Source organism: Mucilaginibacter angelicae (assembly GCF_042434235.1).
Lineage (GTDB): Bacteria > Bacteroidota > Bacteroidia > Sphingobacteriales > Sphingobacteriaceae > Mucilaginibacter > Mucilaginibacter angelicae.
Genome location: NZ_JBHLTS010000079.1, coordinates 1 through 57,671, shown reverse-complemented (window position 1 = coordinate 57,671; position 57,671 = coordinate 1). Strand labels below are relative to the sequence as shown.

Below are 57,671 nucleotides of genomic sequence, written 5' to 3'. Positions count from 1 at the left end.
CGCCAACCAGATCATCCTTTTCCCGATAAAAGATGAATACCAGGAAGTGATAAAACAGGAGTTGAGCATAACCGGCAACCCGGTGGTTGATACCCATATTGATTATTACGGCAACGAGGTTGGCAGTTTTACTTATAGCGATCAGCACAATATGCTGGTGATCAATTCAAAATTGGTTGTTGTTACCCGTCAGCGCCCCTTGCCTGTTAACGATATCTTTCCGGATCAGCAGTGGGAAGCCCTTAAGCGCCTTCAGTATATGGTGCCTTATATTGATTTTTTAAAGCAGGAATACTTTGAGGGACTGCCCGAATTGCAGGCAATAGTTGAGCAGGTACGCCGTATAGACGAAACACCTTTCCAGGTAGCGCTTCGTTTTTGTGACTGGGTATACAAAAACTTTGAGTATATAAAAGGCGTAACCACGGTTGAAACCACGCTCGACGAGGTTTGGAACCTCAAAGCCGGTGTTTGCCAGGATTTTGCACACATATTGATGGTTATGCTGCGCCAGCTTAAAATACCATCACGTTATGTAAGCGGCTATATCTGCACCCACAGTAGCGCTATGCGCGGCGAAGGCGCCACTCACGCCTGGGCCGAGGTATACGTGCCCGATTACGGATGGCTTGGCATCGACCCTACAAACAACTGCGTTGCCAACGAAACCCATGTACGTTTGGCTGTAGGTCGCAATTTTTCAGACTGTTCGCCGGTTAAAGGTGTTTATAAAGGGGCACACGATCACAAGCTGGAAGTATCCGTAGCCGTAGATGATGCCGATGCTATTGTTTTTGACGATAAAATTCATGAAGCACCTGCTATGCACGCTGTAACTGAATTTCCTAAAAACAGCTATCAGCGCTATATGGACATTATTCAGCAGCAACAACAACAGCAGCAGTAGGGCCAGTTGGCAGTTTTCAGTGTGCTGTTGGCAGTGAGGAGTATTTTACAGAATCAATTATCATTTCTTACCATTGTTGTCATTACAAGTGTTGGGAAAATGAAAGTTTGGAAAACAAACAAAACTATGTCATTGCGAGCGCAGCGTGGCAACCGCACGGAGGCATATTCGCCCTGTATAGTATGCGATTGCTTCGTGCCTCGCAATGGCATATTTTTTATCTTACGAACACTTATGGTGTTGTCACCAACAACTCTACGATCGAAGTTTCTTGATTTAGTATCTAATTCAGGAGAATCCTCAAATCAGGCAAATAAAGGTTCCAAACTTTGATAAAAAGCAACCAGGCGTGGCGCTACCACGTGTACATCGTGCTGCTCTTCAATTAAACGGCGGGCGTTGAGGCCAATGTTGCGGCAAAACTCTTCGTCGGCGATACAACGTTCAATAGCACCGTAAAATTCCTGCCGGTTGTTGGCAATGAGGATATTGGTGCCATTGATAAAGTTTATGCCTTCGGCACCCAATGAGGTGGAGATGATGCACTTTTCCATGGCCATACCCTCCACTATTTTAACCCGCATACCGCCGCTGGAAAGCAATGGCACTACCATAATAGCCTTGCTGTTCACAAACTCAAAGGCATCGTCAACCTCGCCCTGGATAAAAATTTTACCCATTACCTCATAATCATCAAAGCTATCGGGAATATTATGCCCTGCAACATAAAATTTTACACGCAGGTCACCTTCGGTAAGGTCTTTATAGAAATTCTCAATAAACCACTCAATTCCCTCCCTGTTGGGCATCCAATCTAAAGAGCCCAGAAAAAACAAGCTTGGAAATTCGGTTTTATTATAATCCGGTTTATAATCGGGCAGGGAAATGCCTACCGGAAAAATCTCCACCGGAATGGTAACGCCGTATGATAACAGCGTTTTTTTATCCTCATTGGTAAATACCGCTATTGCATCAAATTTATTGAGTTGCTGCAGTTCATAGTCCTTTACCCTGCGGGCCAGCAAATGCAGGTACCATTTCTTAAACAGATCGCTTTTTTGCTGCGCCAGCCGCATCCATACCTGGTGTTCAATATTGTGCGACCGGTAAATCAGCCTTGCTTTGCTATGCTTGCGGATAGCCGTCAGGTAAGGCGTTACAAACAGCCCCTCGAACTGGATAATATCATAGGCCGTTTGGCGCAATTCGCGCAGCAGCAGCTTTTCAAATTCGGCATCGTAATAACGATCAACATCGTTTGATTTTTTGCTGAACAGGTTGCCTATCGCATCAAGTACCGATACATTGATGTTGATATCGTATGATGTATACTGAATTTTTTGCAGCAGTTCATCTTCGGTAGTTTGTACGCTGCCGTGATATTTTTTTCCATTTAAAGCCACCAGTGAAACTTCGTGCCCGAGTGCAATCAGCCCTTTAATGGTATTGCAAACTACAATGGCGTAACCGCCATTTTGCGGAAATGGTACACGATGTGTTAAAATAAGGATCTTCAAACGGTGGATTGGGTTTTTAACAAAAATACCATCCTGAACGTGGTATTCAAAACTTCATTAAAAAATACTTAACTGTGGGTCGGTAACCCTGAAAGTACGGCGGTGATAGGGCGTAAAACCAATCTTCATTACCGTTTCGCGATGTTTGGTAGTAGGATAACCTTTATTGGTATGCCAATCGTACTCCGGGTGTTCGGCTGCTATCTGCATCATATAATCATCGCGGTAAGTTTTAGCCAATATGGATGCCGCCGCTATGCTGAAATATTTTCCGTCGCCTTTAATAATACACTCATGCGGAATGCTCCGGTACTTTTTAAATCGGTTACCGTCAATGATCAAAAACTGTGGCTCCAGATGTAATTTTTCAATGGCCCGGTGCATGGCGAGGAATGATGCATTAAGGATGTTGATCTCATCTATCTCCAGATTATCAACAGATGCTACAGCATAGGCTACGGCCTTCTCCTCAATCTCGGCGCGAAGCTGATACCTTACCTCTTCGGTAAGCTGCTTTGAATCGTTCAGCAGGTGATGGTCAAAATCTGGTGGTAAAATAACCGCAGCAGCAAAGACAGGGCCGGCAAGGCATCCGCGCCCCGCTTCATCGCATCCTGCTTCTAAAAATTCAAACTGGTACCTGGCTGATAGCATCCGGCAAATATAATAAGTGTTGTAAACGTGTTGGTGAAGTAATTAGTATGATGAGTTTTTCAACAAAAGAATGGTGCAAATCCTTATGCTTAAAAAATCTTTAGCGTAAGCAGGGTAATATCGTCAATGGGCTTGCTTTTGTGTACATTAGTCAGGTAATCCATTAAAGCCTGGTTAAAGTTGTCGGGCGATAGCTCGCCATGCGCCAGCACAAAATCAAGCAATTTGTCCTCATTCCATACTTTGGAGCTTGGTGATTCAAAATCCATGAGCCCATCTGTATAGTTAAAGATCAGGCTGCCGGGTTCAACATCAACTTCGCCCTCATTTAAAAAAGGCAGTTCTTCAAAAACACCAATCATAGTGGTGCCCAGCTTAAGCGGAATAGCTCCGCCTTCTGAATATAATATGGTTGGGTTGTGACCAGCGTTAATGTAGTTAAGCCGGCGATTTTTCTGGTTATAGCGTGCAAGAAACAGGGTTATAAACCGTTCGCCTTTGGTGTTGCTGAGCACAATTTTATTCAAGCGATCAATAATATTGGTCAAATCACCCTCAACCGCTGCCCAGGCATGCAGGCTGGCCTGGAAATTGGCCATCAGCAATGCTGCCGAAATTCCCTTGCCCGATACATCGGCAATACACCATAAAAACTCATGCTCATTGAGGCGGATAAAATCAAAATAATCGCCGCCGATGTTTTGATGCGGAAGGTATTTAGCACCGATCTCCACGCTGTCGTCCTTATGCACCCGCATGGGGATCAGCATGTTCTGCACCTCTACGGCAAGCTCCATTTCACGCTGAAAACGTTCTGACTGCAGCCGCTCGCGGAAAAGCTTCTTATTTTCCAGTGCCACAATGATCACGTTCATCAGTGTTTGGATAAAATTAAGATCATTGTTAAGCATCTCGCCCGAGGTGTTGAAATCGCCAATGAGGGCGTAGGCTAATGCTTTGCTTTTGTGATATACGGGGATAAAATAATTGTATTTTTTGAGAATAGGGTCCTGGTGCCCTGATATGGCAATAGGGGCTTTAACCTTGCTCAGCTTTTTGCAGGCCCGGCTCAATACCACCGACGATTCAATATCACCGCCATATTTGGCTATACAGGCAAATTTATTGTCCTTTTCAATCAAAAACCGGAGCTTGCCTACCTGCAAATAGTTTTGCAGAATAACTTCCAGCATTTGAATGAGGATAGGTGTGGCGGTGTTTTTGTTTATCGCCCGCGTTATTTCCAATAAAGAATTTAATTCCGACTGCCGTTTGAGCAAAAGCCTGATCAATTCGTCTTCGCCGGAACCGTCGTCTATATTCAGCATATTGATTAAGTACGCTGACTAAAATAGAAGAAATAATTTTTAAATACGAGTACTTTGTGATTTTATATCAAAGGCATCGCGCAAGCCAACAGTAACCAGGTTAAAAGCATATACCAGCAACATGATGGCCATCCCCGGAATGATAGCTAAAAAAGCCGAATCCATAACAATATACCCGTAATGCTCCTTGATCATACCGCCCCAGGTTGGCATAGGTGGCTGTGCGCCAAAGCCTAAAAAGCTAAGCCCGGCCTCCAAAAGTATAGCCGATGCAAAGTTTGACGATGCCAGTACAAGTACCGGCCCGGTTATGTTGGGTAAAATATGTTTAGCTATAATGCGCTTGTTACTAAAGCCCAAAGCCCTTGCAGCCTCAATATATTCTACCTGCTTAAGGCCCATTACCTGCCCGCGTACCAGGCGGGCTACCTCAACCCACATGGACAGGCCAACGGCTATAAATATTTGCCACAGGCCTTTGCCCAGTGCAAATGATATAGCTATAACCAGTAACAAGGCTGGCAATGCCCATAAAATATTCATGAGCCAGCTTAACGAGGCATCTACCCAGCCGCCAAAGTAGCCTGCTACAGCCCCTACGCTTACCCCCAGCAGCATACTGATGATGACGGACATTAACCCTACGGCCAGCGAGATCCGGGTGCCCAGCAGCAAACGGCTCAGCATATCACGGCCATAGCCATCGGTACCAAGCCAGAATGTTTTAAAGCCGATATTCTCTTCATAAACCTTTCCCCAAAACCTTCGGTAAACACCATCATTGGCGGCCCTGACAACTGCTTGTCCGTTATAATTAAAAATAACCTTCCCGTTTTTATAAACAGGCTTTTGCCCGGTCATTACCTCAAAAATATTAAATACTTTTTTTTCGGGTTTATCTTCGTCCCCAATGTATCCGTTTACGTAAATGGAATCTTTAACAAAATGGTAGCCGGTTATAGGGATCTCTTTATAAAACGAAGGCTGTCCGTAAAGCATTTTAGTAAATATATTTACGGTATCAACCGGCTCCGTTTTCCGGAGTTTTAACATCATGTAGGTTGAGCCCGGCTTTTTTATGCTAAGCTGTATGATCATATTATTTGCCAGCGGGGTATCATCGGGCATAATAAGATAGCCCAATATGGCAACAAGTAAGGTAAGCAGGATAAATGCCAGTCCGGCTACGGCAATTTTATTGCGCTTAAAAACACGCCAGGTGCGTTTTGCTGGTGTAATTTCGGCCAATGTGTTAATAGTTCATGTGTATTGGCTAAATATCGCTTAAATAGGTGCAATTAGCAATAACGACCGCTTTCTTTACAAAAGCATTATGAAGCTGAATGCTTAAGGCAGAAAGCGATTGACATTAGCAGATAACGCTAAGCCCAGCTATTTGACTAATAAGCTTTATGCTTTAAGCCTTCGGCTTTCAGCTTTACTTCACCATGCGCCCTTTCCAGGCGTATTTTTTGTTTTTTCCTAAAAAGCCGATTATAACAAAGTAGATGATGTTAAGGGGCAAAACAAAGCTTACGTACCACAGCAATTCGCGCCGTTTTAAAAAGTTCATGATAGGGGTCATGTACATCATGTCGGTGAGATACTTAATGCCTATGGTTATCAAAAATAATCTGAAAAAATAAGCATCGTATAAACCCAGTACAGCTGTTAGCAGCAGCATAAAATTACAAAGCCATACACTGAGTGCAAAGGCGACCATTTTTTTATTTTTGTATTTGGTTGATTTTGATGCCCAGCGGCGCCTTTGCTGCATAAACTCCTTTAAATTAGGTTTTGCATGGGTATATACTATTGCCTCGCGCCGCTTTAAAAAGCCTATCCTGCCGTGATATCGCTCCCCTACTTTGTGTAATAAAAGCTCATCATCGCCCGAAGCCAGTTCATCAATGCCGCTAAAACCGCCTACTTCATAAAATACATCTTTACGATAGGCAAAATTTGCGCCGTTGCAGGTAGCCGCAAACCCCTGGCCTAAAAACGCGCCACCCATACCAATAAGTGATGAAAAATCAAGCGTTTGCATGCGCTCAAATACCGATTGTTCCTGGAAATAGGTTACCGGCGAAGAGATCATAACCAGGTTGTTTTGCTCATAAAAACCAACTATGGTACGCAACCATTGATTGCCCATGCGGCAATCAGCATCTGTTGCCACCATCAGTTCGCCCGTTGAAAGTTTGATAGCCTCGGCTATGGCTTTCTTTTTATAGGAGTTTAATGTTTCGCCAAGCTTCAGCTGCAGCAGCTTTACACCTTGTGCTGCATAACTGCTGATGATAGCTGCGGTATTATCTGTTGAGTGATCATCAACAATGATGATCTCAACCAATTCTTTCGGGTAATCCTGTGCTAAAATATCTTCAATGGTCAAATGGATCTTTTCTTCCTCATTTCGTGCTGCAATAAGCACCGTAACTTTGGTTTTGAAAGAGCCGGCAACAACAGGCGGCATAGTAACCTTCGCCCAGCCTATGCGGAGGTAAATTACTAATACCACATAAAGCCCGATGGAAAATAAAGAAATAATACTAATCAGCGCGATCAAAGAATTTGAGTTTTAAAACGAACAACGATCCTAAAATAGCAGGAATAAATAAATTAATAAGCCATATTGACGATACACCGGCTATTACGGCGATATTTTGATCAGTTATATAAACAAACAGGTGCGAAGCCGTAAAACCACGCACGCCAATATCAAAAAGATCAAGCGATGGTATGGCCGACGATACCAGGAAAAACAGCATCAGCATCATCAGCATATGGGCACCAGCCATCTGTGGCACCAGCATCTGGAAAACCAAAAAATACTGGAACGAAAAGGTAATATAACGGGCAATGCTAAAACCCATAATGGTGATAAGCTCATGGAGGTTATACCGCCCCATTACTTCAAAAAAGCGGTGGTACTTTTTGATAAACCGAACTTTGTCAAGCAGGGTAACAGCCCAGTTTATATGGAAATAAAATACCAGCTGCATAGCTACAATTATTGCGCAAATGGCAGTTACACTCCAGGCCAGCACCAAATTGGTATGAATGTAATTAGCCACGAACCACATCATGGCTATTACCCCCAAAACGTTGGTTACAGAGCCTTGGCTAAATGAGCCTACGCCCATGGCAAAAATACCCGGAACACGTTTGCGGGGCGGTAAAAACATAACGCGGCCACCGTATTCGCCCAGCCGGTTGGGCGTGGTTACAGCCCAGGTAAGGCCGCAAAAAACAGCCTCAACGGCTTCCCATAAAGAAATATTGATAAGGGTTTTAGTTACGTAACGCCACTTAAGCGCTTCCAGAAACCAGTTTAAAAACATCAATAAAACTACCAGCCCCATGACAATGACAACGTGGGTGGTACTTATTTGCGACGCGAAATGTTCAAACTGCTTTAGGTCGTTATTTTTTTTGTTGAATTGCCGGTAAATAAACCACCCTGCAATAATTAATATACCGGCCTTAAGAAGATACGAAACAACCTTTTTAGCAGAACTTGTCAAATAGATAAATTTTATGCAATGTTACAAAAAAATGGGGCATGCCAAAGCTTGCCCCATACAACACTACACGGTTAGTTTTGTTTACTTCAATCGTGCTTTTAAAAACACCAGTGTATTTGCGTAGGCATCCTTAGTAGCATCGCTGTTATAAATAGGATTGCTCGGGTTGGCAAAACCATGATCGGCATCGTACTGGTGCAGGTAAACCTTCTTCCCGGCTGCTTTCATGTCGGCATCAAATTTTGCCACCACTTTTGGGTTAATCCACTGGTCTTTATTGGCAAAGTTTCCCAGCACATCGGTGTTTAAGGTTTTTAGTTTATTAACATCCTGCTCGGGCATGCCATAGTACATTACACAGGCCACCGCTTTTTTACCGGCAAGCAAGCTGGTTTGCAGGCTCCATCCGCCGCCAAAGCACCAGCCAATAGTGGCAATGTGTGCATTAGCCCCGGCATAAGTAATAGCCCCGTTTACGATGGCCCGTGCCCTATCGTCATTTACGGCCTGCATAAATTTGCCTGCATCTTCGCGTGTGGTGGCTACTTTACCGTCATACAAGTCAAGATCAATAATGTTAACGTTGCCCAGGTCATTATACAGTTTTTCCGATTCCTTTTTTACGTAATCGTTAAGGCCCCACCATTCGTGTATCACTAATAAATAATTGTTAGTAAGCTTTTTTGCTTTCATAAAAAATGCCGAAGCCTGTTTGCCATCGGGTGTTTTGTAGGTGATAGCCTCCCCTATGCTGCTTTGAAAGTGGATTGGCAGCGGGTTTTTGTGCGACATTTTAAATTGCGGGTTTGAAGCCAGCATGGCAAACTGTTGTGTTGCCGAGGGATTGCTGCAGCAAACTACTTTGCGCTGTGCGAAAGTTATGGTGGCTAAACCAATAAATAATGTTAATAGGAGTAATTTTTTCATGGATAAATTTTTACGTTAATAATAGCTGATGTGAGTTTTAAAACAAATACGTTGGTAACATGGTTTTAGTTGTTAAGGCTAACGTAACTAATTGGCATAAATTTATGATAATGTAATATACAATTACCTAAAATTTAATGCATCCCTGTTGTTTACCTCATAACCTTATGGGGCAAAAACACGTATATAATAATTACCAATATATATTTAATATGCCTGTCCCACCAATTCCTGATAATGAAATGGAAAGGCTTTTGAGCCTGTCGGAATTTGACCTTGATTATACCGAACACAAAGATAGTTTTAAGGACCTTGCCAAACTGGCGGCTAAGGTTACCGGCACCGAAGTTTCGCTGGTAAACCTTATCGACTCCTATACACAATGGAGTATCAGTGGTCACGGGCTGGAAATTGAGCAAATGCCCCGTGAAGAGTCGGTTTGCCAGTATACTATTGTAAACGGAGAGTATTTTGAGGTAGAAGACCTGCGAAACGACGAACGTTTTAAGGATAAATTTTATGTAACCGATGAGCCAAGGTTGAGATATTATTATGGTATACCGCTAAAGGGAAGTGATGAGCATAATATCGGCGCTTTGTGCGTGCTTGATAAAAACGTTAAGGAGCTCACACCCGAAAAAGTTGAGCTTTTAAAGATCATTGCCGATGAAATAGTAAACCGGTTAAAAGATCTGAAAGTGATTGGCAAATTAAAAAGCAAGCTTTCTGAAGCTAATGAAACACAAAAGAAGGTAGCTCATGACATCCGCGGACCGTTAAGCGGTATTATTGGTCTTGCCCAACTGATCAGCGAACAGGGAGAAGCAAATCAGATTGAAGAGGTACTGGAGTTTATCAACCTGATCCATAAAAGCGGCCGGTCGATACTGGAACTTGCAGATGAGATTTTAAGTGCCGATAAAAAGGATCATAAACCCATCACCAACGGGGCAGCATTTAACCTGCTGGTATTTAAGGATAAGATTGAAAGGCTGTTTATCCCGCAGGCCCGTAACAAAAAGATTTTACTCACGGTTAAAACCTCGTCCGAATCGGAACGGATCCCCTTTGCCCGGAATAAACTATTACAAATAACAGGCAACCTGATCTCGAACGCTATAAAATTTACTCCTGCCGGTGGTTATGTTGACGTTGATTTGAGCCTGGAAGTGAACGATCACATCAGCATACTACAGATCCTGGTTAAAGACAATGGGATTGGCATTGATGAAAAAGGCATTGAAACGATATTGAAAGGCAATGCATCTTCAACAACGGGCACAACCGGTGAAGCCGGCTTTGGATTTGGACTGGCCCTGGTAAAACACCTTATCGAAACCCTTAAAGGCTCATTAAATATCTACTCAAAGCCCGGGCAGGGAACTACATTTGAGGTAAGGCTGCCACAAAAAATGTAATAATAAAAACCGATCTGTTGGAAAATTCAGGACATAGAAATTTGCGTAAGGCAAAATGTCCTTAAATAAAAAGTTTTCCGGGAAAGGTAGATTACAGTGCAATACTTAAATTAAAATACCGGATCAAAGAAGCCGGTATTTTAATTTAGGTTATATTTTTTACCAGCTTTTGCCGCCGCCGCCACGGTTATCTCTTGAATAGCCGCCGCCACCGCCACCACGGTTACCGCCACCACCATAACCACCGCCGCCACGGTTACCACCACCATAGCCGCCGCCGCTGCTTCTGCGATCGCCACCTGGTTTTTTCTCTTCTGCCTGGCTTACTGCAATTGATCTTCCTTTAACTTCAGAACCGTTTAGGCCGCTTATAGCTTGTTGAGCTGCCTCATCATCTGCCATTTCAATAAATCCGAACCCTTTACTTCTTCCTGACTCCCTGTCAATAATAATTTTTACGGAATTAACCTCACCATAAGCTTCGAAAAGCTGTTTTAAATCGGCTTCCCCTAAAGTAAAAGGAAGACTTCCTACGAATATGTTCATTAATATTTAGTTTTTAATGGGCATGCTTTGTTAATTACCCACGTTTTGTTAACATCAAATATAGTAATAGATATTTGATGATTACTGCATGTTTATGTGAATGAGTGCTTTTATTTTAAAAAAAATTATTTTTTCGCAGGTTTTGTGAAGATAATTGGGAATAGCCAACACATTAGTACAAAGGACTATCCGTTTTGTTTTAAAAAGATAGCGTTTTTGTAAAATAAATATGGAAAGAACGGTTGGCCAGTATTTTTTTAATATTAGCGTAACAAAAAATTATTTTTCGGAGATAAATCAGACTCGAAAATCAAATTACCGACTCAATTTTGTAGCGTTTCCCATTCAGCGTAAACTCATCTCCTGCTTTTTTACCGTTAAGCATATTGCCCACCGGCGATGCCGGTGAAACCGCGAAATAAGTTTTACCGCTAAGTGCTAAACTGCCGGCACTGATGGCCAGGTAAAAATTGCCGTTGCTGGTAACTATCACACTGCCAGGCTCCGCGTGTGTTGATACACCTGTGGTACCTATCCGGTTTAAAGCCACCAGCAGCTTGTTGGCTTCATTAAGCTGGGCCATATTACGGTTGGTTTCCTGCTGCATCATTTCGCGGCCGGTTTCGTATTTATCGCCCGCACTGCTTTTGGTATCATCGGTTGAGGCCTTATGCGCATCGGCTATGGCAAGCTCTGCCGCCTCCATAATTTTGCGGGCGTAGTTAACACAAAGCTGATGTAATTCTTTCTTCAGATCGCTCATTTTCGGTATAAAAACAATCAGCTAAAATAGAGGAAAAGATCAATACCTGCTGTGAAGAAAATAAGCGGTTGTAAAATAAAAGCCCCCTTGCACTCGCTGCTTGGGGGCTTTAAACCTAAACCTTATCACTATTTGCAGGCGTTAGCCTACAAAGTAGATAAACGTTGCTTATAGTAATAATGGTATGTTCGACTAATCAAAACTGACAAAATAATGATATTCGCACATTATATTACAACGGTTAGTTTATACTAAGGGCCTTGTCTACAGTTTACTGGCGAAAAATTTAAGGGTTGATATAATATGCTTTGCCCAGTACGACCATTCGTGCCCGCCCGGGTTTTCTTCATAAATATGAGGGATGTTTTCCTTGTCCAGCTTTTTATGTAAATCGCGGTTATAGTTAATGAGCTGATCATTGGTGCCGCAATCAAAACGAACGGGAGGTAGCTGGTCCCTGTATTTCTTAAATGTTGCAAACACATCTTCATCGGCCACAATATCCTGGGCATAGGTTTTCAAAGGCTCGCCGGCAAAAAGCTTGATCTGCGGCAGGCTTGTTATAGATGAAAGCCCGGAAATGGCTTTAAACTTATGCCCGTATTTTGCACCTATCCTTAAAGCACCAAAGCCCCCCATAGATAAGCCGGCCATAAACAGCGGCGAATTTTGTTTTGCACCGGGGATATTTTCCATTACAGCTGTTGGTACATCATCGGATATCCATTGCTCAAAATTAAAACCGCTATGCGGCAAATATCCCGATCCGTCTCCCCAGAGCCCATCCGAAGGCATTGCCAGTATCATTCTTGGTAATTCGCCTTTTTCAATAAGCTCATTGGTTTTTAAATGAACGCCCGCGCTCATGGCCCAGCTCCACGCGCTGCCATATACGCCATGTAATAATATTACAATGGGTAAAACCTCGCTCTTACTCGTCCCCGGTGGAACGTATACGCAAATATCACCCCGGCCTTTTAGGTTTGGGGTTTTTACCGTTATAAACCGGAGCCGATTACTTTCATATTGCGGGTTGGAAATTTCTGTTGTTCTAAATGGCATGAGCTTGTTCAGTCGAACACGATAACACCTTTGGCGTTTCTGCCTTTCAGCATATCGTCAAAAGCATTATCAAGTTCGTTTATTGAGTATGTACGTGTAATCATTTCTTCAAGTAATAAGTGCCCGCTGGCGTAAAGCTGTACTATATCGGGAAAATCAATTTGCGGGCGGCACTTGCCATAAAGCGGATTGATGTAAACTTTATCCCATTCAAAAAGGCGCATATCAATGGTAATATCCTGTTCAATACCACTTACCTGTACTGCTGTGCCGGCATTGCGCACCATGGCTAAAGGAGCCGCACCTAATTCAGGTATGGCAGTGCACTCAAAAGCGTAATCGGCCCCGCGGCCATCTGTTAGGTTTTTTACTTCCTGTGCTGCTTTGAGCAGGCCGGTATCACCTTTCGCGGCCAAAATAGTATGGGTTGCACCAAACTTAAGGGCCATTTCCAGCCGGGTTGGGTTAATATCAATGGCAATGATCTTACCTGCACCTGCGACCTTTGCGCCCTGTATCACATTCAAGCCCACACCGCCGGTACCCAGCACCACTGCCGATGAGCCTGCTTTTAGTTTAGCCGCATTCACAACCGATCCATAGCCAGTCATTACCCCGCAGCTGATAATACTTGCCGCCGGAAACGACATGGTATCCGAACTGTTTTTTACCACTGCCGACTCTTTTACCAGCGTATATCCGGCAATAGTGCCAATATTGAAAGACCTTAAAACAGGCTCACCATTAAACGTTGTGCCGTCAATACCGGCATGACCCGGGGTATAGCCGTTATCGCCGGCTGCAACCGGCGAGGCTACTTCACACAAATGCTGGTTACCTTCAAGGCACTGAAAGCATTTGCCGCAGTGCATGGCCCAGTTTAAGATCACCCTATCACCAGGTAATACACTGCTAACTTCTTTCCCAACAGAAACCACAATACCGGCGCCTTCGTGGCCTATAATGAGCTGTTTTCCCCAGCTTAACGAATCATGATCCGTGTGGCAAAGTCCGGCTGCTTTTATTTTAACCAGTACTTCATCATCCTTCGGTTCGTTCACCACAATATCCTGTACGGTAAAACCACCCTTACCATTGGCAATAGCTGCCTTACATGTTATAGCCATAACTGTGGTATATATTGAGTGCTTTTCATTGGCCGTTAAAGCGCGGGTGTAAATAATAGCTGTATAAAGGTTGGCTTATTTAGCAGTACTAAAATACGCTTAACTTATACAACAAAAATAGGCTAAGCCCCCCTTTTAAAACTTTAGCAAATTGTCCAAAAAGTGGCTTATTTTATCCCTGTGGCGATTTTTGGAACGTTCGCCAACTTATTTAAAGTAGCAAATGATAAAATATGCCATTTTTTCACACTTATAGTTGTTGTTAATTATCAGCGCTTTATGTTACTTTAAGGGCCAATTGTAACTATTATGAAACTAAATAGGCTATTCATCATGGGCTGTTTGTCGTTTGGATTAATTTTCTCGGCGGTTAGCGCAAAGCCTAACGAGGCAAATAATGCTGAAATCATTTATCATATATTTCAGCGAAGCTTTTATGACAGCAATGGCGATTATCATGGCGACCTGAACGGTATCCGCCAAAAACTTGATTATTTGCAAGAATTAGGTGTAACTGCTGTACTGCTTACCCCGCTTTACGAATCTGTTTTTTACCACAACTATTTTGCCATTGATTTTGAAAAGATAGATCCTAAGTACGGTACCCTTGCCGATTACCTTAAACTGATCAAAGAGCTGCACCGCCGCGGCATGAAATTTTATATGGATATGGAAACCCAGTATGTAACCGAGGATTCCCGCTGGTGGAAGGATGCTTTTGGCAATCCTAAATCGCCCTATAGTGATTATATTTTGTGGGATGACAAGGACAATCAAAAGCCATCGACCATAGTATATAACCTTACCGGGCTGAAAGGGTACGATGGCATAACCCGCAAAATAACTACTGCTAACCTTAACAGCGAGGCCTCAAAAGCCTATAATCTTAAATTATTCAGCTATTGGATTGACCCTAACGGCGATGGTAAATTTGATGATGGCGTAGATGGTTTCAGGCTTGACCATATGATGGATGACCTGGATAATAAAGGCCGCCTCCCGCATTTATTTGATACTTTCTGGAACCCGATGTTAACCAAACTGCGGGCTATTAACCCTAAAATAAAAATAGTGGCCGAGCAAGCCAACTGGTTTAGCCTTGGCACCGAATATTTAGAACGCGGTGGCGTTAACCAGGTATTTGGTTTGCGGTTGTGCTTTGCAATCCGGTCGTTTGATAAAAAACTGCTTGTGGCAAATGCCGATTCAACGCTGGCCATGCTGCCTCCCGGCAAACAGCAAATAATTTTTATTGAAAACCATGATGTACCCCGCTTTAGTTATGCAGTAAAAGGCGATTTGGCTAAGCTGAAAGTGGGCTGTGCTTTTAACCTGCTGATGGGCGGCATCCCCGCCATTTACTACGGCCAGGAACTGGGTATGACCGGTACTTCGGCAAATTTTGGTGCTACCGATGCCAATGAAATCCCCGACAGGGAAGCTTTTGAATGGTACAAAAGCGATACCGGCAAAGGCATGGCCTTATGGTATAAACAAACCGGCCCGTGGAAAGATCAGTTCAATAATGATAAGCCTGACGATGGCGTTTCGCTGGAAGAAGAAAAACTGGATCCCAATTCGTTATGGCATTACTATAAACAGATGATCGCTATCCGCAAGGCAAACCCTGCATTTGTCGACGGTAGCTATAAAACTATCGGCAATGATAATGATCATGTTTTTACTTTCATGAGAAAAGATGCCGGGCAAACAGTACTCATGGCGATAAACCTGGCTGATAAAGAAACCGAAGCGGTTATTGACGCTAATGGAAACCCGGTTAATATTATAGGAGGTTTAAAACCTGTTGTGAAAGGTGGGAAGCTGACTGTTAATTTGCCTGCCTTTGGCATTGGGGCGTGGGAGCTGAAGTAAAATTCGGAAAAAGCCGAAAAAAAACGTCATCACGAGGCACGAAGCAATCTCAAACTATACAGAGCGGCTCTGCTAATCGGGGATTGCTTCGTGCCTCGCAATGACGCGTGTTTTTTTACATCGAAGCCGAAGCTTTTACATTCTCCATGCCGTAATGCTTCAGGATATCATCAGGTACGCCTGTCCATTTGCCGGGTTGGTTACCTGCGTAGCCAATATCTTTTACGCCAATTTCGCTGGTGAAAAAGCCTGATGCGGTAAGGTCACGCATGCGGTTAAAGAAAGCTACGCCCTGGGCCATTTCCGGTTTGGCTTTGTTAGGATAGGCGATCATGTCAACCAATTGGATCTGCTGATCTTTAGTACAATCGGTAAATGGCTTACCGAAACGGTTAAGGCATTGCAGATCGAGCCAACGCAAACCACCGCGCATCGGGGTTTGGTGATCAGGGATATCTTTCACTATAAATTCGATAAAATCAGGTACCTTGGCATCAGATGCACTACCCGATTTTTCATCCTTAGGGATGATGATATCAGCGAGTACGGTGATGGTAGCCAATTCGGCAGTGGTAAAAAATTTATCGGCATGAAGCTTTTTATCACGCTCAACCTCAAAAGGCTGTCGGCCTGTTTCGTCGCCCGCAGCCGGGGCAACTGTTTCTTCTGCGCCTTTTTTAGTATCGGTTTTACAGGCCTCCAGTAATAATCCTGCCGATAGTGTTCCTAAGCCGAGCGCTTTAAGGGAGTCACGTCTGTTCATAAAATTGTTATGTTAGCTTGTTAAACGTTTAATTTTTTTCTTTCCTGGATAATGTATTCTGCCGTACGCATTGACAATGCAAGGATAGTCCACGTTGCGTTTTTATCGCCTTGTTGCACAAACGGCGCGGCGTCAACCACAAAAAGGTTTTTACAATCATGTGCCTGGCACCATTTGTTTAAGGCTGATTTTTTAGGATCGTTACCCATACGGATGGTTCCAACCTCATGGATGATTTTACCCGGAGCTTCCAAGCCGTAATTGGTTTCAGGGCCTTGCGGGCCGCCATATATAGCGCCGCCCATGTTATGCATGATCTCCTGGAAGGTTTCCTGCATGTGCTTGGCCTGTTTAATTTCGTCAGGGGCCCATTTGTAGTGGAAACGCAATACGGGGATGCCGTATTTATCAACTACGTTAGGATCAATTTCGCAATAGTTATCATAGCGGGCTATGGCAGTACCGCGACCGGCCATGCCAAACTGGGTACCATAAAAACGACGGTAATCGTCTTTTAATGATGCACCATAGCCACCGGCTTCTTTCATTTTACCATCGCGGCCCGGTACCACACCATTCATGTTCTGGATACCGCCACTGAAACCGTATGATGGCATATGTAAACCGCCGCCGTATTCAATATGGTAACCACGCGGGAAATCCAGTTTTTTATTATCCAGCCACCATGGCGAGTAGATATGCACACTGCCAACACCATCTTCGTTATAACGCTTGCGGTCCATCAGTTGCGGAAGGAAACCGCCTGCACTTGAACCGGTTGAGTCATGCAGGTAACGACCAACAACACCGCTGCTGTTAGCCAAACCACCCGGATGCTGAGCCGATTTTGAGTTAAGCAGGATCCTGGCCGATTCGCCCGCGCTTGCACCAAGGATAACGGTTTTGGCATTTACCTGGTACTCTTGCAGATCCTCTTTATTAACGTATGATACGCCGACTGCCAGGCCTTCGGTATTGGTTATTACCTCGCGCACCATGGCGTTGGTGATCACTTTTAAGTTACCCGTTTTAATAGCAGGAATAACCAGGCATGATGATGCAGAGAAATCGCCGTAAACTTTACAGCTGCGGCCGCACTGCCCGCAGAAGAAACAAGCACCGCGGTCTTTATTACCCGGTAAAGCTTCTGTTAATACGGAACCACGGCCAGGAATAATTTTTACACCGGCTTTTTGGGCCCCCTTTACTATATACAGTTCGTTAAGCCTTGGTTTTGGCGGAGGCAGAAAGATGCCGTCCGGTTCATTTTCTAATCCTTCCTTAGTGCCATAAACACCAATCATGCGGTCAACCTTATCATAGTAAGGCTTTACGTCATCATAGGTAATTGGCCAGTCGTCGGTAAGGCCGTCTTTTGCCTGGAAATCACGCGGACCCATCCTTAATGAGATGCGGCCCCAGTGATTGGTACGGCCGCCAAGCATACGCGAGCGGAACCAGAAAAACTCTGTTTTATCTTTTGTGGTATAGGGTTCGCCATCAATTTCCCAGCCGCCAAAGGCCGCGTCAAAATCGCCGAAAGGGCGGGTTGTACCGGCACCGCGACGCGGCGACTCCCAGGGCCATTTTAATTGTTGTGAATCTTTAGCAGGGTCAAAGTAAGCACCGGCCTCAAGCATTAAAACTTTTATCCCGGCATTGGCCAAAACGTAACCGGCCATACCCCCGCCGGCACCCGAACCAACAATCACCACATCATAGGTGGCTGATGATTTTTTAATTTGCAGATCGCTCATATTATATCAAAGTATCCTTCTTTCTTATATGGAGAGGAAATTATACATGCCAGCGCATGTTAAAACACAATTTAAGTTAAGGTATAAATATATGAACAGGGCGCTATATCCGCACCCCGTTCATAAAAAATATTAAAGCTCTTTAATGCTGATGTTGCGGAAACTAACCAAATGGCCATGGTCCTGCAAGGCAATGTGGCCTTTAGGATAAGTAGCAAAGCCTTTCCAGGTTTTAAACTTACTGTCGTTTAACAGTTGAGTCCACTCGTCGCTGCCAATTTTTACATCAACAATTTTAGTTCCGTTAAGCCAAAAAGTAAGCTGACCGTCTTTTTTACGCAGTTTAACTTTATTCCATTCGCCGGCTGGCTTAGCCACATCTTTTGAAGGGGCTTTCATATCATATAATGAACCTGCAAGGTGGTTGGCTTTTTTGTTGTCGCTGGCATCTTTGTTATCAAGCACCTGCATTTCCATGCCGGTTAAGTAGGTTTGGCTAAATTCAGGATCTTCATGCACACCGAAAATGATACCGCTGTTACCTTCCTTGCTGATGTTCCATTCGATATTAAGCTCGTAGTTTTCGTATTCGCCGTCGGTAACCAAATCGCCGTGACCTTCGGCTTTCGGGTCGAGTTGTAAGGTGCCGTCAACAACTGTCCAGCCCACAACATCTTTTTTAAGATAGGTGTGCCAGCCTGTAGTAGTTTTACCGTCGAACAATTTGGTTTGTGCCGATACCGACAGGCAAAAGGCTGGGATGGCCATCAGGCCAAGCATGATCTTTTTCATAAATTATAATTGTTTTTAATAGTATCGGAACCGCCATTTAAATAGCTTTGGTTGGTTAAGGCAGTTCCTGTTGGTTTCATTGTGTTTGTTTTGTACAAGGTAAATGTGGCTTAAAAAGTATCAACCCTGTTTAAAGCCGGTATTTTTGGTAAAACGTTTTAATTACAAATTAAGTGAACATTTTTTTAGGTTGCGATAAATATATTGGCTTTTTTTTAATGCTAAAACGATTATCGCAAAAATAAAGTATAAGCCTGCCAAAACCGAGGTAAAAGCTTGGTTACAATAATATTTTAGCCATATAAACCGCCAACAAACGTTCAAAATTTCCGGTGAATGTCACAAGAAAGCGTTAGCAGATACATTTACTTAACCCTGACATATCCCTAATTGTACAAAAACTTATAATAAGTAATATTGCGCCGTTATTCTTAACCATATGTTAACGCATAGGGTTAACCATAAGGAGCTATAACCCAGGCATTATCGGTAAAACAATACTTACTACATTGATTAAATTTCATTTCATAAAACCGGATTTCAAGGAGTCCGTTTTAACATCCAGTTTTAATTTTACGATTGCGTTAAAAGCAATTTGTGCCCTGTTCATTTTTGTTGCCGTTGATAATTTAAAAGCAGTTGCCGGCGACCATGTCACAGCCCCGGCAGATACACTGGCCGATAGTACGCTGATGAAAAAGCGCCTAATTAACCAGGCTTTTGATCAGTATTACGAACAAAACCTGCGGGTATCTGAAGGCGGCAACGAATATTTCAACAAAATAAAAACACAGCTCACTGCCGATCTTGCGCCTAACTTTGTTTTATTCAGCACGCCAAAATCACGTTTCTTTTTTGTGTTTACCGCAAGGGTGAAGATCCGCCTGCTGGCCTCACAAGGCGCACCCGTAAAATCGCCAAGCTTTATGCCTGGCGGTACGCTGTACTTCAGGGTGAATGAGGATACTTATAATCCCAAATTCTTTTCGTTTGGTTACTCTCATCACTCAAACGGGGTACGCGGGCCATCACTTAATCCCGATGGCAGCTTTAACCGCGACAGCGGCAAGTTTACCACCAATTTTTATACGCTGACCTATTATACGGGCAAACGCATCGACAAAAAAGACCTGATCATTAACCGCTACGATAACCTGGGTTTAGAAGTTCATGCCGGTTTGTTTAACCTCGGTGTATCCGAAGGGCTGAAAGACCATTACGGCTTTATCCGCATTAATGGCAGCCGCATGTATAACTTTGCCAAAGCCTATACCGATCCAACTGATAAAAACAAAAAGCTATACCAAAACTGGCAGCGTATCCGGTTCGACTTTACTTACATCGCCGATAAGTATGATAATTATTCGAGCTTTGATTTCAAAAAACGCCTTAACGTGAGCCTGAAATATTATTACCAGTTTCCGTTTATGCCCGATGCTGCACTCATGGTTGGCGGAGGCTACCGCGGCCAGGATGACTACAACCAGTTTTTTGAAGACAGTTATGGTTACGTTACTGTTGGTTTAGCGGCTGGGTTGAATTTTAATACGCATAAGCGGTAGTAAATAAACTATAAACACTCTCCAATCGTCATTGCGAGGCACGAAGCAATCCCCAAGCAGCAGAGGGGCTATGCAAATCCGCCCTGTAAGTAGGGGCTTCGTGCCTATACGCCGCCGCTCGGCTCCAGCCGAGTGGCAACTATTCCCAGGCCTCTGGCCTGTACAACGAGGCTTCGGCGGCCAGAGGCCGTTTGATAGTCAACACTCGGCTGGAGCCGAGCGGCGGCGAAACGAGGGGAAAACAAAAAGCGGTTTCGTTAACGAAACCGCTTTTTGTTTAAAAAAAATTATCGCTGCCGCAAGCCTCCTGGCTTGTGGCAGCATGCAAGGAGGCCAGATCAAATCATCCAACATCACTCATCCAACACGTATAACCCTCTTTTTTGTACATTTGCCGCATGGCATCCATTAAACCATCAGTACCCAAAGGCACCCGCGATTTTTCACCAGCCGAAATGGTGAGACGCAATTATATTTTCGATACCATTAAATCCGTTTTCCGTAAATACGGCTATCAGCAGATAGAAACGCCGACAATGGAGAACCTATCGACTTTGACTGGAAAATATGGAGAAGAAGGAGATAAACTGATATTTAAAGTTTTAGATAGCGGAGATTACGTGTCAAAGGTGAAAAAACAGTATGATGCTTTTACTCCGGTTTTAAATAAATTAATAAACAGGGCATATCTTGTTGCTAACCTACCGGGCAATGAAATGGACGTTGATTCAATTTCTCTTGCTAATTACTATAAAAATGTTATGCAAGATTGGATTAACAAGAAACTTGATTGGCAACAGTCTATAAGCAAACTAAAGATTAATCGCGAAGATTTTAACATTACTCCGTATGAGTTGGGGATAGATTCCCCCCAATTAACACAGGAAATCTCCGAAAAAGCCCTGCGCTATGACCTTACTGTGCCTTTTGCACGTTATGTAGTGCAGCACCAAAATGAGATCACTTTCCCGTTCAAACGTTTCCAGGTGCAGCCGGTTTGGCGCGCCGACAGGCCGCAGCGTGGCCGCTACCGTGAGTTTTACCAGTGCGATGCAGACGTGGTTGGCTCTGATTCCTTATTGAACGAGGCTGAGTTTATCATGATCTATGATGAGGCTTTAACCAAGCTTGGCCTTAAAGATTTCAGTATTAAGATCAATAATAGAAAAATACTATCAGGAATAGCGCAGGTTATAGATAAAGTTGATAATATCATTGATTTGACTGTAGCCATCGATAAGCTGGATAAAATTGGTCTTGGTGGTGTGATCAAAGAGCTGCTTGGAAAAGGCTTTACCGATGCAGATATCGACAAATTAAAGCCGGTGATCCTGCTTGAAGGAAGCAATATAGAAAAGCTGGCAAGTCTGCGTGAAGCACTGGCACAATCAGAGATCGGCTTAAAAGGCTGCGACGAAATAGAAACAGTTTTTGGTTATATTGAACGTTGCCCGCTGCAAACTGCCAAACTGGAATTAGATATTACCCTTGCCCGCGGCTTAAACTATTACACCGGCGCTATCTTCGAGGTAAAAACTAACGAGGTAAATATGGGCAGCATCGGCGGCGGCGGTCGTTATGATGATCTCACCGGCATGTTTGGATTGAAAGGCCTTACCGGCGCAGGGATCTCCTTCGGGGCCGACAGGATCTATGATGTGCTGGAAGAACTTAACCTGTTCCCGGCCGGCAGTAATCAAACCACACAGGTGCTTATATGTAATTTCGATAAAGATGGCGAACTTTATAGTCTGCCTCTATTACAGCAGCTTCGCCGCAACAATATCAATACGGAGCTTTATCCGGCTGGTGCGAAAATCAAAAAACAAATGGATTACGCCAACAATAAAAACATCCCTTATGTGGTAGTTATCGGCGGCGATGAAATGCAAACCGGGCTATTGACTTTTAAAGATATGGCCAGCGGTGAACAGGAGAAATTGACGGCGGATGAGATTGTGGAGAAACTGAACCAATAGATATGTCATTGCGAGGAGCGGCATGGGTCTGAGCTAAGGGGCGACGCGGCAATCTCGTCGCTATGCCTGTGAGAACACAAAGCCGCTCAGCATAGCTACGAGATTGCCACGCTATCGCTCGCAATGACATAAGGATAAAAAAGAGAAGGGGTTCGCATCGCGAACCCCTTCTCTTTTATAAAATACTTTCACACCCCCTTCAGGGGGCCGGGGGGCTAACCTTTCACGCGTTCAACATAAGCACCGGTAGCGGTATCAACTTTAACTTTATCGCCAATGTTGATAAACAACGGTACACGGATCTCTGCGCCGGTTTCAACGGTGGCGCTTTTCAGCGCGCCGCTTGAGGTATCGCCTTTAACAGCTGGTTCGGTGTAGGTAATTTCCAATTCGGCCGAACCTGGGATGGTACCCATGATAGGCTCTTCGCTTTCAAAGGCAACAATTACGTTCATACCTTCTTTCAAAAATTTAACTGCGGGGCCAAATAATGCCTTTGGTACGTTATGCTGGTCGTATGTGGTGTTGTCCATTACTACTAATGAATCACCTTCATCATACAGGTATTGATAATCGTTAGTTTCAACGCGGGCTATGTCAACCTCTTCATCGGTACGGAAACGGTATTCAACCAGTTTACCTGATTTAACGTTGCGCATACGGGCCTGGTAAAACGCGCGTAAGTTGCCCGGGGTACGGTGTAAAAACTCTTCAACCTGAACTAATTCGCCGTTGAAGCGAAGTACATTTCCATTTTTAACATCTGATGCCTTAGCCATAAAATAATATTGAGGCGCAAACTTAGGAATTTGATTTGGGATTTTTAAACCCCTGATATTAAAATATAAAGCTCTTTGTTTTCAACATATCAAAGCGGCATTATTTTTCGGGTTTTGCCGATCCAAATATATAACCCAGTATAGCAGTCAATATCGGCAATAATAAATTCAGCAAAACAGTTTTGCTTACCTCTAATATAAAATCCCTGTATGCCTTTTTTTCATTACTGATAAGAGATGCCAGCTTTTCATCTTTACCCGCTGCTTTGATTGCGTCTGAAGCATCAAGTTGCGTAACAAAGAAAAAAATTATTAAAAACAGGATAAAAACCAACATGATGCCCATGGTTATTACAGCAAGTTGAAACCCGGCCATCTTTATTCCCGATAACGGTTCGCCTTTCGGAGCCGATTCAGGAACCTCCTTTTGGACATTTGCAAGATCAATACCAAGAGTCGGCGGAGGGGCTTCCTCAACCGCTGGTGCCGATATTGGGGTTATCGACACCATATTGGAGAGATTTAAACCTGCCATACATTGTATTTAAAAGGTTACTTTATGATTTTATCAAGAGCTGGCATAGCCAGCTGTTTAACATCCTCCCCATTCTTATTGGTGGAGAGTATGATCCTGCCATTTTTCGCCTCTTCAGCGGCCCAATTCAAAATAGTCAGTGCTTCTGTTGTGATTTTTGAAGCCTTAGATTCACCTAATTTTTCACTTAGGCTTTTCATAAAATCATCATCGATATTCAATCTAATTTCCATGGCGTTTTTGATTTATATGTTAAATATACGGACAAGAACTGGATAAAAAAAGGAATTTTAATGGTTTTTTATTATTGTAATAGCCTGTTGGCTGTTTTTCAGAAAAATGAGTCCAACTTATTCCTTATAATCTACAATACTTAGCTTGTGATTGCAAAAACCATATTCATGTTCCTGGTTGGAGCATACTATAGTGAGGCGACCGGCGGCAAATTGCTGTACGAGGCTTATGTACCAGTCAACACCCTGGGTGTCCAGGTTGGAGGTAGGCTCATCCAGCATAAGCATGGGCGTATCGGCACAAAAAGCAAGGGCCAGCTTAAGGCGCTGTTTCATGCCCGATGAAAAGTATTTGATAAGTTTATTGGCGCTTTTAGGTAGATTGAGCAGATCGATCAGATGGGCTTTATCCACCCCCGGCTTAAAGCTTTTGAATTTAAAGTGAAAATCGATCATCTCACTCATGGTAAACTCCTCTATCAGCTCAAGATAGGGGGCGGCAAGGCTTAAATGGGTAAAAACCGTTTCTATTTCAACCGGCTTGCCGTCGTTAATAAATTCAATTTTACCGGCTGAAGGCGAGAGACTGCCATTTAAAACCTGCAAAAGAGTTGATTTCCCGGAGCCGTTAGGTCCAAGAATGGCATATGATTCGCCGGAGGTAAAGGTGTAATCCACCCCCCTGAAAATCCAGTCGCGGTTAAAGCGGCGGCCGATGTTTTGGAGGGTGATGATCATTGGGAGCTTATAGTTGATGGTTCATAGTTCATGGCCGGAATATCTGTCTAAGGGCTTATAGTTCATGGTTTATATAAACCCGAACAACTATGAATTGCTGGGCTATGAACCATGAACTATAACCCATCAACCATTAGGTATTCCCAAAGCCTTTCATGATACCCCTTTGCGAGTTTTGCAGGAAGTTGATGATCTCATCGCGTTCCACGCTTGGGGTAAACTCGGCCTCGATGATATCAAGCGCTTTGGTCACATTATATTTTTTCAGGAATATGATCCGGTAGATCTCCTGGATTTCGGCTATGGTGGCAGCAGAGAAGCCCCTGCGGCGTAAACCTACCGAGTTGATACCTACATAAGATAATGGCTCGCGGCCTGCCTTGGTGAACGGAGGAACATCCTTACGAACCAGTGAACCACCTGAGATCATGCTGTGTGCGCCAATTTCAACAAACTGGTGCACGGCAGATGAACCGCCGATGAAAGCGTAATCATAAACCGTAATGTGACCGGCCAGCTGAACAGCATTGGCAACAATTACATTATCGCCAATTACACAATCGTGCGCTACGTGTACATAAGCCATCAGTAAGCAGTTGCTGCCAATGGTAGTGGTATTTTTATCCAGTGCAGTACCCCGGTTAAGGGTAACACATTCACGGATGGTAGTGTTGTCGCCAATAGATACAGTGCTTTGCTCGCCTTTGTATTTTAAATCCTGCGGCGGGGCAGATACTACTGCGCCTGGGAAAATACGACAGTTTTTACCTATACGGGCGCCGTCCATAATTACGGAGTTGGAGCCGATCCAGGTACCTTCGCCAATTTCAACATCCTTGTGGATAGTAACGAATGGTTCAATTACCACATTGTCGGCAATTTTGGCCTGTGGGTGGATGTATGCTAATGGCTGGATCATGCTTCTGATTCTTTTACTTTTACAATTTGAGCCATCAGTTCGGCTTCAACAACAATACGGTCGCCTACCATGCCTACGCCTTTCATAGTAGCTATACCACGGCGGATAGGGGCAATAAGGTCGCACACATAAATAATGGTATCTCCGGGAACCACCTTGCTTTTAAAGCGGGCGTTCTCAATTTTGAGGAACAGCGTAAGGTAATTTTGAGGATCGGGTACGGTATTTAACACCAGAATGCCGCCGGTTTGTACCATGCCTTCAATTTGCAATACACCGGGGAAGATGGGTGCGCCGGGGAAGTGCCCTTTAAAAAACTCCTCGTTAATGGTTACGTTTTTGCAGCCCACAACGTGGCTTTTGGTAAGCTCCAGGATCTTATCGATCATCAGGAAAGGCTGACGGTGGGGCAGCATGCCCATAATATCAACTGTGTCAAAAAGCGGTTTGGCGTTAAGGTCATAAACCTTTACCTGCTTACGGCTTTTTTCCTTTTTTATTAAAGCTTTGATCTTTTTAGCAAAGGCAACATTAGCAGCGTGGCCAGGCCTTGCAGCCATGATATGGCCTTTAAGCGGAACGCCAACCAGTGCCAGATCGCCTATCATATCCAGCAGCTTGTGACGTGCAGGCTCGTTTTGATGGCGAAGCTCAATGTTATTTAAAATGCCCTGCGGCGCAACGCTGATATCCTTGCGGTTAAACAGTTTGGCCAGGTGGTTAAGTTCTTCCTGGTCAACATCCTTGTCAACAACTACGATGGCATTGTTTAGGTCGCCGCCTTTAATAAGGTCGTGCTTTAACAGCATTTCCAATTCATGCAAAAAGCAAAAGGTACGGCATGAAGCAATTTCCTTTTTAAACTCGCCAATGGTTGAAATACTGGCATGCTGGCTACCCAATACCTGCGAATTATAGTCAACCATACAGGTAAAGCGGTAATCATCTAACGGCATGGCTACCATTTCAACCTTGCGGTCGGGTTCAGAGTAATGGATATTGTAGGGGATATGGTAATATTCACGATCGGCATCCTGTTCCAGCAGGCCGGTTTCGGTAATTACATCAACAAATTGTATCGAGCTGCCATCCATAATGGGGGTTTCGGGGCCGTCCATATCAATCAGCACGTTATCAACCTCAAGCCCAACCAAAGCGGCCAGTACGTGTTCAACAGTATTTACAGTAGCACCGTTTTGGCTGATAGATGTTCCGCGCGAAGTGTCGCTTACGTTATCAACATCGGCATCAATAATTGGCGAACCGGGGATATCAACCCTCCTGAATTTGTAACCGTGATTTTCAGGGGCTGGGTTAAAGGTCATGGTAACCCTTTGGCCGGTGTGTAAGCCTGTTCCTGATACCGAAACCGGCGCTTTAATAGTTCTTTGTTTAACGTTCATATTTAAATTTACAGGCTGTGGCTATTCCTTCGCCGTGCCTTTACGTAGTTCTTCAATCAGTTTTTCAAGCTCGTATACTTTCCGGTCAATCTCCGGAAGTCTGCGCAACTTCGCGTGGGCACGAAGGTACTCTTTAAATGGCATATATGGAGTGCCTCCAAAAACCTGCCCTTCCTCATTAATGGAGCTGTTTATACCCGTTTGTGCAGATACCTGTGTGCCGCCGGCAATATATAGATGGCCGGAGATCCCAACCTGCCCGCCAATAACGGCATGTTCGCCTATTTTAGTACTGCCCGAGATCCCGGCCTGCCCGGCGATCACGGTATTTACGCCAACCTCAACATTGTGCGCCACCTGTACAAGGTTGTCGATTTTTACACCTTTACGAATAATTGTCGACCCCATGGTAGCCCTGTCGATAGCAGTATTGGCGCCTATCTCAACATCATCCTCAATAACCACATTGCCTATCTGGGCAATTTTGGTATAGGTGCCATCAGGGTTAGGTGCAAAGCCAAAGCCATCACTACCTATCACCGCACCTGAGTGTATCGTTACGTTATTTCCAATAACACAATCAAAATAAACGGTAGCACCGGCAAACAGGGTTACATTATTGCCAAGGGTTACATTATCGCCAACATTAACGTTGGGATAGATCTTACAATTATCGCCGATGGTTACATTTTGGCCGATGTAGGCAAAGGCACCGATATAGGCCCCCTCGCCAACCTGCGCTGTGGGATGGATAAAGCTGGGCTGTTCAATTCCCTTTTTATCGAGCTTAATGGTATTATATTTATCAAGCAGAACGGTAAACGCGCTGTAGGCGTTTTCAACCCTGATGAGGGTAGCCTTTACCGGGGCCGTCAATAGCTGATCATTATTAACAATAACAACTGATGCGTTGGTGGTGTACAAAAACTGCTCGTACTTGGGGTTTGATAAAAAAGAAAGACAACCGGGACCGGCCTCTTCTATTTTGGCAAGCTGGCTAACCGTAGCCGCAGGATCACCCTCAACAGTTCCGTTGAGCAGTAAGCTTATATCATGAGCAGTAAATTGCATCGGGCAAATTTAAATGTTAAAATTGAAGCGACAAATTATTAATGAGTTATGAACACACGTTAAAAAGTTTTGACTGTCAAAGCGTTTCATTTTTCATCATATCTTCATTTGGCAAGTCACAAGTCTTGGCCCGAAAGTCAAAAGTCCGCATCTTTTTTTTGGCTTAGAACTTAAAACTTGCGGCTAATTGTTTAATAATTCTTTATTGTAACAAAGGATATACTTTTTTACCGTTTTAGCCAAAGCCATTAGGTTTGAGTTATCACTTGCGGCAGCAATGTCCTTTACCTGGCCGTTTTTCATTAGTATCCCAATATTACCATCTCCCTGGTTATAAGCATTATTACGGATGGATGTGGTAAATACAAAGTAAGCTGCAGCATCTTCATAAGTTACCCCATATTTTTGCATTGCTTCCTGGCGCAGACTTTCAACAAATGCTTCATCAGGGCATTCGTTGGTAATTTCAACCCTGAAAAGGCTGCGTTGTACCAGGTTTTTGCAAAGCTGCGAAAGCACCAGGTCGGGGTGATAAGCCCACACTTTTACCGATGCCATAATATCGGTATCATCCAAACAGGCAAAGGTTTCCAGGTGACGGTCTTCGTTCATAAAAGCGTCGAGGCTAATGCGGTTTTTTAAAAAATGCATCAGGGCAGGGGTAGCAAACAATTCTTCGCCCTGCGAGATCAGTTCGCGGCCGCGCCTGAAAATCTTGGTAAGCACCTCCTCCCCTGCTATTACCGTTTTATGCAGGTAAACCTGCCAGTACATGAGGCGGCGGGCTATCAAAAATTTCTCTATCGAGTAAATGCCTTTTTCGTCAACAACCACGTGATCATCTTTCACGTTAAGCATTTTAATGATGCGCTCCGAACTGATCACCCCTTCAGATACACCTGTGAAGAAGCTATCGCGGTTAAGGTAATCCAGCCTGTCCATATCCAGCTGACTGGATACCAGTTGATGCAGGAACTTACGCGGGTAGGTATCATTAAAAATATTGATGGCCATGGTAAGCTTGCCCTCAAACCGCTGGTTAAGCTTGTTCATCAGCATTGATGAAATATCCTCATGTGCAATGCCATCAATAATGGTATTTTCCAATGCGTGCGAAAACGGCCCGTGACCAATATCATGCAATAATATGGCAATGGTAACTGCTTCTTCCTCTTTGGGGCTGATGTCATGTCCTTTGCTTCTTAAGGTTTCAATGGCAGTATCCATCAGGTACATGGCACCAAGGGCATGATGAAAACGGGTATGCAATGCGCCAGGGTACACCAGGTGGGTCATGCCAAGCTGTTTGATATAACGTAGCCGCTGAAAGTATGGGTGGGATATAAGGTCAAATATCAGTTCGGTAGGGATACTGATAAAACCGTAAACCGGGTCGTTTATTATTTTCTTTTTATTCAATGCTGCTTTTATAAGTGCAAAAATGTAAAACAAAGGTAAAATAAGCGCGACAGGTTTGTTAAATTTTGTTAATACCTTTACTGTTTAACAACAAAAACATCTATTTGGGGTTTATTTTCAAATCAGAATTTACAGAGTTTTAAGATTTACTGTATATCCCGTTTATAAAACCGGATATTTGAATCAACATTTAACCTTATACTGAATCATTCTGAAAGTTTTCAAATTATGAAAATTCTGATTCAGACTATTTTAATATACATACCATGCAAGACACCACCATTTTATGGGCCGATGACGAAATTGACCTGCTAAGACCACATATACTTTTCCTGGCCGAAAAGGGCTACAAAGTAACTACTGTTACCAATGGCTATGACGCCGTTGACTCGTTTAAGAGTAATTATTTCGACCTGGTTTTTCTTGACGAGAACATGCCCGGCCTTACCGGGCTGGAAACCCTGCAGCAGATCAAGAACATCAATAATGATGTGCCTATTGTCCTGATCACCAAAAATGAGGAAGAGTACCTGATGGAAGATGCCATCGGTTCAAAGATAGACGACTACCTGATTAAGCCGGTACACCCGAAGCAAATCCTGCTTACGATAAAAAAGCTGACCGAAAACAAGCGTCTCGTTACTGAAAAAACCACCATGGCCTACCAGATGGATTTCCGTACACTGGGCATGACGCTTAACGAAAACCTGAGCCACCAGGAATGGGTTGACGTTTACAAAAAACTGATCTACTGGGAGCTTGAGCTGGAAAAACTGGAAGATGCCGGTATGCACGAGATCCTGACACTGCAAAAGGCTGAGGCCAATATGCAGTTTTGCAAGTTTGTAGAGCGTAATTACCTTAACTGGATCAAAAACCCTGACCTGGCGCCGACCTCTTCTCCGCAATTATTTAAAAAGAAGGTGTTCCCTAAGCTGGATGGCAAAGGCCCTTTGTTTTTCATTTTGATAGATAACCTGCGGTACGATCAGTTTAAGATAATCAATCCTATTATTTCCGAATATTTCAGGCTGGAGGAAGAGGATACTTACTACAGCATCCTGCCAACAGCTACGCAATATGCCCGTAACTCTATTTTTTCGGGGTTGATGCCTTTGGATATGGAACGACGTTACCCATCCATGTGGCAAAATGATGAGGATGAAGGCGGCAAGAATTTATATGAGGCCGACTTTTTAGCTGATCATTTAAAACGTGTACTACGTAAGGATTGCAAACACTCGTACCATAAAATCCTGAACATTGACGAGGGCCGCGCCTTGAACGAGTCGGTGAATAACTTAATGAACAACGAGCTTAACGTGGTGGTGTATAACTTTGTGGATATGCTATCGCATGCCCGCACCGATATGCAGATGATCCGCGAGCTGGCAAGTGATGATGCCGCTTACCGTTCATTAACCCTGTCGTGGTTTGAGCATTCGCCCTTGTTTGATCTGTTGAAATTCCTGGCTCAAAAACAGGTGCGTGTAGTGATCACTACCGATCACGGTACCATCCGCGTAAAAAATCCAAGCAAAATTGTAGGTGACAGGAATACCAATACCAACCTGCGTTATAAGCAAGGTAAAAACCTTAACTATAATGCCAAGGAGGTTTTCCACATCCGTAACCCGCACGATGCCATGCTGCCAAGGCTGCACATCAGCTCAAGCTTTGTATTTGCCAAGGAAGACAGCTATTTCGTATATCCGAACAACTACAACCACTTTGTTAACTTTTATAATGAAACCTTCCAGCACGGGGGCATCTCGTTAGAAGAAATGATTGTGCCAGTAGTTACTTACGGGCCGAAATAAGATACAATCGATGGTACATTTGCCATTCAATTTTATTTAACAACAAGGGCCCGGTTTTTCCGGGCCTTTGTTGTTTGTTATTTTTCTGTAGCTACATGATAGGATGGATCTTCCAGTATATTCACATGGATGATATCTTCCGCATTTTTTAGCAGCACCCTGCAATCTTCACTCAGGTGCTTGAGCAGCAGTTTTTTATCGGCCGAGCGATATTTTTCGGTAAGCTTGTTGAGTGCTTCAATACCCGACATATCGGCAACGCGACTGTCCTTAAAATCGATTACCACTTCATCCGGGTCATCGGCAATATCAAATTTTTCGTTAAAAGCCATTACCGAACCAAAAAACAGCGGCCCATATATTTCATAATGCTTAACACCTGTAACATCAATGTATTTGCGTGCGCGGATACGTTTGGCGCTTTCCCATGCAAAAACCAGGGCAGAGATGATCACTCCTATTAAAACAGCCAGGGCAAGGTTGTGCAGCCATATAGTGATCAATGCTACCAGGATGCCTACAAAAATATCCTGTTTAGGCATTTTGTTGATGATGCGAAAACTGATCCACTCAAAGGTGCCGATGGCCACCATGATCATTACACCCGTAAGCGCCACCATCGGAAGTTTTTCAATTACCGGTGCGCCGAAAAGGATGATAAGCAGAATGGTAAGCGAGGCAATAATACCCGATAATCTTACCCGGGATCCCGCGGAAAGGTTGACCAGCGTTTGCGCTATCATAGGGCAGCCACCCATTCCTGAAAAAAAACCGTTAAGAATATTGGCGCCTCCCTGTGCAATACATTCGCGGTTGCTGTTACCACGGGTTGCTGTTATTTCATCAACAAGGTTTAGGGTTAATAATCCTTCGGTAAGGCCAACCCCGGCCATGATGAGTGCATGAGGGAAAATGATCTTTAAAGTATCAATACTGAAAGGGATAGCCGGAATATGAAATGGTGGAAAGCCTCCGCTTACTGCAGCTATATCCCTTACCGTTTTGGTATGTATACCTAAGCCAAATACCAATGCAAACACAACAATAATAGCAACAAGCGATGGCGGCACTGCTTTGGTGAGCCGCGGTAAAAGGATCACTATCCCGATGGTTAATGCAACAAGGCCGGCCATAATCAGCAGCGGAGTGCCGCTTAGCCAGGCTTCGTGGCCATTTACCACGGTTTTAAACTGCTCCAGTTGCGCCATGAAAATAATAACAGCAAGCCCGTTAACAAAACCATACATTACCGGCTGAGGCACGAGGCGTACAAACTTACCCAGTTTAAACAATCCAACCAGGATTTGTATTGCACCTGCTAAGGCCACCGCTGCGAAAACATACTCCAATCCATGCGATTTCATGAGCGCTATCAGCACAATAACTGTTGCCCCTGCCCCACCGGAAATTAGCCCGGGACGCCCGCCAAAAATGGAGGTGACCAAGCCCATGATAAAGGCAGCATATAATCCCATAAGCGGCGGAAAGCCGGCCAGTATAGCAAACGACAATGATTCGGGCATCATGGTCATGGCTACAGTTAAACCTGCCAGGATTTCGTTTTTATAGTTGATTTCTTGCGAAAAGTCGAAGAGACGTAAGTATGGCTTCATCCTGAATAATTAAGCGTTGAAGTAAGTGGACAATAAGCAACAGCTAAAGGCTGTAATATGAATTTATGCTTAACTCAAAGTGGTGTAACCGGACTATCAGAAAATTTAGCCATAATCCAAAAGTAGACAAAATGGGGCAAAAGGAATGTTATAAAATAAGAACGGCCCGGAAAAACCGGGCCGCCTGTATGATAATCATCAAATTTAATTAATGACCTTGTTCGTGTACATCCTCTTCCCTGAACAGTTTTGCGCTGAAAAAGTCGTTGTTCATGCGGGCAATGTTGGTAAGCTTAATTTCCTTAGGACATTCAGCTTCGCAGGCACCGGTGTTGGTACAGCTGCCGAATCCTTCTTCATCCATTTGTGCAACCATTGATTGCACACGACGGTAGCGCTCTGGCTGGCCTTGTGGTAATAAACCCAGCTGGGTGATTTTAGCCGATACGAACAGCATGGCCGAAGCATTTTTACAAGCTGCAACGCAGGCACCGCAACCAATACAGGTAGCCGAGTTGAAAGCCTCATCAGCAATAACCTTAGGGATTGGGATAGCGTTACCATCAGGTACGCCACCTGTGTTTACCGAAACGTAACCACCGGCTTGCTGGATCCTGTCAAATGCAGAGCGGTCAACTGCCAAATCTTTTACAATCGGGAATGCTTCAGCGCGCCATGGTTCAATAGTAATGGTTTCGCCATCATGAAAGGTACGCATGTGCAGCTGGCAGGTAGTAATGCCACGTTTTGGTCCGTGCGGGTGACCGTTGATATATAATGAACACATACCGCAAATACCTTCGCGGCAGTCGTGGTCAAAGTTAATTGGCTCATCACCTTTGTGGGTAAGGCCTTCGTTAACCACGTCAAGCATTTCAAGGAATGACATATCCGGCGAAATATTTTCGGCTGGATAGGTAACAAATTTACCTGGGGTTTGCGCATTTTTTTGACGCCATACTTTAAGCGTCAGTTTCATATTTCCGTTACTCATCTTTATTTTAGATTTGAGTTATCGTTGTTTCAGTTGATTAAGTGAGTCGTTGATTAGGTGAGTGGTTTTTTGAACTACTGCCTTAATAACCAATCTCTAATTAAGCATAGTTTCTTTGAGACAGGTGAACTGCTTCAAACGTTAGTTGCTCCTTGTGTAATTCTTCGGGCTGATTTTCGCCTTTAAATTCCCAGGCAGCTACAAACGCAAAGTTTTCATCATCACGAAGCGCTTCGCCATCTGCAGTTTGTGATTCAACCCTGAAGTGGCCACCGCATGATTCTTTGCGCATTAAAGCGTCATCAACCATCAGTTCGCCAAGCTCAATAAAGTCGGCAATACGACCGGCCCTTTCAAGCGATGCATTTACTTCTTCGTTTTCACCTGTTACGATAGCGTTTTTCCAGAAATCGGCTTTCAATGCCTGGATCAAACCTTTTGCTTTTATCAGGCCTTCTTCGGTACGCGCCATGCCGCAATACTCCCACATAATGTGGCCAAGGTCGCGGTGGTATTCGTTAACGGTTTTGGTGCCTTTTAATGCAAGCAGTTTATTTACATGTGCAATTACATCCTGTTTGGTTTGCTCAAAAGCTGGATGGCTGGTGTCAACCTTTTTAGGGCCGGTTTTAGCCAAATAATCACCAAGGGTATAAGGGATCACAAAGTAACCGTCAGATAAACCCTGCATCAGTGCTGATGCACCAAGGCGGTTAGCGCCGTGGTCGGAGAAGTTACATTCGCCCAAAGCATATAAGCCCGGTATAGTTGTGCTCAGGTTATAATCAACCCAAAGACCACCCATGGTATAGTGAACCGCCGGGTAAATACGCATTGGTTGTTTATACGGGTTTTCGTCGGTGATCTGGATATACATATCAAACAGGTTGCCGTATTTGGCTTTAACTGTTTCTTCGCCCAAACGCTTAATAGCGTCGGCAAAGTCAAGGAATACCGCGAAGCCTGAACCACCTACACCTTTACCTTCTTCAACCATTTCCTTGGCATTACGTGAAGCCACGTCGCGCGGAACAAGGTTACCGAAAGCGGGATATTTACGTTCCAGGAAGTAATCGCGGTCGTCTTCTTTAACCTGGTCGGCTTTTAAAGTGCCTTTGCGCAGTTGCTCGGCAATTTCAACCGTTTTTGGTGCCCATACCCTACCGTCGTTACGTAGCGACTCAGACATCAGCGTAAGCTTTGACTGGTGATCGCCGGATACCGGGATACAGGTTGGGTGAATTTGGGTATAGCAAGGGTTACCGAAGAATGCACCGCGTTTGTGTGCTCTCCAGGCTGCTGTTACGTTTGAACCGATAGCGTTTGTTGACAGGTAGAAAACGTTGCTGTAACCACCTGTACACAATAATACCGCATGACCTGCATGGGTATCAATATCGCCGGTAAGCATGTTACGGGTAACAATACCTTTGGCATGACCGTCGATAGTTACCACGTCAAGCATTTCGTGGCGGGTATATACTTTTACTTTACCGGCATGGATCTGGCGGTTAAGGGCAGAGTATGCACCTAATAAAAGCTGTTGTCCTGTTTGGCCCCTCGCGTAAAATGTACGTGATACCTGCGAGCCACCGAATGAGCGGTTATCAAGCAAGCCGCCGTATTCGCGGGCAAAAGGTACGCCCTGTGCCACGCACTGGTCAATGATGTTTACCGAAACTTCGGCCAAACGGTATACGTTTCCCTCGCGGGCACGGTAGTCACCGCCTTTAATGGTATCGTAAAATAAACGGAAAACACTGTCGCCGTCGTTCTGGTAGTTTTTAGCGGCATTGATCCCCCCCTGTGCAGCAATAGAGTGCGCACGGCGCGGGCTATCCTGAAAACAGTATGCCTTAACATTGTAACCCAGTTCGGCCAGTGTTGCAGCCGCCGAAGCACCTGCCAAACCCGTGCCTACGATAATGATATCGTATTTACGTTTGTTGGCCGGGTTAACCAGCTTCAGATCAAATTTATGCTTGCTCCATTTTTCGGCTAATGGGCCTTGAGGAATTTTAGCATCTAATGTCATCTCTTCTTTGTATTTATGTTTGTGGCTTTTAGGTTATGTAATATAACTTAATTGGCCAGCTAAACTTAGTGAGCTCCCTGGGTTGATAAATAGTAGTAATAAACCGGCATTGCAGCAAAAGCCAAAGGGATAATAACCGCAAACAGCCATGTACCAATAAAGTAAACTACCGGTGTATATTTACGGTGCACCCAGCCCAGCGTGCGGAACGCGCTCTGGAAACCATGTAACAAATGGAATGCCACAGCACCCATAGCTATCACGTAAAATAAAACGTAAATAATGTTGCTAAAGCTGTAAGCAACACGCGCATGCAGGTCTTTCACCCTCACAATTTCCACATTGTTTTCGGTTGATACAGAGTGGCTGAAATCGGCATTAACCGGTTTGTATTCAGTCGCGGTGGTTTCGCCGGTTGCCAGATCGGTACGGTACTCTTTAAAGCCCATGGTTGGATCGTTATGGTAACGGAACCAAAAATCGCCCATGTGGATAACGATAAACAGGAACATGATTGAACCCAGCAGGCCCATGTTTTTTGATGACCATGATGCATCAGATTTTGCCGCTACTGCATAACGTACAGGACGGGCTTTACGGTTCTTGACAGTCAGGATCAAACCGTATAGTGCATGCACTAAAATGGAAAGGTACAACAGGTATGCTATAACTTCAATAGGCGGAAAATGCGTAAGGAAGTTGGCATACACGTTAAAACTGAAACCGTTATCGTTGTTAAACAACAGCAGGTTGCCGCCCACGTGCACTATTAAAAACGTGCACAGAAACAAGCCTGTTAAAGCCATGATCAGCTTTTTGCCCAGCGACGAGTTTAAGGTTTGTTTGAATTCGCTCATTATGAATTGGATTTATATGGCAAAAGTATTTATTAAATAACAAAACATAGAAGAGGTTTTGGCTTATTGAAGATCAAAAAGCTATTTAGAATCAATCTAAAACAATGTGCTGGTATTCAATACGCAAATACAATGCTATGACAGGTAATTTGTTGAAATAAAGGATGTTTTACGGGTGATATTTAGGCTATAGCAACAACTTTATCTTTTAATACGGCAAAGATCTTGTCGTTTTGAAGGCTCTGGATAGCAACCCTCCCTGTAAACTTGCCGAATGAGGGTAGTATCCCCTGCCTGCTGCCAAAGGCAAAACAGGGTAACGTAACGCTTTGCCGCCCCCGGCCGCTCAGGTTTACCCCCGGATGAATGTGCCCGCAAAAAACGTAGGCTGCAGCTTCCTGCTGATCATTAGCAAGCGGATGGTGCATCATCAGGAAAGGGCTTATCAACAATTCGTCATGCAGTTCGATATTCAGGTTATGATAATGCTTGTCGTCAATAATATCATGGTTGCCGCGGATGAGGATGATCTGTAATGCCGGAAACTGGCTTCGCCATAGAATAAACCAATCCCAATCGTTATTTATATCGCTGTGGAACAGATCGCCCAGGAAAATTATTTTTTCAGGTTTGTGTTCGTAAATGAGATCAGAGAGCACGGCCAGGTCACTTTGCTCCAGATCACGCGGCACAGCAATCCCCGCTTTGCGGAAATGGCCAACCTTGCCCAAATGCACATCGGCAACAATCAGCGCTTTTTGCTGCTGCCAGTAAATGGCTTTTTGTGGTAATAATAAAAGGTCCTGGCCCAGCAGGTTAAAAGGAGTAGCCACACTTATCATAACAGGGCAAAGTTAAACATTGCCCCCCTGCCCCCTGAAGGTGGAGTTGAAATTATTTTTAATTAAGGGTGTAACCTGTTTAAAAAACGTGTGGTCATAGTTTACAAATACACCGCAATGGTGATTTACAGAGAGAAAAAACAATATTAACTTATTTAAAAATCAAATATTATGCACGCAGGTGAATTGGGCGTATTAGCCGGAATTATAATACCCCTCAGCTTATTCGCAATGATCTTCGGGATCGTTTATTTAAACAAACGTGAAAAACTGGCAATGATTGAACGCAACATGGACCCACGGAGTTACAAGCCACAATCAGCCCCGTATCAAAATTTAAAATGGGGCTTATTGCTCATCGGTTCGGGTTTAGGATTGTTTTTAGCTTACCTTTTAACCCATACCATATTCAGTAATTACGATGATGATATCTTCTTTTTATATGTGGCACTGATAGCCATTTTCGGAGGAGCAGGATTGTTCATATCATACCGAATAGAGAAAAGAGAAGTGTTGGATAAAGAAGATCAATTTATTCAGAAATAAAACGGATGTATATCATGTATAAAGCTCCTGTAAAACAGGGGCTTTTTTTATGCTTACAATTTAAAAGTGGAGAGGTCTGTGAAATTTATTATCGAAAAACTATATTCGCTATAAAAGTACTTACCCTGCACAGTTTTTATTAAATGCGATCAAAAAACACACAAGCTACAAATGGATGCGCCAATTGCGGAGGCCAGTTACAATACAATTACACTTACGATACTAACAAATGCATCTACTGCGGCAGTGTTTTTAAAATTGAAGGCGCTGAGCAACGATATGATGAGGAGCCTCACCAGCCAACTTTTGTGGAAACACCGCTATCTGTTACTCCCGACAACATCATTCAATATAATATAACTTATAGAGGAGATGAAATCTATAGGGAGCGGCCAAGTTTTAAAAAAGCAGCATTATGGGGACTGGCTTTTTGGGTTGGCTGGGCATTTGTAAGTACTGCTATTAAACTAACCTCAATGGCAACGAATAAAGGAATTCCTGATAACCTGTTTTCCAGCGAGCCGTTCGGTATTTATTGGTTTTTGCGTGGAATGTTTTTTTGCGGCCTGATACCATATTTACGAACCCGCGTTTTTTACAAAAGATATTAATGGTTATCCAATGCCGTACCGCTCTTTAAAAAGATCTAAATGGTGGCGCTCATGGCCCGCCAGCATAAATACAAAGGCAGCAACGGTAAACAAATGGTTACTGGCAATCCCGCTTCGGCTTAACTGTTCATCTGTGAAAGCTTTAACCATATACAGGTTTGCCTGGCGTAAGGCCCTGAACTCTTCGGCAAGGTCTTTGATGTTTTGACTGTTAAAATCGGTATTATTAACATATATGTCCTGGTCAAAACCAGGCAGCTCAATATGGTTACGTGAAAATACCAGGGCGCGATAGGCGAAGGTACGTTCGGTATCAATCATGTGACCAAGTGCTTGCTTAACCGTCCATTTACCGGGGGCGTAGGCGTGCAAACCCTGCTCATCGGTTAAATTGCTGAAAAGCCGGTAACTGCTCTCCATTTGCTGTTCAAGCATGTTAATTACATCATTGTCGCCAACAAGCCCTACATATCCCGCTGCAAACGGCGAATAATCACCTGATTTTGGTTTTGTTATCATTGCGCGTGTTTTTTAGTACTATCCTGAAAGTTGTTCCCTTGCCTATTTCCGAATCTTTTACAAAGATCTGCCCGTTATGGTAATTCTCCATAATGCGTTTGGTGAGCGACAAGCCCAGGCCCCAGCCACGTTTACGGGTGGTATAGCCGGGTTGAAAAACGGTATCAAATTTAGAGCGGGGGATGCCTTTGCCGGTATCGGTAACATCAATAAAAATTTGATTTTTAACCTTGTTGCCGCTGATCTCTACTTTAATGCTACCCTTGCCTTCAATAGCGTTAACGGCATTTTTCAATAAGTTTTCCAATACCCAATCAAACAGCGGGATATTAAGTCCGGCCTTAAGGTGCGGATTACCTGTCATTTCAAAGCTGATGTTTTTGCTTACACGAACCTTGAAATAATCAACAAAATCTTTCACTACGGCATAAACACCATGCTCTTCCAGTACGGGTTTTGAGCCGATCTTTGAAAAACGGTCGGCCACAATTTCGAGGCGTTTTACATCGTTTTCCATTTCGGCCACCAGCACATCATCTTCAGCATTAAATTTCTCCTTCATCAGCTCAATCCAGGCAATAAGCGATGATATGGGTGTGCCCAGCTGGTGCGCGGTTTCCTTGGCTAAACCTACCCAAACCTGGTCCTGTTCAGATTTACGCGATGAGCTGAAGGCCGTATAGGCCATCAGTAAAAATATGGCAATTACGGTAAGCTGGATATAGGGAAACAAACGGAGTTGCGTAAGCAGGGGCGAGTCTTTATAATAAACATAATTGTCGTCGCCCAATACCTTAAACTTTATAGGTGCGTGCTGCCCTTTCATGTAACTAAGTTCTTCCTTAAAATAGGTCGGGTCGTATTTCTTCTTTTTATACTCGGCCTCCAGCTTGGTATAAACCCGTGTAGAGTCCAACCCGCGGTACAAAATAATCTCCCCCTTTTCATCGGTAATAATAGCAGGTACCGTTAAGCTATCCCGTACAGCAATTACGTAGTTAAAAAAATCGTCATCGTCTGAGTTTAATAGCTGCCTCATGGTCATAGCCCAAACCTGGGCGCGGGTACGCTCAGAACGGGCAATGTTTTTTACCAGGTAACGGGTATAAACTAACGAGCCAATTGCAATTACTACGGCAAACGTAAGGAGTAAATATTTCCAACGTTTTTTCTGTTGATATGGGTTCATGCTGGGCACAGCCCAAATAACGTAAAATTATTTCAGATGTGCAGATTACAGATGGGAGGAAGTTTAATGTGCAGATTTCAGATGTGCAGATTTCAAATTATAGGAATGTTAGATTTGCTTGCAAGGGTTTTAAATTGAACAAAAGGTAAATTATCGGCACATCTAAAATCTGCATATTTGTACATCTGAAATCCACACATCTATCATTTGCACATCTGTAATCTGCACATCTGAAATATAAATTATCTTTGCCCCCATCATGACCGATAAAAAAGTAAGAGTCCGTTTTGCGCCGAGCCCTACAGGTGGTTTACACCTTGGCGGTGTGCGCACTGTGTTGTTCAACTATTTATTCGCCAAAAAACATGGCGGCGATTTTGTTTTGCGAATTGAGGATACCGACCAGACCCGCTATGTGGAAGGTGCCGAAGAATATATTTTAGACTGCCTTAAATGGTGCGGCCTTCACCCGGATGAAAGCCCTGTTGTCGGCGGTCCGTATGCCCCATACCGCCAAAGCGAACGTAAACCACTTTACCGTGAGTATGCCGAGCGCCTGGTTATGGAAGGTCATGCTTATTACGCTTTTGATACAGCCGAAGAATTGGATAAGAACCGTAAAGAGATCCCTAACTTTCAATACGGATTGGCTTACCGCCATACTTTGCGTAACTCATTGTCATTGCCACAGCACGAGGTTGACGAGCTGCTTGCTGCCGGTACGCCGCATGTGATCCGCATCAAAATGCCGGAGGGCGAAACGGTGAGTTTTAATGATATGATTCGTGGGTATGTGAGCTTTGAAACCAGCCTTGTTGATGATAAAGTATTGTTAAAAGCTGATGGTATGCCTACTTACCATTTGGCTGTTGTGGTTGATGATTACCTGATGAAGATCACTCATGCTTTCCGTGGAGAGGAATGGCTGCCGTCTGCCCCCGTGCATTTGCTGCTTTGGGAATACCTGGGCTGGAAGGAAAGTATGCCGCAATGGGCGCATTTGCCACTGATCCTGAAGCCGGATGGTCATGGTAAGCTTAGCAAGCGTGATGGCGCCCGTTTGGGTTTCCCGGTTTACGCAATGAGCTGGTTCGACGCAAAATCGGGCGAATTAACGCCGGGTTTCCGTGAGTTAGGCTTTTTACCAGAGGCATTCCTGAACCTGCTGGCTACTTTAGGCTGGAACGACGGTACCGAACAGGAGATTTTTACGCTTGATGAGCTGATTGAAAAGTTTTCGATTGAGCGGGTTAACAAATCAGGCGCTAAGTTTGATTTTGAAAAAGCCAAATGGTTCAATGCCGAGTGGATCAAACAGTCATCAGCTGGCAGTTTGCAGTTTGCAGTTGGCAAGGTTTTGGCCGGTAAAGGCGTTGTTGTTAAGGACGAGGAATATCTTACTAAGGTTATAGGTTTGATCAAAGACCGCTGTGTGTTATTGCCTGATTTTTACCAGCAGGCAGGTTTCTTTTTTGAGCAGCCTAAGGAATATGACCTTAACGCCGTAAAACCTAAATGGACAGATGCCAAAACAGAGTTTTATCACGCGTTCATCGCTTTGTTAAATAACGAAGCAGCGATTGAAGCCCATGATCTGGAAGCTAAATTCAAAGCCCTTGGCGAAGAAAGAGGTTTAAAAGTTGGCGATGTGATGCTGCCTTTCCGCATTATGCTGGTTGGCGGCAAGTTTGGCCCGCATGTATTTGATATCGTTGCGTTGCTGGGTAAGGAGGAGACTATAAGCAGGATAGAAAAGGCGCTTGTGGAGTTTACTGCGGCGTAATAAAGATTATCAAAAGAGAACGTCATTGCGAGGTACGAAGCAATCCCCGATTAGCAGGTTCGCCCTGTATAGTTTGGGATTGCTTCGTACCTCGCAATGACGATGTTTTTGGATAGGTGGCGAGTGAAATTAAACCGCCAGCTTCACCAACTTCTCTCCTTCCAAAACAGGAATTGCTGTAGTCAAATCAACCTGTAAACAAAACTCGATATCTTTTTCGATACCTAATTTTTTAAGGCGCTCGCCGTGGGATGTTTTCTTAAGGTATTCGTTGATGTCACTTTTGCCAACCTGGAAAAGATCATTGGCGGCTATAGCGGCATCGTCCAGTACAAACCCTTTGTCTTTTAACTGTTCAATTACGGCACCCGCAAACAGGGTGTCTTCTAAATTGAAATTGTTTTTCCAGCCGGCGCATACCAGCAATACATTTTCGTTTTGGGTGTTAAGCCAGTTACTTAAGGCTGTTAGGTTCAGGAATGAACCAATAGCAATTTTTTTTGCACTGCGTGATAAATGCAGCGCATGTGTGCCGTTGGTAGTGGTTAACACGATTGTTTTACCGGCCACTTTTTCTTTAGTGTAAGAAAATGGCGAGTTGCCAAAATCAAAACCTTCAACTACCGATCCGTCGCGTTCGGCGGCAAGAAGGTAATCCAGCCCTTTCTCTCTATACGCGGCACACTCCTCAACTTGTGATACCGGTATAATAGCCTCAGCACCGTTTTCAATACCATAACATATAGATGATGTTGCCCTGAAAATATCAATAACCACTACAATATAATCTTCCACATTAAAAAGCGGCAGCAATGCGGGGGTCAGGCAAACGTGTGCCCCCTGGCCCCCTGAAGGAGGAGTTTGGGTATTGATATTCTCGGACATCTTTAAATTTAAGTTAATGAACTGTACAGATAGTTCCCCCTTTAGGGGGTTAGGGGGCGAGACCTATTTGTAAAACGGCGGTTTTAAAATCTGCGCTTTAATTTTATTATCCCTGATGCTGATGTAAATCTCGGTGCCTTCTTTAGCGAAAGCAGTATCTACATAACCCATACCTATAGCTTTTTGTAACGACGGCGATTGTGTGCCTGAAGTTACTTTGCCAATGGTATTGCCTTCGGCATCAACTATCACATAATCGTGGCGGGGAATGCCGCGGTCAATCATTTCAAAACCTACCAGTTTGCGGCTTACACCTGCTTGTTTTTGGGCTTGTAATGCTTCGGCGTTGGTAAATTCCTTATTGAATTTGGTTACCCAGCCCAAACCGGCCTCAAGTGGAGAGGTGGTGTCGTCGATATCATTACCGTAAAGGCAAAAACCCATTTCCAAACGTAAAGTATCACGTGCGCCTAAACCTATTGGTTTAATGCCGAATGGCTCGCCTGCCTTGAAAATGGCATCCCAGATCTGCTCTGCATATTGGTTTTCAAAATAGATCTCGAAACCGCCAGCGCCGGTATAACCTGTAGCTGATATTACCACGTTGTCAACACCTGCAAATGTGCCTTTTGTAAAAGTGTAGTATTCCATCGATACCAGGTCGGTATCGGTGAGGCTTTGTAAAGCTTCGGCAGCTTTTGGTCCCTGGATAGCCAGCAGTGACGTACGGTCGGAGATATTTTTCATATCTACGCCCTTGGTATTATATTTCGAGATCCAGTTCCAGTCTTTTTCAATGTTTGATGCATTAACCACCAGCATATAGGTTTTCTCGTCGATACGGTAAACCAGCAGGTCGTCAACAATACCACCATCTTCATTTGGCAGACATGAGTACTGCACTTTGCCGTCGTATAATTTTGCGGCATCGTTACTGGTAACCCGCTGAATAAGGTCAAGCGCGTTCTCGCCTTTTAAAATGAATTCGCCCATGTGGCTTACGTCAAAAACACCAACGGCCTTACGCACGGTTTCGTGCTCGGCGTTAATGCCAACGTATTGCACAGGCATGTTGTAACCGGCAAATGGAACCATTTTGGCGCCGGTTTTTACGTGGATATCGGTTAATGCGGTATTCTTCATCGTCAACTTAAATAATGGCCGCAAAGGTAACTATTCTGAAGCGTAATCAGTACCGTTGATTAGTTTTGGTTAAAAATGATTCGAAAAATAAGATCGTCATTGCGAGGTACGAAGCAATCCCCAATTAGCAGATCCGCCCTGTATAGTTTGGGATTGCTTCGTACCTCGCAATGACGCTTTGTTTGAGGTTCGCCGTGTTTTAAGCTACTAACTGGATATTCAGAGCAGCAAATCTGCGTGGCGTATACATCAGGGTTCTCTGCGAGAGACCCTGATAGGACGTTAACTGCGAGAAATCCCGGTGGGACATTAAAATAACAAAGCCGGTTAACACTACGTTAACCGGCTTCAGCTATAAGTTAGCTACTTTATACTTTTTTAAGCGTTTCCATCAGCACCGGAATTTTTGGCACTTTAGGATACGACTGAAATAATTTACCATACTTATCATAAATAGCTATGTAAGGCGTGGTTTGTACACTGTAAAACTTTTGTACCAGGTACGTATAACCTTCAGTACCAATAGTGATGTTATGGTACTTGGCCAAATCAAAATCGCGCTGAAAAGTTTGGATGCCCCTAAGCATAGGCATAAAAGTGATCATCACAATCTGCACATCTTTTAATTTAGGCAATTCGGGTTTCAGATCGTACATCAGGTGCTGGCAATGGCTGCAATCGGGCGAAAAATAGATCACCATTACCGGCTTGTTTTTTTTCAGGTTGGCAGGAGTAACGTAAACACTGTCTGTAGTGAGGATGTGATATGGCGGTAAGCCCGAGTTGGCAGGTGGCGTTTGTGCCTGGCTGCACCCGGCGGCAATGATCAGACAAAGCAGTAAATACAGTTTCTTCATTATTTTAATTAGCGTTTAATAAGCATAGTTACAACATTTTTAGCTTTCAAGCAATTCAATTTGCCAGGCTATATGCTCTTCGGTTATTGGAAATAACGCGTTTTCACGCACTGTATGATACACAGCATCAAATAAGCCGTTATAATTACCTTTTGGTGACTTGATCCACTCTACGGTTTTTTGTCCGTCGGCCCCCATGAGCACCAGTTTACCGTCGCAGCCTTCGGGTTCAATACCAAAACCTTCGTCGGTTGGCATCATCCCGGCATCAAGCTGTGCTTCCTGTACATCGGTACGCATTTTTACAAAACTGCCTAATGTACCATGCACCACAAAACCATAAGTGTGTTCGGCAATCAGTAAACCCGATGTAAGGTAAACATTAAGCTGGTTAGGGAATTTAAGGTGGATGTTAAAATAATCATCAACCTGTGAGCCCGGGCGATAAGCTGCCGTTGTTTTTTCGTAGCTCAACGGTCTGCCGAAAATACTGATGGCATTATCAACCAAATGTGCGCCAAGATCATAGGTTAAACCGTTGCCAGGCGTTTCTTTGGTTTCTTTAAACTGTTTTACACCGATGGCCATGCGATACCTGTCCAGCCTGAAGTGAACTTCCATCAACTCCCCTAACCTGCCGCTTTCAATCACTTCCTTTACCGAAAGGAAACCGCTATCATAACGGCGGTTTTGGTAGATCATCACTTTAAGGTCAAGCTTTTTGCCCTGGTCAAATAAGGCCTTTACCTCGCTTGAAGTTACTGCTGCCGGCTTTTCGATCAATACATGCTTCCCGGCGTTAAGGGCCTGTACAGCGTAATCAAAATGGGTATTGTTTGGGGTATTAACAACAATGAGCTCTATTTCATCATCATTTAGCAACTGGTCGATGGTATCATAGCTGATCACATCCGGATATTTTTTACCGGCTTTTTTTTCATGGCGTTCAACCACCGCTTTAAAGGTAAAGCCTGGATTGGTAGTTAAAAACGGGGCGTGAAAAATCCGCCCCGACATTCCGTAGGCCATGAGGCCGGTTACTATTGGTTTCGACATGGTATATTTTATAGGTATTTGTTTTAATATCACATTCCACAACCCGGGTCATCCATGCCAATTGGCGAACCATCGGGCATGTTTAAAGGGGCTGCGGGCTTAAATTTATCAGGGTAATCTTCAAACAGCTTTATTTGCGATAGACCAAACAATAAATTTGCCTTAGCCGATCCCGTAGCAGCCGGAATTGTTTTTAACATCCAGCTTTTAAGGTCATTTATTTGCAGCAACGCTATGCTGCGTACGCTTTCGGCAGCCTGCATGTTTGCAGCCAAAGTTAACAATTGTTTCAGCACTAAATTATTTACCAAACGCTGCAACTCGCCTTTGTATCCGTTTTGTTGCGGTGCCTGCCAGGTGAGGTTAACAAGTTTATTGAGCACCGGCAATAATCCCGGCTGGCTGTTATCCCTTGCATTATATTCAATTAACCTTGCAGCGCGTTCGGGTTGCAGCATAAAACTCAGGGTGGCACCTGCGGCAGATTCGGCGGCAGCCATAGGGTCAAAAGTTAGTCCGGTGTATGATTTAAAAGTTTCCTGCGTACGCGGATAACCTACCGGCCGCGGCGGGATCTTTTCTATCAGCTTTTCGGGGAGCGCCAATGCATCCGGGCTGATGGTTCCCATCAAAGCGTCGAATGCTTTCCACTGCTCGGCCGGGGGCACAAACCTGGTAACTGTTTGCCCGTCATTTTTCAAAGCGAATGTGTAATATAACCCGCCTAACATTTTTGAAGCTGCTTCAGTTTGATAGCGGTGGATCAGGTACATAGGCACCAATACTTCTTCAATAGTGGCCATAGGCGCGTCCTGCCTTATGGCTTTTTCTGAAAAATTAGTTAATATCTGCTTGCGGAGCGCCATTAGCCGGTTAAGCTCATCGGCTGCATTGTTGCCGCTATCCCAAAGGTGGGCTTGTGGGTGGGCGCTGCCTGCGGGCCGGGCGTCATCGTCGGAGATGTATTGGAAGCCTTGTTTCAGGGTTTCATTCAGGATGTCTTTCAGCGCTTTATCTTCATCTGTTCCGGGTGCAAAATCCTGGTAGCCGTAAAGTATGGCCCGTTTATCCCAGCCGCCGATTTCGGTTTTGTAGGCGTCACTCAGATCGATACTGCCATCGGCTTTAAGGCTGATCACCGGTGGCGGATAATCCATTACCGATGCACGGTCATTAACGCTGGCAGTAAAGTTATGCTGCATGCCCAGGGTATGGCCAACTTCATGGGCCGATAATTGCCGCAAACGGGCCAACGCCAGCTTCAGCATTTTATCGCTTACGGGCTTACCATCTTCATAAGGCTGCACCAAACCTTCGGCAATTAAAAAATCCTGCCTGTCTCGCAGCGATCCTAACGACACCTGGCCCTTAATGATCTCGCCGGTACGCGGATCGGTAATAGCCTCGCCGTACGACCAGCCCCTTGTTGAGCGGTGTACCCACTGGATGATATTGTAACGGATGTCCATAGGATCGGCATCTTCAGGTAAAATCTTAACCTGGAAAGCATTTTTATACCCGGCTGCTTCAAAAGCCTGGTTCCACCAGGATGCCCCTTCAATAAGCGCTTGTTGCACCAGTTCGGGCGCGCCACGGTCAACATAGTAAACTATCGGTTTTACAGGTTCGCTCATGGCGGCTGTAGGGTCTTTCTTTTGCAGGCGATGGCGGATCATTAAACGCTTAACAATAGGATCATTGATGGGCGTGGCAAAATCCATGTATTCGGTATCGAAAAAGCCCGAACGCGGATCAAATTTGCGCACCTTGTAATTATTATCCGGCAGTTGGATGAACGATTGGTGCATCCTTACGGTAACCAGATCAGGATTGGGCGTAACCGACCTGATCTCTCGCCCCTTGGCCTTGCCGGCTAAGGTGATGATAGCCTCAAACTCCGAATTTTGCGGAAAGTTCCTGGTGTTGGGAAGATATACTGCCGACGATGATTCTTCGGTATGGTAAACGCCCTGGTCGCTTTGAAGCAGCTGATCGGCTATATTCTGGCTATCACGTAGTAAAAATGGTGTAAGGTCAATCAGCACATGATCATCGGATTGTACAATGGCTTTAAAGCCAAATAACACAGATTGAGCAAAAGCTTCTTCGACAGATTTACGTTCATCGGCATTATTACTTACCGCCCGGTAATCATAATTGGGTTGAATGAGCAGTACTTTAGGTCCGCTTTTTATGAATTTTACAATTCTGCTGCCGCCTATTTTGCCCCTGTCCAATCCTAAAGCATTGGAGCCAACTCCGGCAGGTAAGGAGTTTACGTATAGAAATTCCTGGTTAAACTTATCTACCTCGAGGTAAATTTTGCCTTCAGCTTCATCCCAGTAAAAGTTAAAGTAGCCGGCAAGTTTTTTATAATTTTTTGTTCTGGATTCAATGTCTTCGTTTTTTTGAGCTTTTGCAAAGGGAAGATAAACCATTAGCAAGAGTAAAAGGCAGCAATACTTTTTCATGTAGGAGATGTAGTTTGATCTAAAAGTATTCATTTGATAACCCCTATGCAAACTGAAAACAAAAAAAGGACTGGTTATGCAACCAGCCCTTTTCATAAGCATTGTTTAATCAATAGCTGATTATTTCATGCCCTTTTGGATAGCCTCAATTTCGGCTAAGTGGTGCTGGATGGTAGGCAATGTTTTGGCGGCGAAAGCTTTCAAATCGGCGTCTTTGCAGTTTTTTGAAGCATCTTCAAACAATGATTCAACCTTTTTGTGGCCTTTAACCATCGCATCAACATAGGCTTTATCAAAATCAGATCCTGATTTGGCGGCCAGGTCGGCTTTCATTTTCTGATGATCTTCATCAGGTGCCGATGGCAGGGTAATGTTTTTGTTTTTGGCAATGGCCATTAACTCATCGTTTGCTTTGGTGTGGTCGGTAACCATCATTTTAGCAAAGTCTTTTACTTTGGCATTGGTTGCTTTTTCACTGGCCAGTTGGCCAACAGCAACTTCGGCTAAGCCTGCATTGGCCGCTTCGGTTGCAAATTTTGCATCATCGGCAGTAACGGCAATTCCCGTTTTACCTGTGGTTGTGGTGTCTTTAACTTTGTTGGCGCTGTCGGCAGTGTCTTTTACAATTGCCGAACTATCAACAGCACCGCTTTTAGCTCCGCCGTTACAGGCCTGGAACGATAAGGCCGCAAGTGCCATCATCGCTATTAAACTTAATCTTTTCATAGTAGGTGTTTTTATATTGTTTTTAGAGTTAACATTTTATAGTTAATTAAGTTTGTATTTTCTTATTTGTAAAATTCTGGATTCGGGCAGCGGTAATATCCTCAACTATCTTATTTGCATTTTAATGAATATTTAACAATTGTTTAAAAGCAGTTTTATAAGTTGAGGTTTATAATAAAGCGACTAAATTATACCTGATATGTTAATAGGATCATTGTTTTTGGGCAAAGTGCATGAAGTAAACGGGCAGTGGATAGAAACCAAATTTGTGGTTATTGGCATTCCGCTGTTCCCCACCAGCTCTATGCTGGTAACCCGTTCGGCCTGGCGAAGCCGCAACGGGTTTAATATTCCGCTGAATTATCAAAGCATCATTGCGGGCTATGCGCGCATGTTTTCGGTGATCATGGCCTTTATTGCTTTTATCTTCTTTTTTAGCGAAAGGGATTCGATCGCCTTGTTAATCGGGGCCATTGGCCTGGTATTGTGGCTGTATTTTTATTTTGTATTTGGCAGCGCCGATACGGCAGAAGCAGAAGAACGCAAAAAAATGGGTGACCTTACCGGTCTGTATATTAAACCCGAATGGCTTGATCATGACGACGCCTATCGGATCTACGAACGTCTTGAAAAAAAATACCGCACAGAGTTTGATGGTGCCGACTGGTTTACCGATTTGCAGCAAAACGAAATAGCGCCGGCTAAGTTGCCGTTGCTATATGCGCTATCGAGGTTCAACTATTCGTTAGAGGCTACTGAATGTAACAGGAAACTGTTTGAAAAGGCAGATAGTTTATACTTGTAATACAGCCGGGGTTCATTTTAGCTTATGGTCGGTGAGATGTTTGGGAGATGCAGATAGGTTGAAGATGTTAGTTTAAAAACCAATGTCATTGCGAGGAGGAACGACGAAGCAATCTCGTAGCTATACAGATCGGACATGCATTGGCTACGAGATTGCCGCGCTACGCTTATAATGGCGTGATTGTAAGTTGTTGATTATTAAGTGTGTTTTTTGATCGATTTGAGTATGGGCGTTGCCTGCGGCCCGTGCTATCCGCTCATACTGCACAAGCATTAGCCACAAGGCCGGTATCCGCTACTATCACTAACGCGCTCCCCCCGCACCATCGCTAAATAATATTAAGCACCTCCCTTTCAAAAAGTTTACGCCCTGTAATTCCCTCACATCAGATAAAAACATAACTTTGCCCTGCAAAATTTAATACCATGAGTTTCAGAACCGAACACGATACCATGGGCGAGGTACAAGTACCTGCCGACAAATACTGGGGAGCGCAAACCGAACGCTCACGCAATAATTTTAAGATTGGTCCGGAGGCGTCAATGCCTAAGGAAATTATCGACGCTTTCGCATACCTGAAAAAGGCAGCCGCCTTTACCAATACCGATTTAGGCGTACTGCCTGCCGAAAAACGCTACCTGATTGCTCAGGTGTGCGATGAGATCCTGACCGGCGCGCTGGCTTCAGAGTTTCCGCTGGTGATCTGGCAAACAGGCTCAGGCACGCAATCAAACATGAACGTGAACGAGGTGGTTGCTAACCGTGCCCACGTATTACAAGGCAATAAACTGGGCGAAGGCAAAACTTTCATCCACCCGAATGATGACGTGAACAAATCACAGTCATCAAACGATACTTACCCAACCGCCATGCACATTGCGGCGTACAAGATCCTGATTGATGTAACCATCCCGGGTATCGAGAAACTGCGCGATACTTTGCAGGCCAAGGTTGAAGCTTTTAAATCAGTAGTAAAAATCGGCCGTACCCATTTGATGGATGCTACCCCATTAACTTTAGGCCAGGAGTTTTCAGGTTATGTATCACAACTGAACCACGGTTTAAAAGCCCTGCGCAACACGCTTGATCACCTTTCAGAACTTGCCCTTGGTGGTACTGCTGTAGGTACAGGCATCAACACCCCTAAAGGTTATGATGTTAAAGTGGCTGAGTACATTGCTCAGTTTACCGGCCTGCCATTCATCACTGCCGAAAATAAATTTGAAGCCCTTGCCGCCCATGATGCCATTGTTGAAAGCCATGGCGCGTTAAAGCAAATTGCGGTTTCATTAATGAAGATAGCTAACGACATCAGGATGCTGGCTTCTGGTCCGCGTTCGGGTATCGGTGAAATTCATATTCCGGATAATGAGCCAGGTTCATCAATTATGCCGGGTAAGGTTAACCCAACCCAAAACGAGGCCGTTACCATGGTAGCTGCACAGGTTATGGGTAACGATGTGGCTATTTCAATAGGCGGCTCAAACGGTCATTACGAACTGAATGTATTTAAGCCTTTAATGGCAGCTAACTTCCTGCAATCGGCAAGGTTAATTGGCGATGCCTGTGTGTCATTTAACGACCATTGCGCTGTAGGCATTGAGCCAAATTACGAAGGCATCAAAAAGCACCTCGAAAACTCATTGATGCTGGTAACAGCACTTAACCCGCACATCGGTTACGAAAACGCAGCCAAAATTGCTAAAACAGCTCTTAAAAGCGGCAGTTCACTTCGCGAAGCAGCTATTGGTTTAGGCTTACTAACCAACGAGCAGTTTGACGAGTGGGTACGCCCCGAAAATATGATAGGCAGCTTGAAATAAAAAGCCTCACCCCAAACCCCTCTCCAAAGGAGAGGGGGCTTTTAATAAACGTGTAGTTTATGCCAAAACGCTTTAATTTGCGCCATCTTTCCATTACTAAGGCTTTAAGCCTTATGCCTTCAGCTTTGAGCCTCAAAAAAACCTTTCGCCTTTTACCTTTCGCCTTTTACCTCATAATGGCCTCCTGTACCATGAACCCGGATAAACAAACGCCCGGCGAAGGTTATTTACAGGGCGAGTGGAAGCAGGATACTATACCTGCGCAAAAAAGCCTGGTAACATATTCGCTATATGACCTCAAATTCAGCTGCGATTCCTTTTTTTTGAAGATCAGTACCGTTAGCAGGGTAAATTACGGGGCTGATACCTGTATGAGCAAAGGGCAATGGGCCGAATATATAAAAGGAACGTACTCGCAAAGACAGGACACGCTGCACATCAAGGGGCAGTTTTGTAATGCTGATGGCTCATATAAAAATGAGCAGGGCTGTTTCCGCTTTGGCGATTATGAAGAATACTTTAAAGTCCGCAAAAAGAGTGATTCGCTGATCCAGTTCATCAGTACATCCAACGTAATACCTGTTAACGCGCATTTAATAAAAAGAACAAGCTGTATTCCAAAACCATTGTAATGAAAACACAAATCTTTAAAAAAATTTTACTGCTGGTGGCGATATTTTATATCCCCCTGCAAAGCATGGCCTGGGGCACCAATGGTCACCGCATTTGCGGTCAGATAGCCGATAGCTACCTTACGCCTAAAGCCCGCAAAGCGATACAGGCAATTTTGGGTAATGAATCCATAGCTATTACCAGCAACTGGGCCGATTTTATTAAATCAGACCCAGCCTATGGCTATATGTATACCTGGCATTTTATTGACCTGGACAAGGCTTATACTTATCCGGAGCTGCAAAGCTATTTGAAGGCCGATACCGCTACCGACGCCTACACCAAAATGAACTTCTTAATAGCTGAGCTGAAAAAGCCGGGCACAACCAAAACCAACAAACTGCTTTACCTGCGTATGCTGATCCATATTGTTGAGGATGTGCACCAGCCATTACACACTGGGCATACCAGCGATAAGGGCGGTAATGATGTAAAAGTTCAATGGTTAGGTAAAGACACCAACCTGCACTCGGTTTGGGACAGCCAGCTGATAGATTTTCAGCAATTGAGCTATACCGAGTATGCAACCATGATTAACCATACTACCGCTGCCCAACGGGCTAAACTACAAAAGGCCCCGATAAGCGAATGGTTGTTTGAAAGCAACCAGATTGCCGAAAAGCTGTATACCGACGTTAAACCAGGCGAAAACCTGAGCTTCAAATACAACTTTAAATACATTGGCATAGTGAATGAGCAAATGCTAAAAGCCGGCGTACGTTTGGCCGGAGTTTTGAATCAGATATTTGGTTGATTGGTGAATGGTTGATTAGGTGAGTAGTTAAGCAGTTAAATTAACCACTCACTTAGTCAACCCAATCAACCACTCACCTTTCTTCAATCAACTAAAAAATGAAAATACTTATGGTATGCCTGGGCAATATTTGCCGTTCGCCGCTGGCGGAGGGGATCATGCAGCACCTGGCAGATGAAAACGGACTTGGCTGGGATGTTGATTCGGCAGGTACCGGGAGCTGGCATGTGGGCGAAGCGCCCGACAGGCGCTCGGTCCGTGCTGCACGTAACCATGGTATTGATATCAGCAAACAGGTATGCCGCCAGTTTAAGCGTACCGATTTTGACGAGTTCGATCATATTTTTGTGATGGACCGTAATAACCTGAGCGATGTGCTTAACATGGCCCGCAACAAAGAGCAGGCAGCCAAAGTAAAACTCCTTTTAGGCGATAAGGTAGTACCCGATCCGTACTATGACGATAACCAGTTTGAGCCGGTTTTTGAGCTGATTGAAGGCGGGTGTAAGGATATTATAAAGGATTTGAGATAAATCACCAATACTACCATTTAATTGCGAGGAGCGGAATTGGTATGTGTGGTGGGGCGACGTGGCAATCGCATGCTACACAGGGCGGCCATGCTTCCGTGCGGTTGCCGCGCTATCGCTCGCAATGACATAGTTTATTTTGCATGTTTACTACCGCTCAACCCTAAAAAACGGCACTTCCTCTCCATACCAAAACACAATCCCCTCCCGTACAAAACCTGCTTTGATCAGCACCCTTTGCGATGCCGTGTTTTGCGGATGGGTAACGGCGCAAACTTCTTTTAGCCCTACCTCATTCAGGCCGTAATTGATCAGTGCTTCTGCAAGTTCGGTAGCGATGCCCTGCCCCCAGTATTTGAGGTGCAGGCGATAGCCCAGCTCAATCCGGCTCCTGTCGTAATCGCTGGGTTTGAGGGCGCAAACGCCTATGAAATCATTATCGGCAATGTTGAAAACTCCCCATCTGCCCAGGCCCGATCCGTTCTTGTATTCCTTCAGCGTATCTTTAAAAACCTGTTTACTCTCCTGCGGAGTACGTTTTTTTACGTATTGGGTAAGACGGTCATCCGCATCCATCAGAGTAGAAAGTTCTTCGTCTTCAGCCGTAAATTCACGGATCAGTAAGCGTGGCGTTTGGGTGATAATATTCATAGGTTTTCAAAAATAATTTTTTGAATTGATTGAAAAGGTAAGAGGAGTGTCATTAAAGGCTTATCGCCATTTATATTTCCCTTTAACCGTAGGGAATAACCCTAAATCCCTCATTTACCGTTAAATTTTTATACCTTGCATAATTTACTTATAAGATATAGTGACTTTCCAGGATTTTAATTTTAACGAGCAATTATTTGAAGGTGTAGAGAGCATGGGTTTCCTAAATCCTACACCCATACAGGCCATGGCTATCCCAACCATTATGGAGGGGCGCGACCTGATTGCATGTGCTCAAACCGGTACCGGTAAAACCGGCGCCTACCTGCTGCCTGTTTTGAACAGCATCAGCAAAAGCAATAAACACCATACCAGTGCCCTTATACTTGCCCCAACCCGCGAGCTTGCCCAGCAAATAGACCAGCAGGTTGAAGGCCTTGCCTATTTTACGGGCATCAGTTCTATTGCCGTTTTTGGCGGCGGCGACGGCATTGTTTACGAACAGCAGCGCCGTGGCATCCAAAACAATGTAAATATCATTGTGGCTACCCCCGGCAGGCTTATTGCCCACCTTACATCAGGAGTGCTGAAGCTTAATCATCTTACCCATTTGGTACTTGATGAGGCCGACCGGATGCTGGATATGGGTTTCTCTGACGATATCATGAAGATCATCAGCTACCTGCCGAAAGACAGGCAAACACTGCTGTTTTCTGCCACTATGCCGGGCCGTATCCGCTCATTGGCTAAGGCCATTTTGAAGGACCCTGAACAAATAAATATCGCTATCTCACAGCCGGCTGTCGGTATCGATCAGCAGGTTTACAGGGTGCATGACCAGCAAAAAACGCCGTTAGTGCAGCATATCCTCAAAGATTCGGCTTTTACAAGTATTATCATTTTTGCATCCCGCAAGGAGATCGTTAAATCATTATACAAAGAACTTAAGGGCATAAAGATTGACGCCATGGCGTTCCACTCCGATCTGGAGCAAAAAGAGCGTGAAGAGATCCTGCTAAAATTCAAAAACAAGCAACTACCGGTTATCATTGGTACTGATGCACTTTCACGAGGAATTGACGTAGAGGGTATCGACCTGGTGATTAACTATGATGTTCCCGGTGATCCGGAAGATTATATCCACCGTATCGGTCGTACGGCCCGCGCGGCCACAACCGGCACCGCCATTACTTTTGTTAACCACCGCGACGAACGAAAGCTTAAAAATATAGAAAAGCTGATAGAAAAACCTATCAAGCTGATGGACCTCCCCGATGAATTGGCTACAATACAAGCCACTAAACCAGAATCGGCACAAGGGGGCGATGCTAAACGCAAACCCAACCGCCGCTGGGGCAAAAAGAAGCCGAAACAGCAGAATACCGGTAATTAAAAGCAGCAATACTTTTAAGTTGAACGCAATTTAATTGAATTACACGAATTAATCGGGGTTAATAGAAGCTTGATATCTGTAATAATTATTTTATTGCCGTTGACTTTAGTCAACGGTTAAAAAGAAATGAGCAACCGGGCTTTAGCCCAAACTATTCAAGTGGAATTTGGCTAAAGCCTTTTGATTTGCTATCGTATTCCGTTGAGTAAGTCAACGGCAATGAGTTTTATAGGAGCTCTCTCTGTTTTAATCCTGATAATCTTAAAATTTATACAATTCGTTCCAATCCGAAGAAATTCGTGTTTTTACTAAAACGTTTTATCGATTTTAATATCTTAGACCCAAAATCTATTTCCCAATGATCATCCCTAAAAAACTGGTTTTACTGGCAGCATTAGGTGTGGCACTTACCACATCTGCAAACAAAGCGTTAGCACAGGAGAAAAAGACATCCGGTAACCCAATTGTTGAAGGCTGGTATGCCGACCCGGAGGCTAAGATCTTTAATAAGCAATATTGGGTGTACCCTACCTACTCGGCTAAATATAACGACCAGGTATTCATGGATGCCTTTTCATCGCCCGACTTAATCAACTGGACAAAGCACCCGCGTATTATTGATACCGCAGCCGTAAAATGGGCTAAGCGCGCCATGTGGGCTCCTGCGGTAACTGAAAAAGACGGCAAATATTACATCTTTTTTGGCGCCAACGATATCCAGAACAACAATGAGGTTGGTGGTATTGGCGTTGCCGTCGGCGATAAACCCGAAGGTCCGTTCAAAGATTTATTGGGCAAACCGCTTATCGGGCAGATCATCAATAAAGCCCAGCCTATCGACCAGTTTGTATTTAAGGATGACGACGGGCAGTACTACATGATCTACGGTGGCTGGGGCCAGTGCAACATTGTAAAACTAAAAAATGATTTTACCGGTGTTGAACCATTTAAAGATGGCGAAACCTATAAACTCATTACCCCTAAAGATTATGTTGAAGGCCCGGTAATGTTTAAACGTAAAGGCAAATACTATTTTATGTGGAGCGAAGGTGGCTGGACAGGCCCGGATTATCGTGTGGCTTATGCCATCAGCGATTCGCCCTTTGGCCCATTTAACCGTATTGGCACCATATTAAAGCAGGACGCCAGCATAGCTACAGGTGCAGGGCATCATTCGGTGATCCAGGTACCGGATAAGGATGAATGGTACATTGTTTACCACCGCCGCCCACTAACTGAAACCGATGGCAACCACCGTGTTACCTGCATCGACAAAATGTATTTTGATAAGGATGGCAAGATCCTGCCGGTGAAGATCACCAATGAGGGTGTAAGGGCAAGGAAGATTAAATAATTACCGATTAATTTATGTCATTGCTGTAAAGGTTAGATAATTCGGAGACAAAATAGCCTAACTTAAAGCTATGCGAATCAACACAAATGATCTAACCTTAAAACGGAATTATTTGCAAACGTATCGTTTGCTGATAAAGGA

Annotated in this window: 52 protein-coding genes (1 of these 52 running past the window's edge); 16 read left to right on the top strand and 36 right to left on the bottom strand. The window is 44.2% G+C overall.

The features are described 5' to 3' along the window. Window positions 1-907, top strand: the 3' portion of a protein-coding gene (locus ACFFGT_RS29930) for a transglutaminase family protein (protein ID WP_377026192.1). Its footprint begins 62 nt before the window's first position; 907 of the gene's 969 nt are visible here — the last part of the coding sequence; its start codon lies beyond the left edge, outside the window; it ends in the stop codon at window positions 905-907. A 305-nt stretch (window positions 908-1,212) separates the two neighbouring features. Here the strand turns inward: ACFFGT_RS29930 and ACFFGT_RS29925 are convergent, their stop codons facing one another. From ACFFGT_RS29925 to ACFFGT_RS29895, 7 genes are all read right to left on the bottom strand, one after another. After that, on the bottom strand, window positions 1,213-2,424 hold the full coding sequence (locus tag ACFFGT_RS29925) for a glycosyltransferase family 4 protein (RefSeq protein ID WP_377026191.1): 1,212 nt from the start codon (window positions 2,422-2,424) through the stop codon (window positions 1,213-1,215). A 57-nt stretch (window positions 2,425-2,481) separates the two neighbouring features. Continuing rightward, on the bottom strand, window positions 2,482-3,078 hold the full coding sequence (gene rnhB, locus ACFFGT_RS29920; protein WP_377026190.1) for a ribonuclease HII: 597 nt from the start codon (window positions 3,076-3,078) through the stop codon (window positions 2,482-2,484). 89 nt (window positions 3,079-3,167) lie between these two features. Next, window positions 3,168-4,406, bottom strand: a complete 1,239-nt coding sequence (locus ACFFGT_RS29915) for a PP2C family protein-serine/threonine phosphatase (protein WP_377026189.1) — start codon at window positions 4,404-4,406, stop codon at window positions 3,168-3,170. Window positions 4,407-4,445: 39 nt separating this feature from the next. Further along, window positions 4,446-5,654, bottom strand: a complete 1,209-nt coding sequence (locus ACFFGT_RS29910) for an ABC transporter permease (protein ID WP_377026188.1) — start codon at window positions 5,652-5,654, stop codon at window positions 4,446-4,448. 190 nt (window positions 5,655-5,844) lie between these two features. Further along, window positions 5,845-6,975, bottom strand: coding sequence for a glycosyltransferase family 2 protein (locus tag ACFFGT_RS29905; protein WP_377026187.1), 1,131 nt, complete (start codon window positions 6,973-6,975; stop codon window positions 5,845-5,847). Beyond that, entirely contained in the window at window positions 6,959-7,933 is a 975-nt protein-coding gene (locus tag ACFFGT_RS29900; protein ID WP_377026186.1) for a hypothetical protein, read from the bottom strand. The genes ACFFGT_RS29905 and ACFFGT_RS29900 overlap by 17 nt, the downstream gene beginning before the upstream one ends. Window positions 7,934-8,014: 81 nt before the next feature. Then, window positions 8,015-8,860: a dienelactone hydrolase family protein gene (locus tag ACFFGT_RS29895; protein WP_377026185.1), complete on the bottom strand. Its 846-nt coding sequence runs from the start codon at window positions 8,858-8,860 to the stop codon at window positions 8,015-8,017. A gap of 212 nt (window positions 8,861-9,072) precedes the next feature. On the opposite strand from ACFFGT_RS29895, the gene ACFFGT_RS29890 reads away from it, so the two are divergent. Continuing rightward, window positions 9,073-10,278: a GAF domain-containing sensor histidine kinase gene (locus tag ACFFGT_RS29890; protein WP_377026184.1), complete on the top strand. Its 1,206-nt coding sequence runs from the start codon at window positions 9,073-9,075 to the stop codon at window positions 10,276-10,278. A gap of 159 nt (window positions 10,279-10,437) precedes the next feature. Here ACFFGT_RS29890 and rbp read toward each other — a convergent pair whose 3' ends face one another. The 4 genes from rbp to ACFFGT_RS29870 all read right to left on the bottom strand — a co-directional run bounded on the left by rbp (window position 10,438) and on the right by ACFFGT_RS29870 (window position 13,776). After that, window positions 10,438-10,824: an RNA-binding regulator gene (gene rbp, locus ACFFGT_RS29885; RefSeq protein WP_377026183.1), complete on the bottom strand. Its 387-nt coding sequence runs from the start codon at window positions 10,822-10,824 to the stop codon at window positions 10,438-10,440. A gap of 310 nt (window positions 10,825-11,134) precedes the next feature. Continuing rightward, window positions 11,135-11,587: a 3-oxoacyl-ACP synthase gene (locus ACFFGT_RS29880; RefSeq protein ID WP_377026182.1), complete on the bottom strand. Its 453-nt coding sequence runs from the start codon at window positions 11,585-11,587 to the stop codon at window positions 11,135-11,137. A gap of 264 nt (window positions 11,588-11,851) precedes the next feature. After that, a complete protein-coding gene (locus tag ACFFGT_RS29875; RefSeq protein WP_377026181.1) occupies window positions 11,852-12,649 on the bottom strand; it encodes an alpha/beta hydrolase in 798 nt (265 codons plus the stop codon). An 8-nt stretch (window positions 12,650-12,657) separates the two neighbouring features. Next, a complete protein-coding gene (locus ACFFGT_RS29870) occupies window positions 12,658-13,776 on the bottom strand; it encodes a Zn-dependent alcohol dehydrogenase (protein ID WP_377026180.1) in 1,119 nt (372 codons plus the stop codon). Between the two features lie 309 nt (window positions 13,777-14,085). Between ACFFGT_RS29870 and ACFFGT_RS29865 the strand changes: the two genes are divergently transcribed. Continuing rightward, window positions 14,086-15,651, top strand: coding sequence for an alpha-amylase family glycosyl hydrolase (locus ACFFGT_RS29865; RefSeq protein ID WP_377026179.1), 1,566 nt, complete (start codon window positions 14,086-14,088; stop codon window positions 15,649-15,651). A 115-nt stretch (window positions 15,652-15,766) separates the two neighbouring features. On the opposite strand, the gene ACFFGT_RS29860 is transcribed toward ACFFGT_RS29865, so the two are convergent. The 3 genes from ACFFGT_RS29860 to ACFFGT_RS29850 all read right to left on the bottom strand — a co-directional run bounded on the left by ACFFGT_RS29860 (window position 15,767) and on the right by ACFFGT_RS29850 (window position 18,963). Then, window positions 15,767-16,414, bottom strand: coding sequence for a gluconate 2-dehydrogenase subunit 3 family protein (locus ACFFGT_RS29860; protein WP_377026178.1), 648 nt, complete (start codon window positions 16,412-16,414; stop codon window positions 15,767-15,769). Window positions 16,415-16,434: 20 nt separating this feature from the next. Beyond that, window positions 16,435-18,171, bottom strand: a complete 1,737-nt coding sequence (locus ACFFGT_RS29855) for a GMC family oxidoreductase (protein WP_377026177.1) — start codon at window positions 18,169-18,171, stop codon at window positions 16,435-16,437. A gap of 132 nt (window positions 18,172-18,303) precedes the next feature. Beyond that, the gene (locus tag ACFFGT_RS29850; RefSeq protein ID WP_377026176.1) at window positions 18,304-18,963 is read right to left on the bottom strand and encodes a 3-keto-disaccharide hydrolase; all 660 of its coding nucleotides are present in this window, start codon (window positions 18,961-18,963) and stop codon (window positions 18,304-18,306) included. A 509-nt stretch (window positions 18,964-19,472) separates the two neighbouring features. On the opposite strand from ACFFGT_RS29850, the gene ACFFGT_RS29845 reads away from it, so the two are divergent. Beyond that, window positions 19,473-20,525, top strand: coding sequence for a hypothetical protein (locus ACFFGT_RS29845; protein ID WP_377026175.1), 1,053 nt, complete (start codon window positions 19,473-19,475; stop codon window positions 20,523-20,525). Window positions 20,526-20,923: 398 nt separating this feature from the next. Next, window positions 20,924-22,504: a histidine--tRNA ligase gene (hisS, locus tag ACFFGT_RS29840; protein WP_377026174.1), complete on the top strand. Its 1,581-nt coding sequence runs from the start codon at window positions 20,924-20,926 to the stop codon at window positions 22,502-22,504. Between the two features lie 215 nt (window positions 22,505-22,719). On the opposite strand, the gene efp is transcribed toward hisS, so the two are convergent. The 8 genes from efp to ACFFGT_RS29800 all read right to left on the bottom strand — a co-directional run bounded on the left by efp (window position 22,720) and on the right by ACFFGT_RS29800 (window position 29,601). Further along, window positions 22,720-23,283: an elongation factor P gene (efp, locus tag ACFFGT_RS29835; RefSeq protein WP_243484433.1), complete on the bottom strand. Its 564-nt coding sequence runs from the start codon at window positions 23,281-23,283 to the stop codon at window positions 22,720-22,722. A gap of 100 nt (window positions 23,284-23,383) precedes the next feature. Continuing rightward, a complete protein-coding gene (locus ACFFGT_RS29830) occupies window positions 23,384-23,818 on the bottom strand; it encodes a hypothetical protein (protein ID WP_377026173.1) in 435 nt (144 codons plus the stop codon). Between the two features lie 17 nt (window positions 23,819-23,835). Further along, window positions 23,836-24,051, bottom strand: a complete 216-nt coding sequence (locus tag ACFFGT_RS29825; protein WP_377026172.1) for a hypothetical protein — start codon at window positions 24,049-24,051, stop codon at window positions 23,836-23,838. A gap of 117 nt (window positions 24,052-24,168) precedes the next feature. Further along, the gene (locus tag ACFFGT_RS29820; RefSeq protein WP_377026171.1) at window positions 24,169-24,789 is read right to left on the bottom strand and encodes an ABC transporter ATP-binding protein; all 621 of its coding nucleotides are present in this window, start codon (window positions 24,787-24,789) and stop codon (window positions 24,169-24,171) included. 133 nt (window positions 24,790-24,922) lie between these two features. Continuing rightward, window positions 24,923-25,708: an acyl-ACP--UDP-N-acetylglucosamine O-acyltransferase gene (gene lpxA, locus ACFFGT_RS29815; RefSeq protein ID WP_321556302.1), complete on the bottom strand. Its 786-nt coding sequence runs from the start codon at window positions 25,706-25,708 to the stop codon at window positions 24,923-24,925. Next, entirely contained in the window at window positions 25,705-27,111 is a 1,407-nt protein-coding gene (locus tag ACFFGT_RS29810; protein ID WP_377026170.1) for a bifunctional UDP-3-O-[3-hydroxymyristoyl] N-acetylglucosamine deacetylase/3-hydroxyacyl-ACP dehydratase, read from the bottom strand. The genes lpxA and ACFFGT_RS29810 overlap by 4 nt, the downstream gene beginning before the upstream one ends. A gap of 21 nt (window positions 27,112-27,132) precedes the next feature. Next, complete coding sequence (lpxD, locus tag ACFFGT_RS29805) at window positions 27,133-28,182, bottom strand: UDP-3-O-(3-hydroxymyristoyl)glucosamine N-acyltransferase (RefSeq protein ID WP_377026169.1); 1,050 nt, start codon at window positions 28,180-28,182, stop codon at window positions 27,133-27,135. A 183-nt stretch (window positions 28,183-28,365) separates the two neighbouring features. Further along, the gene (locus ACFFGT_RS29800) at window positions 28,366-29,601 is read right to left on the bottom strand and encodes an HD domain-containing protein (protein ID WP_377026168.1); all 1,236 of its coding nucleotides are present in this window, start codon (window positions 29,599-29,601) and stop codon (window positions 28,366-28,368) included. Window positions 29,602-29,867: 266 nt separating this feature from the next. Between ACFFGT_RS29800 and porX the strand changes: the two genes are divergently transcribed. Further along, on the top strand, window positions 29,868-31,421 hold the full coding sequence (gene porX, locus ACFFGT_RS29795) for a T9SS response regulator signal transducer PorX (protein WP_377026167.1): 1,554 nt from the start codon (window positions 29,868-29,870) through the stop codon (window positions 31,419-31,421). A 77-nt stretch (window positions 31,422-31,498) separates the two neighbouring features. Here the strand turns inward: porX and ACFFGT_RS29790 are convergent, their stop codons facing one another. The 5 genes from ACFFGT_RS29790 to pdeM all read right to left on the bottom strand — a co-directional run bounded on the left by ACFFGT_RS29790 (window position 31,499) and on the right by pdeM (window position 37,762). Further along, window positions 31,499-33,034 carry a SulP family inorganic anion transporter gene (locus tag ACFFGT_RS29790; protein WP_377026166.1) on the bottom strand — a complete coding sequence of 512 codons (1,536 nt, stop codon included), beginning with the start codon at window positions 33,032-33,034 and terminating at the stop codon, window positions 31,499-31,501. Window positions 33,035-33,242: 208 nt separating this feature from the next. Next, on the bottom strand, window positions 33,243-34,028 hold the full coding sequence (locus ACFFGT_RS29785) for a succinate dehydrogenase/fumarate reductase iron-sulfur subunit (RefSeq protein ID WP_377026165.1): 786 nt from the start codon (window positions 34,026-34,028) through the stop codon (window positions 33,243-33,245). 100 nt (window positions 34,029-34,128) lie between these two features. After that, window positions 34,129-36,063 (bottom strand): fumarate reductase/succinate dehydrogenase flavoprotein subunit, encoded by a 1,935-nt coding sequence (locus tag ACFFGT_RS29780; protein ID WP_377026164.1) that lies wholly within the window; start codon window positions 36,061-36,063, stop codon window positions 34,129-34,131. 65 nt (window positions 36,064-36,128) lie between these two features. Then, window positions 36,129-36,920, bottom strand: coding sequence for a succinate dehydrogenase cytochrome b subunit (locus ACFFGT_RS29775; protein WP_377026163.1), 792 nt, complete (start codon window positions 36,918-36,920; stop codon window positions 36,129-36,131). A 182-nt stretch (window positions 36,921-37,102) separates the two neighbouring features. Next, complete coding sequence (pdeM, locus tag ACFFGT_RS29770) at window positions 37,103-37,762, bottom strand: ligase-associated DNA damage response endonuclease PdeM (protein WP_377026162.1); 660 nt, start codon at window positions 37,760-37,762, stop codon at window positions 37,103-37,105. Window positions 37,763-37,933: 171 nt separating this feature from the next. Here pdeM and ACFFGT_RS29765 point away from each other — a divergent pair, with 171 nt between their 5' ends. Both ACFFGT_RS29765 and ACFFGT_RS29760 read left to right on the top strand, forming a co-directional pair. Then, on the top strand, window positions 37,934-38,308 hold the full coding sequence (locus ACFFGT_RS29765; protein WP_377026161.1) for a DUF6249 domain-containing protein: 375 nt from the start codon (window positions 37,934-37,936) through the stop codon (window positions 38,306-38,308). Between the two features lie 143 nt (window positions 38,309-38,451). Continuing rightward, window positions 38,452-38,919: a TFIIB-type zinc ribbon-containing protein gene (locus ACFFGT_RS29760; protein ID WP_377026160.1), complete on the top strand. Its 468-nt coding sequence runs from the start codon at window positions 38,452-38,454 to the stop codon at window positions 38,917-38,919. A gap of 3 nt (window positions 38,920-38,922) precedes the next feature. On the opposite strand, the gene ACFFGT_RS29755 is transcribed toward ACFFGT_RS29760, so the two are convergent. Then, window positions 38,923-39,438, bottom strand: a complete 516-nt coding sequence (locus ACFFGT_RS29755) for a DinB family protein (protein WP_377026159.1) — start codon at window positions 39,436-39,438, stop codon at window positions 38,923-38,925. Beyond that, on the bottom strand, window positions 39,413-40,627 hold the full coding sequence (locus tag ACFFGT_RS29750) for a sensor histidine kinase (protein ID WP_377026158.1): 1,215 nt from the start codon (window positions 40,625-40,627) through the stop codon (window positions 39,413-39,415). Before ACFFGT_RS29750 ends, ACFFGT_RS29755 begins: the two co-directional genes overlap by 26 nt. A gap of 259 nt (window positions 40,628-40,886) precedes the next feature. On the opposite strand from ACFFGT_RS29750, the gene gltX reads away from it, so the two are divergent. Continuing rightward, complete coding sequence (gltX, locus tag ACFFGT_RS29745; protein WP_377026157.1) at window positions 40,887-42,410, top strand: glutamate--tRNA ligase; 1,524 nt, start codon at window positions 40,887-40,889, stop codon at window positions 42,408-42,410. Between the two features lie 129 nt (window positions 42,411-42,539). Here gltX and ACFFGT_RS29740 read toward each other — a convergent pair whose 3' ends face one another. The 6 genes from ACFFGT_RS29740 to ACFFGT_RS29715 all read right to left on the bottom strand — a co-directional run bounded on the left by ACFFGT_RS29740 (window position 42,540) and on the right by ACFFGT_RS29715 (window position 49,548). Next, complete coding sequence (locus tag ACFFGT_RS29740; protein ID WP_377026156.1) at window positions 42,540-43,295, bottom strand: 2-phosphosulfolactate phosphatase; 756 nt, start codon at window positions 43,293-43,295, stop codon at window positions 42,540-42,542. A 63-nt stretch (window positions 43,296-43,358) separates the two neighbouring features. Then, window positions 43,359-44,438 (bottom strand): glycine cleavage system aminomethyltransferase GcvT, encoded by a 1,080-nt coding sequence (gcvT, locus tag ACFFGT_RS29735; protein ID WP_377026155.1) that lies wholly within the window; start codon window positions 44,436-44,438, stop codon window positions 43,359-43,361. A 368-nt stretch (window positions 44,439-44,806) separates the two neighbouring features. After that, the gene (locus ACFFGT_RS29730) at window positions 44,807-45,295 is read right to left on the bottom strand and encodes a TlpA family protein disulfide reductase (RefSeq protein WP_377026154.1); all 489 of its coding nucleotides are present in this window, start codon (window positions 45,293-45,295) and stop codon (window positions 44,807-44,809) included. Between the two features lie 39 nt (window positions 45,296-45,334). After that, complete coding sequence (locus ACFFGT_RS29725; protein ID WP_377026153.1) at window positions 45,335-46,351, bottom strand: Gfo/Idh/MocA family protein; 1,017 nt, start codon at window positions 46,349-46,351, stop codon at window positions 45,335-45,337. Between the two features lie 29 nt (window positions 46,352-46,380). Next, window positions 46,381-48,855, bottom strand: coding sequence for a zinc-dependent metalloprotease (locus ACFFGT_RS29720; protein WP_377026152.1), 2,475 nt, complete (start codon window positions 48,853-48,855; stop codon window positions 46,381-46,383). An 87-nt stretch (window positions 48,856-48,942) separates the two neighbouring features. Beyond that, the gene (locus ACFFGT_RS29715; protein WP_377026151.1) at window positions 48,943-49,548 is read right to left on the bottom strand and encodes a DUF4142 domain-containing protein; all 606 of its coding nucleotides are present in this window, start codon (window positions 49,546-49,548) and stop codon (window positions 48,943-48,945) included. Window positions 49,549-49,747: 199 nt separating this feature from the next. On the opposite strand from ACFFGT_RS29715, the gene ACFFGT_RS29710 reads away from it, so the two are divergent. The 5 genes from ACFFGT_RS29710 (at window position 49,748) to ACFFGT_RS29690 (ending at window position 54,135) form a co-directional block, all read left to right on the top strand. After that, window positions 49,748-50,353, top strand: coding sequence for a hypothetical protein (locus ACFFGT_RS29710; protein ID WP_377026150.1), 606 nt, complete (start codon window positions 49,748-49,750; stop codon window positions 50,351-50,353). Window positions 50,354-50,778: 425 nt separating this feature from the next. Then, window positions 50,779-52,176, top strand: coding sequence for a class II fumarate hydratase (gene fumC / locus ACFFGT_RS29705; RefSeq protein WP_377026149.1), 1,398 nt, complete (start codon window positions 50,779-50,781; stop codon window positions 52,174-52,176). Between the two features lie 59 nt (window positions 52,177-52,235). Next, window positions 52,236-52,808: a fumarate hydratase gene (locus tag ACFFGT_RS29700; RefSeq protein ID WP_377026148.1), complete on the top strand. Its 573-nt coding sequence runs from the start codon at window positions 52,236-52,238 to the stop codon at window positions 52,806-52,808. After that, complete coding sequence (locus ACFFGT_RS29695) at window positions 52,808-53,602, top strand: S1/P1 nuclease (protein ID WP_377026147.1); 795 nt, start codon at window positions 52,808-52,810, stop codon at window positions 53,600-53,602. Before ACFFGT_RS29700 ends, ACFFGT_RS29695 begins: the two co-directional genes overlap by 1 nt. 98 nt (window positions 53,603-53,700) lie before the next feature. Further along, window positions 53,701-54,135 (top strand): low molecular weight protein-tyrosine-phosphatase, encoded by a 435-nt coding sequence (locus ACFFGT_RS29690; protein WP_377026146.1) that lies wholly within the window; start codon window positions 53,701-53,703, stop codon window positions 54,133-54,135. Between the two features lie 147 nt (window positions 54,136-54,282). On the opposite strand, the gene ACFFGT_RS29685 is transcribed toward ACFFGT_RS29690, so the two are convergent. After that, the gene (locus ACFFGT_RS29685; RefSeq protein WP_377026145.1) at window positions 54,283-54,783 is read right to left on the bottom strand and encodes a GNAT family N-acetyltransferase; all 501 of its coding nucleotides are present in this window, start codon (window positions 54,781-54,783) and stop codon (window positions 54,283-54,285) included. 160 nt (window positions 54,784-54,943) lie between these two features. Here ACFFGT_RS29685 and ACFFGT_RS29680 point away from each other — a divergent pair, with 160 nt between their 5' ends. Together ACFFGT_RS29680 and ACFFGT_RS29675 are read left to right on the top strand one after the other, a co-directional pair. Then, window positions 54,944-56,176, top strand: a complete 1,233-nt coding sequence (locus ACFFGT_RS29680) for a DEAD/DEAH box helicase (RefSeq protein WP_377026144.1) — start codon at window positions 54,944-54,946, stop codon at window positions 56,174-56,176. Window positions 56,177-56,534: 358 nt separating this feature from the next. Then, on the top strand, window positions 56,535-57,530 hold the full coding sequence (locus ACFFGT_RS29675; protein WP_377026143.1) for a glycoside hydrolase family 43 protein: 996 nt from the start codon (window positions 56,535-56,537) through the stop codon (window positions 57,528-57,530). Window positions 57,531-57,671 lie beyond the last annotated feature (141 nt).

Excerpts from the sequence above, each read along its gene's own strand:
- ACFFGT_RS29880 (WP_377026182.1), bottom strand. The coding sequence starts at position 11,587 with ATGAGCGATCTGAAGAAAGAATTACATCAGCTTTGTGTTAACTACGCC.
- ACFFGT_RS29825 (WP_377026172.1), bottom strand. The coding sequence starts at position 24,051 with ATGGAAATTAGATTGAATATCGATGATGATTTTATGAAAAGCCTAAGT.
- ACFFGT_RS29725 (WP_377026153.1), bottom strand. The coding sequence starts at position 46,351 with ATGTCGAAACCAATAGTAACCGGCCTCATGGCCTACGGAATGTCGGGG.
- ACFFGT_RS29895 (WP_377026185.1), bottom strand. The coding sequence starts at position 8,860 with ATGAAAAAATTACTCCTATTAACATTATTTATTGGTTTAGCCACCATA.
- ACFFGT_RS29865 (WP_377026179.1), top strand. The coding sequence starts at position 14,086 with ATGAAACTAAATAGGCTATTCATCATGGGCTGTTTGTCGTTTGGATTA.
- ACFFGT_RS29860 (WP_377026178.1), bottom strand. The coding sequence starts at position 16,414 with ATGAACAGACGTGACTCCCTTAAAGCGCTCGGCTTAGGAACACTATCG.
- pdeM (WP_377026162.1), bottom strand. The coding sequence starts at position 37,762 with ATGATAAGTGTGGCTACTCCTTTTAACCTGCTGGGCCAGGACCTTTTA.
- efp (WP_243484433.1), bottom strand. The coding sequence starts at position 23,283 with ATGGCTAAGGCATCAGATGTTAAAAATGGAAATGTACTTCGCTTCAAC.
- ACFFGT_RS29685 (WP_377026145.1), bottom strand. The coding sequence starts at position 54,783 with ATGAATATTATCACCCAAACGCCACGCTTACTGATCCGTGAATTTACG.
- ACFFGT_RS29710 (WP_377026150.1), top strand. The coding sequence starts at position 49,748 with ATGTTAATAGGATCATTGTTTTTGGGCAAAGTGCATGAAGTAAACGGG.
- ACFFGT_RS29760 (WP_377026160.1), top strand. The coding sequence starts at position 38,452 with ATGCGATCAAAAAACACACAAGCTACAAATGGATGCGCCAATTGCGGA.
- lpxA (WP_321556302.1), bottom strand. The coding sequence starts at position 25,708 with ATGATCCAGCCATTAGCATACATCCACCCACAGGCCAAAATTGCCGAC.
- ACFFGT_RS29790 (WP_377026166.1), bottom strand. The coding sequence starts at position 33,034 with ATGAAGCCATACTTACGTCTCTTCGACTTTTCGCAAGAAATCAACTAT.
- fumC (WP_377026149.1), top strand. The coding sequence starts at position 50,779 with ATGAGTTTCAGAACCGAACACGATACCATGGGCGAGGTACAAGTACCT.
- ACFFGT_RS29715 (WP_377026151.1), bottom strand. The coding sequence starts at position 49,548 with ATGAAAAGATTAAGTTTAATAGCGATGATGGCACTTGCGGCCTTATCG.
- ACFFGT_RS29765 (WP_377026161.1), top strand. The coding sequence starts at position 37,934 with ATGCACGCAGGTGAATTGGGCGTATTAGCCGGAATTATAATACCCCTC.
- ACFFGT_RS29775 (WP_377026163.1), bottom strand. The coding sequence starts at position 36,920 with ATGAGCGAATTCAAACAAACCTTAAACTCGTCGCTGGGCAAAAAGCTG.
- ACFFGT_RS29875 (WP_377026181.1), bottom strand. The coding sequence starts at position 12,649 with ATGCCATTTAGAACAACAGAAATTTCCAACCCGCAATATGAAAGTAAT.
- ACFFGT_RS29785 (WP_377026165.1), bottom strand. The coding sequence starts at position 34,028 with ATGAGTAACGGAAATATGAAACTGACGCTTAAAGTATGGCGTCAAAAA.
- ACFFGT_RS29755 (WP_377026159.1), bottom strand. The coding sequence starts at position 39,438 with ATGATAACAAAACCAAAATCAGGTGATTATTCGCCGTTTGCAGCGGGA.
- ACFFGT_RS29915 (WP_377026189.1), bottom strand. The coding sequence starts at position 4,406 with ATGCTGAATATAGACGACGGTTCCGGCGAAGACGAATTGATCAGGCTT.
- ACFFGT_RS29830 (WP_377026173.1), bottom strand. The coding sequence starts at position 23,818 with ATGGCAGGTTTAAATCTCTCCAATATGGTGTCGATAACCCCAATATCG.
- ACFFGT_RS29870 (WP_377026180.1), bottom strand. The coding sequence starts at position 13,776 with ATGGCTATAACATGTAAGGCAGCTATTGCCAATGGTAAGGGTGGTTTT.
- ACFFGT_RS29780 (WP_377026164.1), bottom strand. The coding sequence starts at position 36,063 with ATGACATTAGATGCTAAAATTCCTCAAGGCCCATTAGCCGAAAAATGG.
- hisS (WP_377026174.1), top strand. The coding sequence starts at position 20,924 with ATGGCATCCATTAAACCATCAGTACCCAAAGGCACCCGCGATTTTTCA.
- ACFFGT_RS29675 (WP_377026143.1), top strand. The coding sequence starts at position 56,535 with ATGATCATCCCTAAAAAACTGGTTTTACTGGCAGCATTAGGTGTGGCA.
- ACFFGT_RS29855 (WP_377026177.1), bottom strand. The coding sequence starts at position 18,171 with ATGAGCGATCTGCAAATTAAAAAATCATCAGCCACCTATGATGTGGTG.
- ACFFGT_RS29730 (WP_377026154.1), bottom strand. The coding sequence starts at position 45,295 with ATGAAGAAACTGTATTTACTGCTTTGTCTGATCATTGCCGCCGGGTGC.
- ACFFGT_RS29740 (WP_377026156.1), bottom strand. The coding sequence starts at position 43,295 with ATGTCCGAGAATATCAATACCCAAACTCCTCCTTCAGGGGGCCAGGGG.
- ACFFGT_RS29750 (WP_377026158.1), bottom strand. The coding sequence starts at position 40,627 with ATGAACCCATATCAACAGAAAAAACGTTGGAAATATTTACTCCTTACG.
- ACFFGT_RS29810 (WP_377026170.1), bottom strand. The coding sequence starts at position 27,111 with ATGAACGTTAAACAAAGAACTATTAAAGCGCCGGTTTCGGTATCAGGA.
- lpxD (WP_377026169.1), bottom strand. The coding sequence starts at position 28,182 with ATGCAATTTACTGCTCATGATATAAGCTTACTGCTCAACGGAACTGTT.
- porX (WP_377026167.1), top strand. The coding sequence starts at position 29,868 with ATGCAAGACACCACCATTTTATGGGCCGATGACGAAATTGACCTGCTA.
- ACFFGT_RS29720 (WP_377026152.1), bottom strand. The coding sequence starts at position 48,855 with ATGAATACTTTTAGATCAAACTACATCTCCTACATGAAAAAGTATTGC.
- ACFFGT_RS29890 (WP_377026184.1), top strand. The coding sequence starts at position 9,073 with ATGCCTGTCCCACCAATTCCTGATAATGAAATGGAAAGGCTTTTGAGC.
- ACFFGT_RS29695 (WP_377026147.1), top strand. The coding sequence starts at position 52,808 with ATGAAAACACAAATCTTTAAAAAAATTTTACTGCTGGTGGCGATATTT.
- ACFFGT_RS29820 (WP_377026171.1), bottom strand. The coding sequence starts at position 24,789 with ATGATCATCACCCTCCAAAACATCGGCCGCCGCTTTAACCGCGACTGG.
- rnhB (WP_377026190.1), bottom strand. The coding sequence starts at position 3,078 with ATGCTATCAGCCAGGTACCAGTTTGAATTTTTAGAAGCAGGATGCGAT.
- rbp (WP_377026183.1), bottom strand. The coding sequence starts at position 10,824 with ATGAACATATTCGTAGGAAGTCTTCCTTTTACTTTAGGGGAAGCCGAT.
- gltX (WP_377026157.1), top strand. The coding sequence starts at position 40,887 with ATGACCGATAAAAAAGTAAGAGTCCGTTTTGCGCCGAGCCCTACAGGT.
- gcvT (WP_377026155.1), bottom strand. The coding sequence starts at position 44,438 with ATGAAGAATACCGCATTAACCGATATCCACGTAAAAACCGGCGCCAAA.
- ACFFGT_RS29700 (WP_377026148.1), top strand. The coding sequence starts at position 52,236 with ATGCCAAAACGCTTTAATTTGCGCCATCTTTCCATTACTAAGGCTTTA.
- ACFFGT_RS29690 (WP_377026146.1), top strand. The coding sequence starts at position 53,701 with ATGAAAATACTTATGGTATGCCTGGGCAATATTTGCCGTTCGCCGCTG.
- ACFFGT_RS29850 (WP_377026176.1), bottom strand. The coding sequence starts at position 18,963 with ATGAAAAAGATCATGCTTGGCCTGATGGCCATCCCAGCCTTTTGCCTG.